At 55.8% G+C, this 56,836-nt stretch carries 54 protein-coding genes (2 of these 54 only partly in view); 21 read left to right on the forward strand and 33 right to left on the reverse strand.

The annotated features are described in order from the left end of the window. Together BLR09_RS03915 and BLR09_RS03920 are read left to right on the forward strand one after the other, a co-directional pair. A protein-coding gene (locus BLR09_RS03915) for a sensor histidine kinase (protein ID WP_176785444.1) crosses the window boundary here: on the forward strand, positions 1 to 150 show its 3' portion. The gene continues 1,476 nt to the left of window position 1, outside the view; only the last 150 of its 1,626 coding nucleotides appear in the window; the start codon falls outside the window, past its left edge; it ends in the stop codon at positions 148 to 150. Beyond that, a complete protein-coding gene (locus BLR09_RS03920) occupies positions 125 to 805 on the forward strand; it encodes a LytR/AlgR family response regulator transcription factor (protein WP_176785445.1) in 681 nt (226 codons plus the stop codon). Before BLR09_RS03915 ends, BLR09_RS03920 begins: the two co-directional genes overlap by 26 nt. A 54-nt stretch (positions 806 to 859) precedes the next feature. On the opposite strand, the gene BLR09_RS03925 is transcribed toward BLR09_RS03920, so the two are convergent. The 13 genes from BLR09_RS03925 to BLR09_RS03985 form a co-directional block, all read right to left on the reverse strand. Next, entirely contained in the window at positions 860 to 1,234 is a 375-nt protein-coding gene (locus BLR09_RS03925; protein WP_093198091.1) for a hypothetical protein, read from the reverse strand. A 238-nt stretch (positions 1,235 to 1,472) separates the two neighbouring features. Next, the gene (locus BLR09_RS03930) at positions 1,473 to 2,396 is read right to left on the reverse strand and encodes a sugar ABC transporter substrate-binding protein (RefSeq protein WP_093198094.1); all 924 of its coding nucleotides are present in this window, start codon (positions 2,394 to 2,396) and stop codon (positions 1,473 to 1,475) included. Then, entirely contained in the window at positions 2,393 to 3,361 is a 969-nt protein-coding gene (locus tag BLR09_RS03935) for an ABC transporter permease (RefSeq protein ID WP_093198098.1), read from the reverse strand. The genes BLR09_RS03930 and BLR09_RS03935 overlap by 4 nt, the downstream gene beginning before the upstream one ends. 10 nt (positions 3,362 to 3,371) lie before the next feature. Next, positions 3,372 to 4,865, reverse strand: coding sequence for a sugar ABC transporter ATP-binding protein (locus BLR09_RS03940; protein ID WP_093198100.1), 1,494 nt, complete (start codon positions 4,863 to 4,865; stop codon positions 3,372 to 3,374). 95 nt (positions 4,866 to 4,960) lie between these two features. Next, positions 4,961 to 6,124 (reverse strand): Gfo/Idh/MocA family protein, encoded by a 1,164-nt coding sequence (locus tag BLR09_RS03945; protein WP_093198103.1) that lies wholly within the window; start codon positions 6,122 to 6,124, stop codon positions 4,961 to 4,963. A gap of 81 nt (positions 6,125 to 6,205) precedes the next feature. After that, positions 6,206 to 7,231 (reverse strand): sugar phosphate isomerase/epimerase family protein, encoded by a 1,026-nt coding sequence (locus BLR09_RS03950; RefSeq protein WP_093198106.1) that lies wholly within the window; start codon positions 7,229 to 7,231, stop codon positions 6,206 to 6,208. Positions 7,232 to 7,341: 110 nt separating this feature from the next. Further along, positions 7,342 to 8,559: a class I mannose-6-phosphate isomerase gene (locus BLR09_RS03955; protein WP_093198109.1), complete on the reverse strand. Its 1,218-nt coding sequence runs from the start codon at positions 8,557 to 8,559 to the stop codon at positions 7,342 to 7,344. 21 nt (positions 8,560 to 8,580) lie between these two features. Beyond that, positions 8,581 to 9,642, reverse strand: coding sequence for an aldose 1-epimerase family protein (locus BLR09_RS03960; protein WP_093198112.1), 1,062 nt, complete (start codon positions 9,640 to 9,642; stop codon positions 8,581 to 8,583). A 19-nt stretch (positions 9,643 to 9,661) separates the two neighbouring features. Then, positions 9,662 to 10,420, reverse strand: a complete 759-nt coding sequence (locus BLR09_RS03965) for a 3-keto-disaccharide hydrolase (protein WP_093198115.1) — start codon at positions 10,418 to 10,420, stop codon at positions 9,662 to 9,664. Positions 10,421 to 10,520: 100 nt separating this feature from the next. Continuing rightward, positions 10,521 to 13,223: a PQQ-dependent sugar dehydrogenase gene (locus BLR09_RS03970; RefSeq protein ID WP_093198118.1), complete on the reverse strand. Its 2,703-nt coding sequence runs from the start codon at positions 13,221 to 13,223 to the stop codon at positions 10,521 to 10,523. A 132-nt stretch (positions 13,224 to 13,355) separates the two neighbouring features. Beyond that, positions 13,356 to 14,888, reverse strand: a complete 1,533-nt coding sequence (locus BLR09_RS03975; protein ID WP_093199619.1) for a RagB/SusD family nutrient uptake outer membrane protein — start codon at positions 14,886 to 14,888, stop codon at positions 13,356 to 13,358. Between the two features lie 43 nt (positions 14,889 to 14,931). After that, complete coding sequence (locus tag BLR09_RS03980) at positions 14,932 to 18,000, reverse strand: SusC/RagA family TonB-linked outer membrane protein (protein WP_394331398.1); 3,069 nt, start codon at positions 17,998 to 18,000, stop codon at positions 14,932 to 14,934. 577 nt (positions 18,001 to 18,577) lie between these two features. Then, positions 18,578 to 19,372, reverse strand: a complete 795-nt coding sequence (locus BLR09_RS03985; RefSeq protein ID WP_093198123.1) for a PhzF family phenazine biosynthesis protein — start codon at positions 19,370 to 19,372, stop codon at positions 18,578 to 18,580. Between the two features lie 113 nt (positions 19,373 to 19,485). On the opposite strand from BLR09_RS03985, the gene BLR09_RS03990 reads away from it, so the two are divergent. After that, complete coding sequence (locus tag BLR09_RS03990) at positions 19,486 to 20,085, forward strand: TetR/AcrR family transcriptional regulator (protein WP_093198125.1); 600 nt, start codon at positions 19,486 to 19,488, stop codon at positions 20,083 to 20,085. Further along, the gene (locus tag BLR09_RS03995; protein WP_093198128.1) at positions 20,082 to 21,200 is read left to right on the forward strand and encodes an FAD-dependent oxidoreductase; all 1,119 of its coding nucleotides are present in this window, start codon (positions 20,082 to 20,084) and stop codon (positions 21,198 to 21,200) included. The genes BLR09_RS03990 and BLR09_RS03995 overlap by 4 nt, the downstream gene beginning before the upstream one ends. Here the strand turns inward: BLR09_RS03995 and BLR09_RS04000 are convergent. Further along, positions 21,197 to 21,763: a WD40 repeat domain-containing protein gene (locus BLR09_RS04000; RefSeq protein WP_093198131.1), complete on the reverse strand. Its 567-nt coding sequence runs from the start codon at positions 21,761 to 21,763 to the stop codon at positions 21,197 to 21,199. The two genes, BLR09_RS03995 and BLR09_RS04000, sit on opposite strands and share 4 nt — an antisense overlap. A gap of 149 nt (positions 21,764 to 21,912) precedes the next feature. On the opposite strand from BLR09_RS04000, the gene BLR09_RS04005 reads away from it, so the two are divergent. From BLR09_RS04005 to BLR09_RS04015, 3 genes are read left to right on the forward strand one after another with little or no spacing between them, the layout of a single operon-like run. Continuing rightward, positions 21,913 to 22,341: a MarR family winged helix-turn-helix transcriptional regulator gene (locus tag BLR09_RS04005; RefSeq protein ID WP_093198134.1), complete on the forward strand. Its 429-nt coding sequence runs from the start codon at positions 21,913 to 21,915 to the stop codon at positions 22,339 to 22,341. A gap of 1 nt (position 22,342) precedes the next feature. Next, positions 22,343 to 23,569 carry an MFS transporter gene (locus BLR09_RS04010; RefSeq protein ID WP_093198137.1) on the forward strand — a complete coding sequence of 409 codons (1,227 nt, stop codon included), beginning with the start codon at positions 22,343 to 22,345 and terminating at the stop codon, positions 23,567 to 23,569. Positions 23,570 to 23,599: 30 nt separating this feature from the next. Next, positions 23,600 to 24,160 (forward strand): isochorismatase family protein, encoded by a 561-nt coding sequence (locus BLR09_RS04015; protein ID WP_093198140.1) that lies wholly within the window; start codon positions 23,600 to 23,602, stop codon positions 24,158 to 24,160. 58 nt (positions 24,161 to 24,218) lie between these two features. On the opposite strand, the gene BLR09_RS04020 is transcribed toward BLR09_RS04015, so the two are convergent. Continuing rightward, entirely contained in the window at positions 24,219 to 24,797 is a 579-nt protein-coding gene (locus tag BLR09_RS04020; protein WP_093198142.1) for a GrpB family protein, read from the reverse strand. A gap of 68 nt (positions 24,798 to 24,865) precedes the next feature. Next, positions 24,866 to 25,684 carry an XRE family transcriptional regulator gene (locus tag BLR09_RS04025; RefSeq protein WP_093198145.1) on the reverse strand — a complete coding sequence of 273 codons (819 nt, stop codon included), beginning with the start codon at positions 25,682 to 25,684 and terminating at the stop codon, positions 24,866 to 24,868. A 59-nt stretch (positions 25,685 to 25,743) separates the two neighbouring features. On the opposite strand from BLR09_RS04025, the gene BLR09_RS04030 reads away from it, so the two are divergent. Genes BLR09_RS04030 through BLR09_RS04040 form a run of 3 tightly spaced genes read left to right on the forward strand, consistent with a single transcriptional unit; the run spans position 25,744 to position 31,129 of the window. Further along, on the forward strand, positions 25,744 to 26,460 hold the full coding sequence (locus BLR09_RS04030; protein ID WP_093198148.1) for an ImuA family protein: 717 nt from the start codon (positions 25,744 to 25,746) through the stop codon (positions 26,458 to 26,460). A gap of 2 nt (positions 26,461 to 26,462) precedes the next feature. Further along, on the forward strand, positions 26,463 to 27,956 hold the full coding sequence (locus BLR09_RS04035; RefSeq protein WP_093198150.1) for a Y-family DNA polymerase: 1,494 nt from the start codon (positions 26,463 to 26,465) through the stop codon (positions 27,954 to 27,956). Further along, positions 27,953 to 31,129 (forward strand): error-prone DNA polymerase, encoded by a 3,177-nt coding sequence (locus BLR09_RS04040; RefSeq protein WP_093198153.1) that lies wholly within the window; start codon positions 27,953 to 27,955, stop codon positions 31,127 to 31,129. The genes BLR09_RS04035 and BLR09_RS04040 overlap by 4 nt, the downstream gene beginning before the upstream one ends. Here BLR09_RS04040 and BLR09_RS04045 read toward each other — a convergent pair whose 3' ends face one another. Beyond that, entirely contained in the window at positions 31,130 to 31,795 is a 666-nt protein-coding gene (locus BLR09_RS04045; RefSeq protein ID WP_093198155.1) for a Rossmann-fold NAD(P)-binding domain-containing protein, read from the reverse strand. It abuts the gene before it with no gap. A gap of 203 nt (positions 31,796 to 31,998) precedes the next feature. On the opposite strand from BLR09_RS04045, the gene BLR09_RS04050 reads away from it, so the two are divergent. From BLR09_RS04050 to BLR09_RS04060, 3 genes are all read left to right on the forward strand, one after another. Next, positions 31,999 to 32,823, forward strand: coding sequence for an AraC family transcriptional regulator (locus BLR09_RS04050; protein ID WP_093198158.1), 825 nt, complete (start codon positions 31,999 to 32,001; stop codon positions 32,821 to 32,823). A gap of 90 nt (positions 32,824 to 32,913) precedes the next feature. Then, entirely contained in the window at positions 32,914 to 35,340 is a 2,427-nt protein-coding gene (locus BLR09_RS04055; protein ID WP_093198160.1) for a TonB-dependent receptor, read from the forward strand. A gap of 206 nt (positions 35,341 to 35,546) precedes the next feature. Next, a complete protein-coding gene (locus tag BLR09_RS04060; RefSeq protein ID WP_093198163.1) occupies positions 35,547 to 36,248 on the forward strand; it encodes a Crp/Fnr family transcriptional regulator in 702 nt (233 codons plus the stop codon). A gap of 84 nt (positions 36,249 to 36,332) precedes the next feature. On the opposite strand, the gene BLR09_RS04065 is transcribed toward BLR09_RS04060, so the two are convergent. The 10 genes from BLR09_RS04065 to BLR09_RS04110 all read right to left on the reverse strand — a co-directional run bounded on the left by BLR09_RS04065 (position 36,333) and on the right by BLR09_RS04110 (position 44,693). Next, on the reverse strand, positions 36,333 to 37,088 hold the full coding sequence (locus BLR09_RS04065) for a DUF2490 domain-containing protein (protein ID WP_093198165.1): 756 nt from the start codon (positions 37,086 to 37,088) through the stop codon (positions 36,333 to 36,335). Between the two features lie 3 nt (positions 37,089 to 37,091). Further along, positions 37,092 to 38,228, reverse strand: a complete 1,137-nt coding sequence (locus BLR09_RS04070) for a chromate transporter (RefSeq protein ID WP_093198168.1) — start codon at positions 38,226 to 38,228, stop codon at positions 37,092 to 37,094. A 5-nt stretch (positions 38,229 to 38,233) separates the two neighbouring features. Further along, entirely contained in the window at positions 38,234 to 39,181 is a 948-nt protein-coding gene (locus BLR09_RS04075) for a DUF1259 domain-containing protein (RefSeq protein WP_093199621.1), read from the reverse strand. A 96-nt stretch (positions 39,182 to 39,277) separates the two neighbouring features. Continuing rightward, on the reverse strand, positions 39,278 to 40,111 hold the full coding sequence (locus BLR09_RS04080) for a chromate resistance protein ChrB domain-containing protein (protein WP_093198170.1): 834 nt from the start codon (positions 40,109 to 40,111) through the stop codon (positions 39,278 to 39,280). A gap of 108 nt (positions 40,112 to 40,219) precedes the next feature. Then, positions 40,220 to 40,759: a YceI family protein gene (locus tag BLR09_RS04085; protein WP_093198173.1), complete on the reverse strand. Its 540-nt coding sequence runs from the start codon at positions 40,757 to 40,759 to the stop codon at positions 40,220 to 40,222. Between the two features lie 4 nt (positions 40,760 to 40,763). Further along, complete coding sequence (locus tag BLR09_RS04090; RefSeq protein WP_093198175.1) at positions 40,764 to 41,423, reverse strand: hypothetical protein; 660 nt, start codon at positions 41,421 to 41,423, stop codon at positions 40,764 to 40,766. Positions 41,424 to 41,429: 6 nt separating this feature from the next. Further along, a complete protein-coding gene (locus BLR09_RS04095; protein ID WP_093198178.1) occupies positions 41,430 to 41,861 on the reverse strand; it encodes a Rieske (2Fe-2S) protein in 432 nt (143 codons plus the stop codon). A 97-nt stretch (positions 41,862 to 41,958) separates the two neighbouring features. Further along, the gene (locus BLR09_RS04100) at positions 41,959 to 43,101 is read right to left on the reverse strand and encodes a porin family protein (protein WP_093198181.1); all 1,143 of its coding nucleotides are present in this window, start codon (positions 43,099 to 43,101) and stop codon (positions 41,959 to 41,961) included. Then, complete coding sequence (locus tag BLR09_RS04105) at positions 43,071 to 43,655, reverse strand: RNA polymerase sigma factor (RefSeq protein WP_093199623.1); 585 nt, start codon at positions 43,653 to 43,655, stop codon at positions 43,071 to 43,073. Before BLR09_RS04105 ends, BLR09_RS04100 begins: the two co-directional genes overlap by 31 nt. Before the next feature lie 195 nt (positions 43,656 to 43,850). Beyond that, on the reverse strand, positions 43,851 to 44,693 hold the full coding sequence (locus tag BLR09_RS04110) for a MerR family transcriptional regulator (protein ID WP_093198183.1): 843 nt from the start codon (positions 44,691 to 44,693) through the stop codon (positions 43,851 to 43,853). A 154-nt stretch (positions 44,694 to 44,847) separates the two neighbouring features. Between BLR09_RS04110 and BLR09_RS04115 the strand changes: the two genes are divergently transcribed. Beyond that, positions 44,848 to 45,672 (forward strand): phytoene/squalene synthase family protein, encoded by an 825-nt coding sequence (locus tag BLR09_RS04115; RefSeq protein ID WP_093198186.1) that lies wholly within the window; start codon positions 44,848 to 44,850, stop codon positions 45,670 to 45,672. Continuing rightward, entirely contained in the window at positions 45,669 to 46,190 is a 522-nt protein-coding gene (gene idi / locus BLR09_RS04120) for an isopentenyl-diphosphate Delta-isomerase (RefSeq protein ID WP_093198188.1), read from the forward strand. Before BLR09_RS04115 ends, idi begins: the two co-directional genes overlap by 4 nt. 61 nt (positions 46,191 to 46,251) lie before the next feature. Here the strand turns inward: idi and nhaA are convergent, their stop codons facing one another. From nhaA to BLR09_RS04135, 3 genes are all read right to left on the reverse strand, one after another. Continuing rightward, complete coding sequence (gene nhaA, locus BLR09_RS04125) at positions 46,252 to 47,439, reverse strand: Na+/H+ antiporter NhaA (protein ID WP_093198191.1); 1,188 nt, start codon at positions 47,437 to 47,439, stop codon at positions 46,252 to 46,254. A gap of 155 nt (positions 47,440 to 47,594) precedes the next feature. After that, positions 47,595 to 48,644: a DNA polymerase beta superfamily protein gene (locus BLR09_RS04130; RefSeq protein WP_093198193.1), complete on the reverse strand. Its 1,050-nt coding sequence runs from the start codon at positions 48,642 to 48,644 to the stop codon at positions 47,595 to 47,597. Further along, positions 48,641 to 49,384, reverse strand: coding sequence for a nucleotidyltransferase domain-containing protein (locus BLR09_RS04135; protein WP_093198196.1), 744 nt, complete (start codon positions 49,382 to 49,384; stop codon positions 48,641 to 48,643). Before BLR09_RS04135 ends, BLR09_RS04130 begins: the two co-directional genes overlap by 4 nt. Before the next feature lie 321 nt (positions 49,385 to 49,705). Between BLR09_RS04135 and BLR09_RS04140 the strand changes: the two genes are divergently transcribed. Continuing rightward, positions 49,706 to 50,770 (forward strand): helix-turn-helix transcriptional regulator, encoded by a 1,065-nt coding sequence (locus BLR09_RS04140; RefSeq protein WP_093198198.1) that lies wholly within the window; start codon positions 49,706 to 49,708, stop codon positions 50,768 to 50,770. 104 nt (positions 50,771 to 50,874) lie between these two features. Here BLR09_RS04140 and BLR09_RS25260 read toward each other — a convergent pair whose 3' ends face one another. Both BLR09_RS25260 and BLR09_RS04145 read right to left on the reverse strand, forming a co-directional pair. Then, complete coding sequence (locus tag BLR09_RS25260; RefSeq protein WP_143011015.1) at positions 50,875 to 51,306, reverse strand: hypothetical protein; 432 nt, start codon at positions 51,304 to 51,306, stop codon at positions 50,875 to 50,877. Between the two features lie 7 nt (positions 51,307 to 51,313). Continuing rightward, positions 51,314 to 52,624: a hypothetical protein gene (locus tag BLR09_RS04145; RefSeq protein ID WP_093198201.1), complete on the reverse strand. Its 1,311-nt coding sequence runs from the start codon at positions 52,622 to 52,624 to the stop codon at positions 51,314 to 51,316. Between the two features lie 187 nt (positions 52,625 to 52,811). Between BLR09_RS04145 and BLR09_RS25445 the strand changes: the two genes are divergently transcribed. From BLR09_RS25445 to BLR09_RS04160, 4 genes are all read left to right on the forward strand, one after another. Beyond that, positions 52,812 to 52,955: a hypothetical protein gene (locus BLR09_RS25445; protein WP_176785446.1), complete on the forward strand. Its 144-nt coding sequence runs from the start codon at positions 52,812 to 52,814 to the stop codon at positions 52,953 to 52,955. Between the two features lie 68 nt (positions 52,956 to 53,023). Then, complete coding sequence (locus BLR09_RS04150; RefSeq protein WP_093198203.1) at positions 53,024 to 53,455, forward strand: MarR family winged helix-turn-helix transcriptional regulator; 432 nt, start codon at positions 53,024 to 53,026, stop codon at positions 53,453 to 53,455. After that, positions 53,452 to 53,874, forward strand: coding sequence for an organic hydroperoxide resistance protein (locus BLR09_RS04155; protein WP_093198206.1), 423 nt, complete (start codon positions 53,452 to 53,454; stop codon positions 53,872 to 53,874). Before BLR09_RS04150 ends, BLR09_RS04155 begins: the two co-directional genes overlap by 4 nt. Positions 53,875 to 53,885: 11 nt before the next feature. Beyond that, positions 53,886 to 54,527 (forward strand): NAD(P)H-dependent oxidoreductase, encoded by a 642-nt coding sequence (locus BLR09_RS04160; protein WP_093198208.1) that lies wholly within the window; start codon positions 53,886 to 53,888, stop codon positions 54,525 to 54,527. Between the two features lie 264 nt (positions 54,528 to 54,791). On the opposite strand, the gene BLR09_RS04165 is transcribed toward BLR09_RS04160, so the two are convergent. Beyond that, positions 54,792 to 55,340, reverse strand: a complete 549-nt coding sequence (locus tag BLR09_RS04165) for a DNA-3-methyladenine glycosylase I (protein ID WP_093198210.1) — start codon at positions 55,338 to 55,340, stop codon at positions 54,792 to 54,794. Between the two features lie 261 nt (positions 55,341 to 55,601). On the opposite strand from BLR09_RS04165, the gene BLR09_RS04170 reads away from it, so the two are divergent. Then, on the forward strand, positions 55,602 to 56,836 hold the 5' portion of the coding sequence (locus tag BLR09_RS04170; RefSeq protein WP_093198212.1) for a sensor histidine kinase. Its footprint extends 592 nt past the window's final position; only the first 1,235 of its 1,827 coding nucleotides appear in the window; the start codon lies at positions 55,602 to 55,604; its stop codon lies off the right edge, out of view.

Below are 56,836 nucleotides of genomic sequence, written 5' to 3' on the forward strand. Positions count from 1 at the left end.
GCTTTCGAAAAGGAAGGAACCGGTACCCGCTACCTCAAAGCCCGCCTCACCGAAAGCTATGGGGAGCGCTGGTCTTTCCATTCCGGTCCTTCGCCCGAAGGCTGGGAAAACCATATCCAATTATATGAGAATACTGATCGTAGAAGATGAACCGCTGATCGCGAGGCGATTGCAGCGAATGCTTCAGGACTTGCTTCCGGAAGCCGATATCACGGGCGTAGCCTCGCTCTCCGCCGGTCTGGAATTTCTTGACCGGCATCCCATCGACCTCCTGTTTCTGGATCTCAACCTGGGCGGGGAAGATGGTCTCCAGCTGCTCCAGACCCTGACGGCGGGAGCGTTTCAGACCGTCATCGTCTCTGCGCATACCGAACGTGCGATCGACGCCTTTGCCTATGGCGTACTGGATTTCGTCCCGAAACCGTTTGACCGTGAACGGCTCGAAAAAGCCCTACGCCGGTATACCACTGCGCCGGTGGAAACTTCGGCCCGGTACCTGACCGTCCGCCGCCGGGCGGGGTTGTTTCTGGTACCTGTCGACGACATCCGTTTCATCAAAGGCGCCGGTAGCTATTCGGAAATACACCACCAGGCGGTCGACCTGCACGACAAAAACCTCGACGCCCTGTCCCGCATCCTGCCTCCGCGTTTCGAGCGCGTGCACAAGTCGTACCTCGTCAACATGGACGAGGTCAAACAACTCCTTGTGCAGAGCGGCAGCCAATACGACCTCCTGCTGAAAGACGGGACACGCATACCCGTGGGCCGTACCCGCTACAAAGACCTTCGCGAAAAATGGGGCTGAAAACGCGCGAGGCCGCCCGGATCGGGGCGGCCTCGCGCGGTGCTCGTTGCAGCATTAGTTGACAGATACAATCCGGGCCGGCGCTTCGCGGTGGATTTCAACGGCTTTTTTCACCATCGTTTCTCCATCTGTTACTTCCAGCGTGTAGGTTCCTTCTTCCAGGCTGTTGACATCGAAACGGCGGGCGTAGCCTGCGGCATTTTTCGCGATGTCTTCCGTAAACAGGGCCTGGCCTTTGGCGTCGCGGAGGCGTACTGTCAGCTTCTTTCCTTTTATCTTTTCTACCAGGAAGTTGATTTTACCTTCTTTGCCGTTGAAGGCATTGACGGCGTAGGTACTTCCGGCAGCGCGGCTCGGATCTTCAGGAACGGCTGCATAAGAAGAAGCAACGGAAAGAGCAATCAGGGCGGAAGCGATCAGGGTTTTCATGGCTATGTGTTATTTTTTCAGGTTCGACAGATATTGGTTCATGGCTTGTCTCAAGGTCTTTTTCCCCTTGAGGAACGATTCAAAGTTGGCCTCTTTTTTACTACTGTGCAATACATAGTAGTATGTATGGCTATTCATTGGGATGAATGGCATCAGGACGTGACGGCGGTGTTTTCCCGAAAAAAAAACGGAGATACCGGCGAGCCGATACCTCCGTTTTCATATGCAAAACACCTGCTTACTGCGGCAACTTATCTGCGTTTTGTTTGGTGACGAGCTGGAACGGAATCAGGGTTTGCTTGTCAAACGCCTGCTTCTTAATCGCCTTGATGGCTGTTTCAACGGCTTTGGCGCCCTGCTCCGATGCATTCTGAAAAACCGTAGCGTCGAGCGTACCGTTTTTTACCGCCTGAATCGCGTCGGGGATCGCGTCGATGCTCACCACGATTACCTTGTTCTTCAGCCCGGCGTCAGTCAGCGCCTTCACAGCCCCCATGCCCATTTCATCATTCTGACAGAATACCGCCTGAATTTTGGAGCCGTACGACTGAATCCAGTTTTCCATGAGCGACAGCGCCTTGGCCCGGTCCCACTCGCCTGTCTGGCTGGCGAGTAACGTCAGGCCGGGATATTGTTTCAGGATTTCCTTCGCGCCCTGCTCCCGCTTCAGTTGTGCGGCCTGGCCCATGTACCCTTGCATCATCAGGATATTGCCTTTGCCGCCCAGCTTGTCGGCGATGAATTTCATTGCAATCCGGGCAGATTCGGCGTCGTCGGAGCCAACAAAAGCCGTCGGCTGCGTACTCGTTTCCGAATTCACATTGATAATCGGAATATGGGCGGCGAGGGCTTTGGCGACAGCCGGCGAGCTGGCTTCCACTTCGCAGGGGTTCAGCAAAATAGCGTCGACGTGTTGCGCGATGAAGCTTTCGACCTGCTCCACCTGTTTGAGGGCGGAGCGCTCGGCGTCGACCGTGATCAGCTCTACCCCTTCGGCTTCGGCCTTTTTGGCCATCGCATCGTTGACGTTGACGATAAACTCGTTTTGCATGCTGAGCATCGTCGCGCCGATCACCAGTTTTTGGGCTCCGCCTTTTTCGGACGACTGGCAACCAGCGAGGCAGAATGCCGCAAAAGCGGCCAGTAATACGTGTTTCTTCATGCTTTTTTCGTTTGATTGAGGCTGTCGAGTACGACCGCGCCGATGATGATGACGCCCATGACGACCTGCTGGTAATAAGAAGATACATTGAGAAGATCCAGGCCGTTGCTGATGACCCCGATGAGCAGTGCGCCGAGCAGCGTTCCGGTCATGGTACCCGTTCCGCCCGAGGTACTCGTTCCGCCGATAATCGCCGCTGTAATCGCATCGAGCTCGAAACTGAGCCCGGCGTTGGGCTGACCGGTGGTAATGCGGGAAGTCAGCAGGATACCCGACAGAGCGGCGAGACCTCCGCAGAGTGTATATACCGCCATTTTAACGGTCCGGAGCGGGACGCCGGACGCCCTTGACGCCTGCTCATTCCCACCCACGGCATACATATACCGGCCGAGGACCGTCTTCCGTAAGATCACCGCGCAAAGGGCAAAAACGGCAATGAGTATCCAAATGAGCATGGGGACGCCGAGTACTTTCCCCCCACCCAGAAAATTAAACGCATCAGACAGATTCGAGACCGGACGGCCTTTGCTCAGGATCAGGGCGAGGCCGCGCCCGATGGTCATCGTTCCCAGCGTCACAATAAAAGGCGGTACTTTGCTACTGGTGACAACAAAACCGTTAAACGCCCCGAACGCCAGTCCCGTCAGCAGCCCCACTACCACCGGTACAATCACCGGATAGGTATCCGGATGCGCGAACGACGCTGCTACGACGCCGGAGACGGCCACTACCGATCCCACAGACAGGTCGATGCCACCGGTGATAATGACGAATGTAACGCCAAAGGCCAGCAGCGCATTGATCGACACCTGCGTCAGAATAATGGTCGCGTTTTGCCAGGTCAGAAAGCGGGGCGTCGTCAGCGATAAACCAATACAAACCGCCAGAAAAGCCAGTAGCAGGCCATACCGGCGGAGGGACAAAAGCGGGCCCGCAGCCCGGTAAGTAAGTACGTTGTTCTCCATAAGATAGTAGTCAGGCCGGCATGGCGTAGTGTAACAATCGTTCCTGAGAGGCTTCAGAGGCGGGTAACAGCGCCTTTTGCTTTCCCTGAGCGAGGATCAGTATCCGGTCGCTCAAACCGATCAGCTCCGGTAGTTCGGAGGAAATCAGGAGTATGGCGCAGCCCTCTGCCTTCAGGCGGGCGATGAGCCGGTATATCTCTGCTTTCGCGCCGATATCGATCCCGCGGGTTGGTTCGTCGAGGATAATCAGGCGTGGCAAAGCGAGCAGTACTTTTCCGATGACTACTTTCTGCTGATTTCCGCCGCTGAGCTGGACGACCTCCTGCTCCGGCCCGGATGCCTTGATTTTCAGGCTTTCGATCATGCGGGTAACGGCCTCTCCTTCCGAAGAAGCTGAAACCAGGCCTTTTCGCACGTGCGTCGTCAGACTTCCGAGTGTCAGATTTTCTCTTACTGACATTTTGGGAATAAAACCGGAAGCTTTCCGGTCTTCCCCCACATACCCGATACCCAGGCGAATCGCCTCCCGCGGCGTCCGGATGCGGACGGCCTGCCCGTCGAACCGGATCCCGCCCGAATCCGGCTGGTCCAGGCCATAGAGTACCCGGGCAATTTCCGTGCGCCCCGCCCCCATCAGCCCGCCCATACCCAGCACTTCTCCGGCATGAATGGCGAAGGAGATATCCGAGAAAGCGCCGGCGCGGGTCAGACCGGAAACGGAAAGCACTTCCGCTCCGGCGGCGGAAACCGTTTCCGGAAACAGGGTGCCTAATTCCCGCCCGACCATCAGCGCAATCAGCTTCGACTCGCTCAGTTCCGCCGCCGGATGCGTCGCGATGTAGCGGCCGTCGCGGAGTACCGTGACGGTATCGGCAATGGCACTGATTTCCTCCATTTTGTGGGAAATATAGATCACCGCTACTCCCCTGGCTTTCAGGCCTTTGATAAGACCGAAGAGTACGGCAACTTCCCGGTCCGACAGGGCGGAAGTAGGTTCATCCATGATGATGACACGGGCATCCGTCGAAATCGCCCGGGCGATTTCCACCAGCTGCATTTCAGCGATGCTCAGGTCCCGCGCCTTGCGGGCCGGATCGAGATTGAGGCCCATGCGGGAGAGTACTTCGGCTGCCCGTGCGTTCAGTTTGCGGTTGTCGAGCCAGCCGAGCAGGCGGCTTTCCCGTCCGAGAAAGAGGTTCTGGGCGACGGTCAGCTCCGGCACGAGGAGCATTTCCTGGTGAATCATCGATAATCCCCGGTCGCGGATTTCGCGGAGGGACAACCCGGCGAGGGACTGGTTTTCGAGCCATACTTCACCGGTGTCGGGCGTAACAAGCCCGACGAGAATCTTCATCAGCGTCGATTTGCCAGCGCCGTTTTCCCCCATGAGGGCGTGTACTTCGCCGCGGCGGACGTCGAGCTGTACGTCATCCAGCGCCCGGATTCCCGCAAAGGATTTGCTCAGTTCCCGAACGCGGAGGACCACCTCCTGTGATGCTTCCATACCTGTTTGCCTCAAATTCCGAAAGGATGCCTGCCCCGACACGCGGGCCAAACATCCTTCCGGAATGCGCCAATTAGATGTTAGTTCCCTGTCCGTCAGACAGCAAACGAAGTTACACCGGTGTCTTTCCAGCTTCTGGATGAAGCAGAGTCGAGTACGGCTTCACACACTTTCTGGGTTTCGAGAGCATCCCGGAACGTGGGATGACACGGCCCGCCGGTTTCCAGACTTTGGAGGAAGTCGGCTACCTGGTGGATGAAGCTGTGCTCGTAGCCGATGCCCAGGCCGGGCACCCACCACTTATTCATATAGGGCTGATCGCCATCGGTGACATGGATAGAGCGCCATCCCCGGACGATGCCTTCGTCGGAGTGGTCGAAGTACTCGAGCCGGTTCAGGTCGTGCAGATCCCACCGGATCGAGGCGTTGGCCCCGTTGATTTCAAACGTGTACAACGCTTTGTGGCCACGGGCATAGCGGGTCGATTCAAACAGACCGAGCGAGCCATTGGCAAAATGGCAGTGGAAAATACAGGCATCGTCAATCCCGACGGGCTGTACCTTCCCCGTAACCTGGTGGAGGCGTTCCTTCACAAACGTTTCCGTCACAGCGGATACGTCCGAAATCGCGCCGTTGATCCACATCGCCGTGTCGATACAGTGCGCGAGGAGATCACCGGTAACGCCGGAGCCGGCCGCTTCCGCATCCATGCGCCAGAGCCCGGCGCCGCCCTGAGGCAGGTCGGCGCTGATGGTCCAGTCCTGCAGAAAGTTGGCCCGGTAGTGAAAAATACGTCCCAGCTTGCCGGAATCGACAATCTGCTTGGCCAGGGAAACCGCCGGCAGGCGACGGTAGTTGTACCAGACGGTATTGGCGACGCCGGCTTTTTCGATGGCGTCGACCATTTTTTGTGCCTCGGCGACGGTACGTGCGAGGGGTTTCTCGCACAGGACCATCTTACCGGCTTCGGCAGCCGCGATGGCGATTTCGGCGTGGGCGTCGTTCGGGGTACAGATGTCGACGGCATCGATATCGTCCCGGGCGATCAGCGCCCGCCAGTCAGTCTCAATGGATTTATATCCCCACTGATCGGCAAAAGCCTGTACTTTTTCCGCATTGCGGGAGCACACGGCCTGCATCACCGGAGTATAGGCCAGTTCGGGAAAGAAATGGCTCACCTGGCTGTAGCCGTTGGAGTGGGTACGTCCCATGAATCCCGTACCGACGAGTCCGACGCGGAGAGGTTTTTTGGATGACATAGGTGTAAATCAGAGGTTTAGCGTATCGAGGTCGGGTGTTTAGTGTCGTTGGGTGAAGAAAGGAGGAATACCTTCTTTCTTCTATTCGTACCAGCCGTGCCGCTCACGGACAGCGATCATGGTTTCGAGGATGTCGTTCCAGGTCTGCGGATTGGTCATAACCGCATTCGGGAACATACAGCCATCCCAGCAGATATGCCGGAATTTTTTGGTGAGCTGTCCGCTTTCGTCGCGCAGCCAGAAGCCGGCATCGTTCGGCACGTCCAGCTTGCCGTTGGGATCTTTCGCCTGGCAGTGGCGGCCGGTTTTATCGTGCGAGCCGGAGCCGAAGACGGTACCGTCATTTTGTGCAACGTGGAAGTCCAGCGTCCACGGACGAAGCGCTTTCGTCAGGGTTTTCAAGCCTTCGGTGAGCGCGGCGCGGTCGCCCCACTGGAAATCCGCCGGCAGGATGCGGTCTTCTTCCCGGTTATACCCCAGGAGGTACAGGAAGGTATGGGACATATCTGCCTGGAAGCCGATATTGGCGCGGTCCACCGCTTCAAGGGTATCGAGCATGGTTCGCCACGACTGCATACCGCCCCAGCAGATTTCTCCTTCGGCAGCGAGACTTTCACCGAAATCAGCAGCCACGTCGCAGGCTTCACGGAACGTCTGGGCAATCAGCCGGGTATTGCCGGCGGGGTCTTTTTCCCAGTCGTGCGGGGAAGCCGACGAGTCAATCCGGACGATACCGCTCGGGCGGATACCCAGGTCGCGGAGTACCTTACCGATATGGCAGGACTTCCGGACCATGTCCACGAATACCTTCCGCTGCTCGGCGGTACCCATCGCCGAACCGGCCCAGATCGGCGCGACCAGCGAGCCGATTTCGAGGTTATAGCCTGCCACCTTGTCGGCGAGGCGCTTGATGTCGTCGTCCGACATCTCAATATTAATATGCGGATCGAGCAGACCGAGGTCTACCCCGTCGAACCGGACGCCGTTGACCTCGGCATTCGCCGTGTATTTCAACAGGTCATCAAACGGAATCACCGGCTCGGAATCCGGCCCCTTGCCGACAATCCCCGGCCAGGTGGCGTTGTGAAGTTTGGGAAAGTTGTTCATTGGGAGAGATTAGAGGTGGTGTTAGAGCTATAAGCTGTAAGCTATAGGCTATAGGCGCAGCGTCCGATAGCCGGGCTTAAAGCCTATAGCTTATTGCTTAATGCCTACTGCTACAAAACCAGATCCGGATTCGCCGGCCCAAAGTGCTTCAGCATCACGAGCGGATCGGTGGTTGAGTAGTTGGTGATGGTGACGCCTTGCCGGGCGGCTGCTTCGCTGACGAAGAACTCGTCGTTCGTGAGCTGGCCATACCGGATCAGGGCGGGTGTTTCGACGTTCCAGTTACCCATTTTACCGTGTCCCTGCATGATGATGAGGCCATAGGCGGCGGCATCGGTGATGGTCACCGTCTGGCCGGGGAATACCGTCAGTTCCTTCGCGCTGAAGGCGTCGGATTTATAGCAGACCCATACCTCGCGGTACCCGTTCATTTCCGCCTCCGGGCGTACCGGAACCGGCGGCATGAAGCGGTTTTTCATCAGTTCCGGGTCGACGTTGAGGTCCCAGTCAATGGCTTCCATCAATTGGTCGTAATCGCCGATGCGGTCCTGCGGCGTACCGTTCCAGAGGAGTTCTTCCGGAATAATCGCCTCGTTGACAAGGGATTGATACATCGCGAAGACGTCCGATGCTTTCTGCGGCTCGTAGGTACAAAGACTACCCGGCGCGTGCAGCAGTCCCGGAGGAACATCCCAGCCCGTACCCGGCTCCAGGCGGTAAGCTGAAGAGTAGTTGGTAATCTTGTTATCGCCTTTGGTGAAGTTCTTCAGGCATTCCTTAATCGTTTCCTTCGACGTCCCCGGTGCGATACCGAAGAAGGTATACGGATAGTCGCCGCCGTGGTTATTGAGCTGGGGCGGGAAGTAGTAGGCTTCCGGCTTGCCAAGCTGGCCGATAAGGGCCGCCTGCTCGTCGTTGTGGTGGAGGTGGTGCGGCAACGGGCCCATGTTATCGAAAAACTTCGAATACATCGGCCAGCTGCGGTATTCGTTCCAGAGACGGTCGCCGATGAGCTCGGCGCCGAGTTCCTCGACCGCATCTTTCAGCAGAAACTGTACTTCCTGTCCTTCGTCCTCAAAAACGACATGGCTGAGCCCCTCGTTTTCACCCGTCAGCGGGCCGTTTTTGGCGGGGGTAGTCGACGACAGCCAGCGCTCGTCAATACCGCCGCGCACGCCGCCAAGGACATAGTAATCATCCGGGTGAAGTTTGATCCGCCGCCCGGGCACGCAAAACGATCTCGGCACCCAGGTAGGGGTAAGCCGGAGAATGCCCAGGCCCTTTTCGAGCGCCTTTTTTGCTACACTTACTGCTGAGATGGTTTCCATAGGTTACTGATCGTCAGCCATTCAGGCCGACGGGTTTAGAAATTGGTGAATGCTTTCGGAATCCGTCAGTACTTCGATTTCGAGGTCGTACTCACGGGTTTCGCAGGGCTCGAGGAAAATCAGCGTTCCCTCGCGCCGCGCCGCGGCCTGCCCGATGGGGCCATGCGTGCCGGGTTCAAGGCCGGTAACGTACTCTCCCCTGCCCCAGTGCTGCCAGTTGGTCAGCCAGGGCAGTTGTTCTTTCCGGAAACGGACAATCGCCGCCATGCCGAGTCGCTGGTTGTACAAGCCGGTTTCCGACCATCCGGCCGCATTCTTTTCCGGCCGGATAAAGGCGGCGGCTTCGCCGGGCCCGCTGTGCTCGTCGAGCGGCGCCGGGCAGGTCCGGAAATCAACGCCCTCGCGGAAGTACCGATGGCTGAAGCCGTCTTCCCGCGGGGCCCATTCGCCGTGCCAGACGATCTGCGTGTCCTTGTCAGCCAGGGGCCAGCCGAAGTTGACGTGATACAGCAGCATGTGCGGCGCAGGTGCGTTCCCCCGGTTCGTAACTTCGTCCCGGATGCGGATCACGGCTTCGCCGAGGGTGCCGGAAATCGTGCGCTTCAGCTCCAGGCTCGGCCCGAAGACCGTCGTCTCCCGGATTCGTCCGGTAAGGCTCATCGTGAGCTGCCCCTTCGCGAGATCCGGCTGGATAATCGATTCGATCTCGGCCGGCAGGTTGCTGATGCTTCCATGTAGACCGCGTGCGCCGAACTCGTCTTTTTCCGGTCCGCCGACATGCGTCAGCCCGCAGGTAGTAATCAATCCGCCGTTGAAGGTCCGCAGCCAGTTCAGCCGCTCTTCCGTAAACGGTTCCGGAGGTGTTACTCCGGAATGGCTGAGCCAGGCGAGGCTGTGCTGGTTGTAAAAGGCGTCGGCGACGTCCATAGCCCGGTCAAGCACCACTTTGTAGCGCAGACCGGTACCGGTGTTGACCCAGGCGATACGAACACCTCTGCCGGGACCATTGTCCAGAACCGATGTTTCAATACCGCCCACCTGGGCCGGGTTGGATACGTAAGATTGCCAGGAATGTGTTGCCAAAACGAGCGTCGTTGCAGGGTTACTTTTGCTTGATAAAGAGGTTGCGGTACTGCACTTTCATCGGCGGGCCGACGTGCACCTGCACCCCGAGGTAGCCTTTCTTCGCTCCGTTGACGGTATCTTCATCGGTTACATCGCTCATCAGCACGTCGTTGATGTAGTGCTGCAGGCGGTTTCCCCTGATTACGAGGTGGAAGGTATTCCAGTCCTCGCTTTTGATCAGGGTTTTGAGGGAATCAGAGCTACCAAGCGAACCCACAACCGTCAGACCGTCCCAGGCATTACGCTTCACGTGGGAGCGGACGTTTTCAGGCGTATCCGTGTATTGCGGAATTTTCGTGATCTGCCCCCGGTACGCCAGCGTGGTACGCTTGCGCTCTTCGTAGTTCTGGCCGGTGTAGGTATTCTTTCCGTCGATATCCGCCTGATAGCCTTTCAGCGCGAACGGTACGTCGGTCAGGCGCTCGCTCCGGTAGTTGATACCCGAGTTGCCGGTCTGAGCAATTTTGAATTCTCCCTTCAGCTCGAAGTCTGCGGGTTCGCCACCCGTCCAGATCAGGAAGTTATTGGTTTTCAAGAGTGTGGCAGGCGTTATTTCTCCGGTAATGCAGCCGTCTTCCACTTTCCAGTAGGTCGGGTCGCCGTCCCATCCCTTGAGGGTCTTTCCGTCGAAAATCGAAACAAACCCGTCCTTCTTACTTTTTTTGGATTGGGCCTGTGCCGGCGCTACCGCGGCCAGAAGGAGTATTCCCAGCCAGAGTCGTGTGTGCTTACACATATTATTATTTCCTGATTTTACGGGATGATTCCTGTATTCGTTGGCAAGAAAAGGCTTAAAAAAGGTTTCCGCAACCTGTAGAGTCAGGTTGCGGAAACACTTATTTGCCGGAAGCTTTGAAAGCGGGGGCGTCGGGGTTGCCACCGGCCTTCAGATAGGCCATCAGATCACGGAGTTCATCCGGTCCGAGGGTATTGATCAGGCCGGGCAGCATGATCGAAACGGAAGAGTATTTTTTGGAGGCTACGTTCTTCTTCGGCACCTTCTTCAGCACCTCCGGTGCAAACGGGTTTTGCGAAACCACGTAGTTCGTGGCGTCTTCGCTGACGAGGCGGCCGAGAATCGTTTCCCCATTCTTCATCGTAAAAATTGAAGAGGCATACTGGTCGGAGACCACCTTATCCGGAATAATAATCGACTCCAGGATGTCCTTGTTGGAGAAACGGGTTCCAAGCTGGGTCAGGTCCGGACCAATATCACCGCCTTCTCCGCGCATGGAGTGGCAACGGCTGCAAAGCACGGCGGAGTAGATCTGCTTACCGCGCTCGAAACTACGGTTGCCGGTAGCGGTATCAACGGCCGCTACGGCAGCTTCTACTTTCCATTGCCGGTAAGGACCTTTCGGCGTATACGAAGCCGCGATATCGTTTCCGCTGGAGGTCAGAAGTTCCGAGCCGGAGAGTTTGTTGTATTTCTCAAACTGATCTTTCGGTACATGCGCCAGCGCCAGTTTCCGGGCACGGTCAATAAATCCGACGTAGCTCCGTCCTCCCTGATACTTGAATCCGTTGCGGAACCACGTGAAATATTCGTTCCGTTGTTCGGGCGTCCATCCCTGATCCGCACGGCTCAACATGACGGCATAAAACGTCTGCTGCAGCGGCGGTACTTTTTCGAGCATTTTGGCGATATCAAGGCCGTATTGCGGGTTACGGAGGATCAGGTCGGACGACGCCTTACCCGGTTCGAGGCCGAGATCGTGCAGCCCGGGCTCGTCCTTCAGCGTCATCTGCTTCAGCGTCTTGCCAATGATGCCCGGCGCTTCCAGGTAGATCAGAACACGACTCAGACCCCGGTTCAGCAAGGCCGTCTTTGCCGGAAACATCGGATTGAGGAGGGAGACGACTTTGGTCTTCTCGGCCGGGTCTGGCGCACCCATCCGGGTGAAAACAAGTTCAAAGGCACGAATTGCATCAAATTGCTGATCTTCAGGCAATTGACCCACCGGAAGCGAAGCGAGGGCATTCAGAATCTTAGGCTTCAGCGACGCGTCGCCCTGGCGGGCCAGCGCAATAAGCGCCTGTGTACGCCGGCGGGGATCTGCTTCTGTCAGTGCTTTCTCCTGCCATTCAGCAACCGGTTGGTGCTCGACGGCCAGGCGGGCAGCATAGCGGATGAAGCGGTCTGGATTGTTCAGCTGCGGCCACGCGACAGCAAGCGCCTGCGGATTCGGATCGCCGTGGAATTGCTCCAGCTGGAGACGCAGCTGGCGTTCTTTTGAAACCGTCGCCGGTTTGTCCGCCGGCTTGGTTGATTCACTACCCGTATAATAGATGCGATAAAGGTCCGACTCAAGCCGACGGCCTCCCGTCAGAAAATACATCGCACCGTCAGGACCAATAGCGCCGTCCGTCAGCGGAAGCGGAGAGCCGGAAACGAATTCTTCGAGGTCGGCGTCGTAAGACGAACCCTTGGGCTTCAGCTGAATCGAGTAAATAATGCCGAAACTCCAGTCAAACGCATACAGAGACTGACGATACTTCTGCGGAAAACGGGCATTATGTCCTGACATGAGGTTGGTGGGTGATCCCTGTCCGACATTCACTACCGGCGGCAGGTTATCGGGGTTAGCCGGCAACCATTTGCCATCGCCTGTCCGCCAGCCGAATTCACTTGCGCTGGTGGCATGGCAGATACGTGTCGGCCGGTACCACGGCAGACCGAAATCCCATTCCATGTCGGAATCATAGGTAAACATATCGCCGGATTCATTGAAGGCGATATCAAACGGGTTGCGGTATCCGGCGCTGATCAATTCCCAGCGCTTGCCTTCCGGGTCGATTTGCGCTATCCATCCCCCGGGTGCGTTCCGGTCGGCGGCGTGCCCGCGGGGATCGGTGATCTTGGGGAAAAGGTTATCGTCGGCCCAGTTGGGAGGCAGACGATAGGCATCCATTTTAGGTGCGTCGGTGTGGTTTCCGCAGACGACGTAAATTGATTTCTTGTCCGGCGCGAGCACAACGCTGTGAGGACCGTGTTCGCCTTCGCCTTTCAGTTCCTTGATGAGTGTAATCTTGTCGAGCTCGCCGTCGCTGTCGGTATCCGTCAGGCGGTAAAGACCGCTACCCCGGGAAAGCGTCGCATCGCTCCGGTGGTTTACCATGACGTAAAGGCTGTTAAACGCCCAGAGAAGGCCCTGTGCGTATCCCATTTCGACTTTCGGCTTTTTGGGGTCGTCGTTGGGCAGGTTGGCCATACTGATTTTCAGCCGTTCGACTTTGGCTTTCTGACCGGAACCGATCGCCGGGACGTCCACCCGGTAGAGATAGCCGTATTGATCGGACGTAATCATGCGTCCCTTGTCGTCAAACGTCATTGCCACCCAGGAACCCTGGTCGGCATCGGACGGGCTGTAAAGGTGTTCTGCCTTGAAATTCGGGGGCAGTTTAAGCTTGTCGGTCTTCGGATCTTCCTGCCTGGTTTGCACCGAGTCCGCCTGTTGCAGGGAGATCCACGATGTACCGACCAGCACAAACAGGCTGAATGCTGTCAGTAGCCGGGCAGGTTTGCTAGTTGGGAACATAGCCAAATAGGGTTATGAGTATGAGGAATTGGTTTTTTGCGGTTCTCTTTGGTACCCGGAAAATACAGGAAAAGACCAGCTTTCCATCGGGAATCTTTGAAGGCGCCGGCCTGCGGCCGGCGCCTTCGGGCGTCAGAAGTAAGGCGTCAGTGCCGATTCTACCGCCGGCAGCGGATAGTAATCGTCGAGATTGGTAAAGGCATTCGGCGGCGGCACGGCGCCGGCGGGGAAATAATAGTCCGTCGGCTTTGCTTTTACACGTGCCCCGTAGGCGGTGATGATTTCCTTCACGCGACCGGTCCGGACAAGATCAAACCAGCGCTTGTTTTCAAAGGCCAGTTCCACCCGGCGTTCCTTGAAAATTGCTTCGCGCATGTCTGTCTGGGACGCGGCCGTGGCAGCCGCCAGTCCTGCACGGGTACGGACGCGGTTCAGGTACGTCGCAGCGTCGGTAGTTTTACCCTGCTCGTTGAGCGCTTCAGCCAGGAAAAGCAGGGCTTCCGAGAAACGGTATACCGGCCAGTTCTGGCCCGTGTTGTTGTGCAGGGAGTGCGTACGGGCAAACTTCTTGATGTATGGATACACCTTGTTGTCCCGCAGGCTCTGGCTCAGGGTCACGGTTCCGATTGAAATATCCTTGCGCTTGTCCCCTTTTTCGTATGCGGCGATGACATCCGGTGTCGGGATATTGTTGTTTTCGCCGGAAAGACCCTGTGGGTTCGACGTGCCGGTGATCGGCGCCAGTTCCGCTGCCGTAATCGGTGTCGGAATAACCCGATAGATGTAGTTTCCATTGTATCCCGCCGATCCTTCCATGTACTGCACTTCGAAAATCGACTCTGCATTGTTCTTGTTCGACGCGGTGTACGTGAAGGCATCGTTGTAGTCCGGCATGAGGCTATAGGTATCGTTGACGACATCCTTCGCCGCGGCTTCCGCCTGCGCCCATTTTTTCTGGGTCAGGTACAGGTCGGCCAGCAGTGTTTTGGCGGAACCCGACGTCACGCGGCCCGCTTCCTGCTTGGCCTTGCTGAAGAGGAGGCCGGCTGCTGCGGTTGCGTCTTTCTCAATCTGGGCGTACAGCTCCTCTTTCGTCGACAACGGCAGCGCCGCGTCGCCCCGGCCTGTCACCGGCTTGAGGTGAAGGGGTACCTGTCCGAAATAACGAACCAGTTCAAAGTAGGCAAATGCACGCAGGAACAGCGCCTGGCCTTTCAGGTTGTTTTTCGAGTCGGCGTTGAAATCCACCTTATCGATCACATCGAGGATCTGGTTGGCCCGGGCAATGATCTGGTAATCATAGCGGTATTGCTGCAGGACGTTGTCATTGGCCGTAACCTTGACCGCCACGCCCTTATCCGTCGTACTGTTTCCGATCGGAATGGCAAAATCCGCTACGTTTTCCGTCCCGTCTACCGCTCCGAAGAGGATATTCCGGGCGTAGTAGGTATTGTCGGAGTGCAGCTCCCCGAGAATCCAGGCGCGTTCGTTGAAGATGGCCCGCAGGGGTACATAGGTGGCATTAACCGCCTGCGCAAAATCTGCTTCGGTTTTGAAAAAGATCCCCGAACTCAGGTTGGTTTCGGGAATAACTGTCAGGAAATCACTCTGGCAGCCGGTCATCGCGACACCCATCAGCCAGGTTACCAAAAGTCTTTTTTTCATCGTCTTCTGAAGAATGAACATATGGAAGGAAATGGACAGATGGTCAGAATTTGAGGTTAAGGCCCAGCGTGTACGTGCGGGGAACGGGGTAGTTGGACAGGTCGACGCCCTGGCTCAGGTTGCCGCCGTCGCCGTTACCGTCACCCTGCGCACTCGTTTCCGGGTTGTTTCCACCCCAGTACTTCGTGAAGACGTATACCTGCTGGCAGGAGGCATACAGACGGGCCGACTTGAAAAACTTCCGCATCGCGCCGAAGTTGTAGCCGACGGTTATGTTCTTGATGGTGAAGTAGGACGCGTCATAGAGGAAGTGGCTGTTCGGCCAGTCGCGCTCCACGCCCGTGAAGTTTCCGCCGCCAACGGTCGTACCGAAGATCCCGTCACCCGGATCCTGCGGAGAGCGGAAGCGGTGGATGGCTTTCTTGACCATGTTAAATACCCCGTCGAGGTTGGCCGTACTGTACAGGTGGCGCATCCAGAGCTTGTTGCCAAAGGACCCGGAACCCACGATCGCCATATCCCAGCTTCCGAACTGGAAGGTATTCGTCAACCCGTATACAAACTTGGGGAAGGGACTGCCGAGAATGGTCCGGTCGTCCATATCACCGCCATAGGTAATCACCCCGTCGCCGTTAACGTCTTTCAGTTTGATCGTTCCGACAGCAGAGCGGCCCGGAATCTGCGGCGAGCTGTTCAGGTCTTCCTGGTTCATGTACATCCCCTGTGACACCAGGCCGTAGAACTGACCAAACGGTTTGCCTACCTGCGTGATGTGGAAAGAGCCGTAGACGCGGTCAATTCCGGGAGCGAGCGCCATGACCTTGTTGCGGTTGAAGGAGATATTCGCGCTGGTATTCCACTTGAATCGCCCGGTCGTGTTCTTCGTGTTGACGGCGATTTCGTGCCCCCAGAACTTGATTTCACCGATGTTGTCATTGAAGTTGGTGAAACCGGCTTCCTGCGGAATCTGCACGGCGTACAACAGGTTCGTCGTCCGCTTGGTATAGAAGTCATACACCAGCTGGATGCGGTCGTTGAACAAGCCGAGGTCGAGCCCGAAGTCAAACTGCTTGGTTGTTTCCCAGCCGAGGTTGGGGTTTGACAGGGAGGTTACCGCTGCACCCGTCGCCACGTTTCCGCCGAAAACGGCGTTGACGGTGTTGTTTACCAGAGCATACTGCGTGTAGTTACCGATGTTGTTGTTACCGATCACGCCATAGCTCGCGCGGAGTTTGGCAAACGATACCTGGCGGACCGATTGCAGGAAGTTTTCATCCGACACCACCCAGCCCAGCGATGCCGAGGGGAATGTTCCCCAGCGGTTGTTGGAACCGAAGCGGGACGATCCGTCCGTCCGGATAGCAGCGGTAAAAAGGTACTTTCCTTTGTAGTTGTAGGTTAAGCGGGATAAGTAAGAAGTCAGGGCCCAGGCGTTTACCTGGTTGTTGGTACCCGTACGATCGATGTTGATGGCACCCTGGATAGTCGGGAGACGGTCATCGGAGTACGTATTGGCCGTGATACGGGTTACATCCTGACGGAAATGCTGATTGGTGAAACCACCGAGCAGTTCGAAGTGGTGATCGCCGAAACTGCGGGCATAGGTGGCGAGGTTTTCATTCAGCCAGGAAATGTTTTCAACACTTTGACGAATCGAGACGGCCGTCGTCGGAATCGGCACGTTGATGTTTGCCGTAGCCGTAGACGGGTTGAACCAGAAGTACTTCGAATTCAGGTATTCAATGTTAATAGTCGACTTAAGCGACAAGCCCTTTATCGGTGAATAGGTAATGTACGCATTGGAAAGCAGGTTCGTATTCTTCGTCTCGTTCGTAATTTCCTTTGCTGCACGTACCCAGTTCGGATACGCGTAGATGTTCCCCGTACTGCTGGGCAGCTGATTGTACTTTGTCAGCTCGCCGTTGGCATCCCGGATCGGCATGATCGGCCAGGTATGCAGGGCGTTGAAGAGAATCCCGGTACCGCGGTCGCCGTCAGACCGTGGCGTATTGTCATATACGTAAGAAGGCGCCACGTTGAAGCCTACAGCCACGCGGTCGGAAAGATTGTAGTTTGAGTTCAGTCGGAGTGAGTAGCGCTTGTAAGCATTGTTGATGACTACCCCCTGCTGATTGAACACCCCGGCGACAAGCGAGGTATTGGAGCGCTCCTTGTTGGAAGAAACACTGAGCGTATAGCTCTGAATCGGGGCGACACGCAACAGGGCATCGTACCAGTCGTTGTTTTTGCCGGCGTATTGCTCCGGGTTCTGAAACTCCGTCGGAACGGCCTGGCCGCCGTCCTGATAATACTCCTTTTTGAACTGGGCGAATTCCTGGGCATTCATCATTTCGAGGCGACCGTGCTTCGGCACCTGCTGGATCCCGGCATAGGCGTCGAAGCTGACATTTGTCTGCCCGATCTTGCCTTTTTTGGTGGTAATCAGGACGACGCCGTTGGCCGCCCGGGATCCGTACAGGGATGTCGACGCGGCATCTTTCAAAATGGAGATGTCCTCGATTTCGTCCGGATTGAGCTGCGCGATGTTACCCGTAATCGGGAACCCGTCTACCACATACAGCGGATCGCTGCCGGCCGAAACCGATACCTGCCCGCGGATACGGATGTTCATCCCCTGCCCCGGCTTGCCGGTGGTCTGGTTGATCTGCACGCCGGCGAGGCGGCCCTGGAGCTTCTGCCCGATCTGTGACACCGGAATGTCTTTCAGCTCAGTACTGCTCAGGGTTTGTACGGCTCCGGTGATTTCCCGCTTGAGCTGGCTGCCATAGCCTACCACGACGACTTCGTTCAATACCTGGTCGTTGACGTCCATCGTGACATGCAGAGTCGTCTGCTTGCCAACCGGCACTTCCTTGGATTTGTAGCCTACGAAGCTGAAGAGCAGTACGCTTTGCTCATTGGGCACGACGAGCTGGAAGTTCCCCTGTGAGTCGGTCGTCGTCCCCTTGGTGGTACCCTTGACCTGAATGGTGACGCCGCTGAGGCCGGCGCCTTTTTCGTCCACTACCTGCCCCGTTACACGAATGTCGGCTACAGAAGGGCCGGCCGGTCTCCCGGGGGCGGGTTGGGTGACCGGTAAGCCGGAGGGCATCCGGGCCGTTAATCCTGCTCCCTGGACCAGGCCAGGGACTGCACACGCCATCATACCCCACGCTGCGAACTGATAAATCTGTTTCATCGGTTTGAGATTATGATTAAGAGGCTACTGCGGAAAAGGAAATAATCTAATCGGGCCTTCAAATATTGATATATTAATTACCCTAACCCTCCTGCACTTACCTGCATGACGGGCAGGTAAGTACAGGACGGTTCAGTCATTGAATGCATCAGAACAGACTATTAATCAGAAGAATACGCAGTACGTTACCGGTAATCCCGCAAAAAAGAAAAAGTGATCTTTTATTCTTTTAAAACAAAACACGGTGAAAGTCCTTAGAATAGTCCTTTTGAATTTCACGGAATTATCCTATTTCGATTTATCGTACGAAAAACAACGGAAAAGCCCCCACTGCTTACAGGTATCAGTCTCCTGTATATCAATCTATTCGCAGAAAAATACCGTCCGGAAAACAGACAAATACCCACAAAAAAAGTCTCTGCTTTCCTATGAAAACAGAGACTTCTCTCACGGATTAACAGCTTATCAATAAGAACGTATTTATTCAAAATTAATCGTTCGGCAAATAGATCTCACCCTTCATAAATAACCGGGCGTTTCCACCTATTTCCACCCGTTTTTCGAGGTACGTACACGTTACCTTTCCGGTACGGGAAGAAAGTTGAACAGCAGCGAGTTTTGTCTTCCCAAGCCGGTTAGCCCAGTACGGAATAAGGGTTGTATGCGCGGAGCCTGTTACGGGATCTTCGTCGATTCCGGAGGCAGGTCCAAAAAAACGGGAGACAAAATCCACCTCCGTTCCAGGCGCCGTCGCAATTATTCCGCGGGCCTGAATCGCCGCGACTTCTCTCATACGGGGTTCGAGCGCGCGGATGTCGTCCTCGCTGTCGAACACCAGCATATAATCCGTTTTTCCGCGGTACGCTTCCTTCGGTACGCGGTTGAAGGGCCCGGTCAGCTCGGGTGTCAGCGGTACCGGATGGTACTCGTCTGTCGGGAAGTTCAGCGTCAGTAATTCTCCCGCCCGCGCGACGCCCAGTGGTCCGCTCCGATGCGAATGAAAATCAATCCGGTCCCCATCCACGCCGCCAAACCGAAACAGGATGTACGCCGCAGCCAGCGTAGCATGCCCGCAAAGATCTACCTCTACAGTTGGCGTAAACCAGCGGATGTCGTAACGGTTGCCGTTGGCCACCACGAAAGCCGTTTCTGCCAGGTTATTCTCCATCGCTATCTGTTGCATCAGGCTGTCGTCCAGCCAGTTGGCAAGCAGGCAGATCGCCGCGGGGTTTCCGGTAAATACCTGCCTGGCAAAGGCATCCACCTGGTACATCGTCAAAGTCATCGCTTTTCGGGGTTTTGAGCCGAAATAAGGGGTTTTCAGGCTATTCCAAGAAAAAAAATGAAACAGATACGAATTAGTAAATAAACGTTTACTTATATTTGACAAAAAAACGCATGAGACCGAGAAGTGCAGACAAGGAGCAGGCTATCCGGACCAAAGCCCTGCAATTGATCCGGGAAGAAGGACTGGAAAATCTCAGCATGCAGAAGCTGGCGAAGGCGGCGGAAATCTCGCCCCGGACCATCTATCTCAAGTATAAGGACAAGGAAGACCTGCTCATCCGGCTCTTTATCGAAGAGGTACTGGGCGCCTATGAAGCGGCGGTGCTGGATGGGTTCGACGATATGCAGCCGTTTGCCGACGGCGTCCGGCATATCTGGCAGAATACCTATTGCTACCTGACGGCCAACCGCGAAGCCTTTGCCCTGATGCAGTACGGAAAATCCTCTCCCCTGCTCAACAAAGCCTATCAGGAACGCGGCATCCGGGAAGGGCAGTTTTTCGCTCCCATTCACCGTTTCCTGACCCGCCATGCCGAAGCCGGCCGTATCCGGCCGTTTCCGATACCCGTGTACCGGGCATTGCTTTTTGCGCCCCTGTTCGAGCTGGTGAACGAGTCGTTTGAGCGGGCAGACCGCCATGAACCGCCTTTCTCCGAAGCTTTGCTCGGCGACGTTTGCTCCTCACTCATTCAAAGTGCCTTACTACCATGAAAACCATTATTGCGATTATCGGCGGAGGTCCGGGAGGACTGACGCTCGCCCGCCTGCTGCAACAGCAGGGCGCACAGGTTACCGTATACGAACGCGACCGCAGCCGGGAAGTACGGGTGCAGGGCGCTACGCTCGACCTTCACCATGACTCCGGCCTGCTCGCCCTGGAAGTTGCCGGACTGACCGAAGCGTTTCTCCGTGAATACCGGCCCGGCGCGGACTATACCCGGGTACTTGACAATCAGGCGAATATCATCTGGGAAGACGGCGACCACGGCAAAGAAAAAGAAGCTTACCGCCCGGAAATCGACCGCGGACCGCTCCGGGATTTGCTGCTCGATTCGCTGACGCCGGGAACAGTGGTCTGGGACAGTCATTTACAATCCCTCGAAGAAATGAACGGAGGCTGGCAGCTGACGTTTGCAAACGGCTCGGTGGCATATGCCGATCTCGTTGTCGGGGCCGACGGCGCCAACTCCAAAGTACGTGCGCTGGTGACGGATATCCGGCCTTTCTACGCCGGCATCACGATTGTGGAAGGGGCTGTCACTGATTCCCGTCATACCATCCCGCAGATTCACGAATGGCTGCACGGCGGGAAGCTCTTTGTCCTCGGAGACGAAAAATCCCTGATTGTCAGCTCCAAAGGAGACGGCAGCCTGGTCTTTTACACAGGCTGCAAAACCGGGGAAGCGCCCGCCGGCCCCTGGAACGACCGGGATGCCGCCCTCGCCTGGTTTGAATCCACGTTTCAGGGATGGAACCCGGCCTGGGCCGATCTCTTCAAAAATGCCTCGCTGCCGTTGACCATCCGGCCGCAGTACTGCATGCCTCCGGATCAGGATTGGACATCCCGGCATAACATCACCCTCCTCGGCGATGCCGCCCACCTCATGCCGCCCTATGCCGGAGAAGGCGTAAACATGGCGATGCTCGACGCGCTCGAACTCAGCCAGGCACTGGCTGCAGAGAGCGACCCTGCCGCCGCAATTACCCGTTACGAAACAGGTATGCGGAAGCGGGCGGGGGAGATTGCCCGCATGACCCTGGAACAGACCGAAGCACTCCATTCTCCCAACGGGCTGCAGCACCTGGTCAGCCTCTGGAAAGATTAGCCTTCGAGGTCCCACTTCATGAGGCCGCCGTAAGCGCCGGCAGCTATGCTCCGGCCATCCGGCGAAAAGGAAACAAAGCGGGGTGTTTCGTTGGCAAGCGGCATGGGATAGTCCTTAAATGCACCGGTTTCGACGTTCCAGACACGGACTTTTCCATAGATACCGGCGGCAAGGAGGCGACCGTCCGGTGAAAAGCTGACGCTCGGCGGGGTATCGTTGCGCAATTGCGTAGCATAATCCCGTACGCCGCTGCCGTCTACCTTCCAGACACGTACAGCTCCCCATACACCGGCGGCAACCAGCCGGCTGTCCGGCGAAAACGCAATGAAACGGGGGCTCTCATTTTTCAATTTCGTCGGAAAATCGATCGCCTCGCCCGAGCCGACAGCCCAGATACGCACGCCACCGAATACGCCGGTACCGACGTACCGGCCGTCCGGGCTGTAGACAGCCCTCACCGGTGTTTCGTTGAGGAGTTTGGTTTGGTAAGTCGGTCGGTTGTTCCGAATGGTGCCACAGGCGGTCAGCGTCAGGACCGCACCGGCAAGCAATACGTTTTTCATGGCTCAGGTATAATTTCCGGATATTTTTTCTGTCCGGGAGGTTCGTCGTAAAACTAATTTCTTCTATCGAAAAGAAAAACAAAAACCGGGCACTCTTCCCGGTTTTTTCCCGTTCAAATAGTAAAGTAACTTAACAAGTTTACTTACCTATGGAAGATCTTGTGCTGGCGTCGGAGCTGCGTACTGCCCTGACCCGTCTTCAGAAGAAACTGCGGAGCCAGTCGGCTATCCGCCGGGAACTGTCGCTGACCGAACTGGCGGTAATCCGGCAACTGGCCGAGCACGACTACCTGCTGCCGAGCGAACTGGCCCGGCAGGAGAAGGTCACAACACAGTCGATGTCTCAGATTCTCAATCATTTAGCAGAAAAAGGTTACATACGCCGGGAGCCGGCGGAGACCGACCGGCGGAAAATCCGTGTTTCGCTCTCAGAGGCAGGCCAGACCTTGCTGCGGACCACCCGGCACGAGCGCGATGAGTGGCTCTCCCGTGCGCTGCGGGAAACCTGCACGCCTGCCGAGCGGCAACTTCTCGAACAGGTACTGACCCCATTGAACAAGCTGGTCGAATTCGAATAATATGAATACATTCAGTGCCTTCCGAAGCCGGAACTACCGGTTGTTTTTTGCGGGACAGTCCATTTCTCTCCTGGGTACGTGGATGCAGAAGTCGGCCGTCAGCTGGGTAGTCTACAACCAGACGCATTCGAAATGGATGCTCGGCGTATCTGTTTTCGCGACGCTTTTCCCCTCTTCCCTGCTGACGCCGCTGGGAGGGGTATTCTCCGACCGGTACAACCGGTACCGGATTCTTCTCCTGACGCAGGTACTTTCGATGTTTCAGGCCATTGCCCTGACGCTGACCGTCTGGTTTCAGGCCGATCCGGTACCCGGTATTCTGGGGCTGAGCGTCGTTCTGGGGCTGATCAACGCCTTTGATACGCCCGCGCGGCAGTCACTGGTGTACGAAATGGTGGAAGACAAAAAAGACCTGTCAAATGCGGTAGCGTTGAACTCGTCGATGGTCAACCTCTCGAAACTACTCGGACCGGCCATTGCCGGGCTCGCGATCGAGCACCTCGGCGAAGTCGTCTGTTTCGGGCTGAATGCAGTGAGTTTTGTCGCCGTCATCGCGTCGCTCCTGCAGATGAAACTGGCTCCCTATGTTCCCCAGAAACATACCAAAAACATCCTGACCGAATTCCGGGACGGGCTTTCCTATGTCCGGGAAAATCCGGCGCTGGGGCGCATCATCTGGATGCTGGCCCTCGCCTGCCTGTTTGTCCTGCCGTTTACGACGCTGATGCCGGTATATGCGAAGGATATTTTTCACGGGACGGCGTCGACCTTCGGGTTTATCGACAGCGCGGTCGGGCTGGGGGCCTTTGCCGGGGCGATGTACCTGGCCTCGCTTCGCCCGGGCACAAACCTGCAGAAAGTCCTCACCGTCAATACGTTTATCCTCGGAGCCGGCTTGCTGGCCTTTTCCCATATGACCGTTTATCCGCTGGCATTGCTCTGCCTGATACCGGCGGCATTCGGTACCATGTCTCAGGTAACGATCAGCAATACCTTGTTGCAAACGCAGGCAGCTCCGGAGATGCGCGGGCGCGTCATCAGTTTGTATGTCATGGCTTTTTCTGGAATGCTTCCGTTGGGAAGCCTGCTCGTAGGCGCGGCGTCGCACTACCTCGGCGTACAGACAACGGTGCTGGTGCAGGGAATACTGGCTCTGCTGCTGGCCCTGCTGCACCGGAAAGAGCTGAAGCGTAAGGCGGTTCCGGAGGAAGCCGCCGCCGTTGTCTGACTATTCTTTCCATCTTAAAATCCATTCCGCATGATTACTGCACTTGATCCGCGTACCGCACTGGTACTGATTGACTTACAGAAAGGGATATTGAATTATCCCCTCCGGTTACCTTCATCCGAATTGCTGGAACGGGTCGGGAAATTGCTTGCCGCGTTCCGGCAAGCCGGTTTACCGGTCGTTTTTGTGACGGTACATCCTCCGCAACCGAACCCTGCCATTCGGCGGGATAGTGCTGCCCGCGCGGTATCGACCGATCCTGTGTTGTATGAAGTAGCACCGGAACTGGAAGTACTCCCGGAAGATATCCGGATCGTCAAACCCGGCTGGAATGCCTTCTTCGGCACACCGCTGCACGAAGAACTGCAACGCAGGGGCATCACCGGTATCGTGCTGGCGGGAGTGGCGACGAGCATCGGTGTGGAAGGTACCGCCCGAAGCGCAGCGGAGCTGGGATATAACCTGACGTTTGTCCGCGATGGTATGACCGACTGGACGGTAGCTGCTCATGAACACAGCCTGAACGTGATTTTTCCCCGGATCGGGGAAGTGGGGGAATCGGGGGAGGTAATAGAATTGTTAAGGGACTGATTTTTCTCACAGAAGACACAGAAGGGTCTTTCTGTGTCTTCTGTGTTTCAGTAGTTATCTATTTCTTCCGGTTCTGGTCGACAATCGCTGCGATTTCTTTCCGGGAAAGGCCTTCTCCCTGTAATACTGAGGCGATGAAAGCGCTTTTTCCTTCGATATAAGCATCTATATCGCCGTTGGATAATACAGCCAGTTCCTTCTTGAGGCTACCGTAGACGGACGCCAGGACGGGATCCCGGCGCAGGGCATCCCGCAGCATCAGGTGATTTCGCAGCGCCACACTTCCTTCCATGCAGCAGTACAGGTGATGGGGCGGCCAGTGGCGACCGGAACCGTCTTCAGGTACCTGATCGTGCGTTCGCCTGAACGCATACCGGTCGGGAATACCCTGGTCTCCGGCAAAAGTATAGCCCAGACCTTCGAGTGCATTCCGTACCTGCCGGAAGGCTTCTTCACCGGTCACGACCAGGTCAATATCGAGAATGGGTTTGGCGGGAAGTCCGGGCACCGACGTACTGCCAACATGCTGAATATCTGCCAGATAAGGCCCGCAGGCACGGGTATAGACAGCCTTCAATTCATCAAATTGCCCGGCCCAGGAAGGGTCGTAAGGAACTACCTGTATCATCTGTTTCATCGACTATGTGTGAGTACAGCCTGATATACGTTAATCTGCCGGAATCCGGTTGCCCGTCGTGGAATTTTTTACCCATTTTCTGAAAACCGCTTGCCACGCAGGTCGCGCATTTCCTCCTGAATACCCCGCACGGCCCGGGTCAGGGCCTGCAAATCGGAGGCCGCTTCCGGAAAATCCCGCGTCTGATAGCTGTAGAACTGCCAGATTTCCAGTACCTCTCCCACCGGCACGCGATAGGGTTCGTAGGCCGTATTGAGGGATTTCAGGAGAAGTTCCTGTTCCTGTATCGTCACCAGTTTGAATACGAAATCCTGTTCTCCCCGGAGGATCACGATGCAGGGAGTATCCGGGCGGAGGCGCGTCCAGTCTTCTATATACGACGCCGTCACGTCGCTCCCATCGGGCACCGGAAGCATGGAATCTCCGGAGATGGGAAACATCCGGAATGTGCCGTCGGGCAGGTTCGGCAGGGCGTACCGGGGCAGCGAAGCCAGGAACTCCGGGTCGGCGTATCCGTCGCGGTACCCTGCTTTGGCTTTGACGGGTACGTATTCGAGGTTTTCGTTGTTCTGCCTGTCGACGGTAATGGCCAATACCCGGATCTGGCTGCCGGTGCGGTAGGCATCGTTTCCGGCCATCAGTTCCCGCAGTTGCAATTCTCCGAGGCGCATCAGATCCACCCGCAGCAGCGTATCCACGCTGACGCCGAAGTAATCCGAAAAACCGAGGAGGTCCTCCGCCGCCGGGTTTTTCGTCTTTCCCGATTCCAGGGCCTGTAGTTTATTCCGGGATAGTTCAAGTACGGCAGAAAGATCTTCCTGGGTCATTTTCTTCCTTTCCCGGAGAAACCGCAGGTTCGAATGAAAAAAAAGTGTTGCGCCTTTCATCGCTCTTTGTTACTATTGTAAACACTGATTTGTTGCCAACAGCAACAAAGATAGAAAAAATGAACGGAGTACAAAGCCCGGTGGTGCAGCAATTGCGGGAAGATATTCTTTCGCTACAGGGGTTTACGCCGCCTGCGCCCGGCTCCCGTGTAGGGCTCGGCCCGGTAGAGGCTGCTTTCCCGAACGGCTGCTTTCCGCGGGCAGCGGTTCATGAGTTTTTGAGCGATACGCCGGAAGAATCGGCCGCTACGAGCGGTTTTCTCGCCGGATTGCTGGGCTGCCTGCTGCCCGAGCGGGGTATGTGCCTGTGGATTGGCCGCAACCGGCAGGTTTTTCCGCCGGGATTGACGGCTTTCGGACTCACGCCCGACCGGATACTGTTCATTGACCTGGCCCGTGAAGCCGATCTCCTCTGGGCCATCGAGGAAGCCCTGAAATGCGAGGCGATATCCGCTGTTGTCGGCGAAGTGCGGGAATTGGGGATGACAGAATCCCGCCGGCTGCAACTGGCCGTAGAGCGCAGCCGGGTCACGGGCCTGCTCCACCGCCGGAACCCCCGCGCCAGGCACGCGCTTGCCTGCGCGAGCCGCTGGCGGATTTCGCCCCTGGCGAGCCTGCCGGAAGACGGCCTGCCGGGAGTAGGATTTCCGCGCTGGCAGGTAGACCTCCTTAAGGTTCGGAACGGGCTGCCGGGAAGCTGGCAGCTGGAGTGGGCAGAAGGTCATTTCCAACCGCTTGCCACTGCGCCACGCGGGCGGTGGCTTCAAACGGGCTGAGGATGGAAAAGCGGTTTGTATCCCTGTGGTTTCCGCACCTGATTACGGATTGGGTACTGCTTCAAAAGCCGGTACTGAAGGCGACACCGTTTGTGCTGGCTTCGCCCCGCCACGGGCGGATGATCGTCTCGGCCACCAGCGCGCCTGCCGCAGCCGCCGGCATCGAAACCGGCATGGTGGTGGCCGATGCACGCGTGCTGTTTCCGCAACTGGCCGTTTTTCCGGACCGGGAAGGCCGCGCCGGACGCCTGCTCACCGAACTGGCAGCATGGTGCATCCGCTTTACGCCTGTAGTGGCTCTCGATCTGCCGGACGGGCTGCTGCTCGACGCCAGCGGCTGCGCACATCTCTGGAAAGGCGAACTGCCCTACCTCCATGACCTGCTGCTGCGCCTGCGGCAGATGGGGTACCACGTCCGGGCGGGCATGGCCGATACCATCGGCACGGCCTGGGCTGTCGCGCGGTTCAGGAGCGACGATCCTGTCGTACCGCCGGGTATGATGGATGAGGCGCTTGGCCCGCTTCCTTCCGCGGCCCTGCGCCTCCCGCCGGAGGTGCTGGAGCGGCTGGATAAACTGGGATTTTACCGCATTGAATCGTTTCTGCCTATTCCGGCGTCGGTACTGCGGCGGCGCTTCGGGGAAGTGCTCCCCCGGCAGCTTTCGCTGGCGCTGGGGTACCGGGAAGAGCCGCTGAAACCGGTCCGGCCGCTCGAACCTTATTTCGAACGGCTCCCGGCACCGGAACCGATTCTGACCGCTACCGGCATTGAAATAGCCCTCCATCACCTGCTGGAAGCCCTCTGTACCCGGCTTGCCCGGGAAGGAAAAGGCCTGAGAAAAGCCTTTTTCCGGGGCTACCGGCTCGATCACGAGATTGTTCAGCTGGAAATCGGTACCAGCCGGGCTTCCTGCCACGGGGAGCACCTGTTCCGTCTGTTTGACATCAGCAAACTTGCACCGGAGCCGGGCATTGAACTGTTTGAACTGGAAGCGCCGGTGGTGGAAGATCTCCTTCCCGCGCAGGAAGCGCTCTGGAACCTCAACGGCGGCAAGGGCATGCGCGAAATTGCCGAGTTGCTCGATAAACTGACCGGAAGAGCCGGCGCGAATATCGTCCACCGCTACCTGCCGGCCGAACATTACTGGCCGGAGCGATCGGTTGCTGCTACGGATTCGCTGGAAGACGTACCGGGTACTCCCTGGCCGGTGGAGCGGCCAAGGCCTGTTCACCTGCTCGCCCGGCCGGAGACCATTCAGGTTACGGCCCCCGTCCCGGATTACCCGCCCATGCTTTTCCGGTACCGGGGGGAAGTTCACCGGGTCAGCAAGGCCGACGGACCGGAGCGCATTGAGCAGGAATGGTGGCTCGAACAAAGCGCCCACCGGGATTATTATGTGGTGGAAGATGAACGCGGCGCCCGGTACTGGATTTTCCGGCTGGGGCATTACGACGGGCCGCATTCCGAATGGTTTCTTCACGGTTTTTTTGCATGAAAAGCGCCTACGCCGAGCTTCAGGTTACGACCAATTTCAGCTTTCTAAGGGGAGGTTCCCATCCCGAAGAGCTGGTCGATCAGGCCATTGCCCTGGGTTACCGGGAGCTGGCCATTACAGATCATAACTCGCTCGCCGGAGTGGTACGGGCGCACGCCGCTGCACGGGACCGGAACCTGCGCCTTCTGCCGGCCTGTACCCTGCACCTGCTCGACGGCCCCGATCTCCTTGCCTACCCAACCAACAGAGAAGCCTATGGCCGCCTGTCCGGACTACTAAGCGAGGGCAACCTCCGTACCGAAAAAGGCCAGTGCCACCTGTACAGGGCCGATGTATACCGGTGCCAGGAAGACATGCTATTTGTCGCCGTTCCTCCTGCTACCCTGACACCCCGTTTTGAACTGGATCCTGCTTTTGTACGCGCGTTTTCGGAGTACCGGGAGGTATTCGGGAAAGACCTGGGCCTGGCAGCTTCGCGCTCCTATCAGGGTGACGATATAAAAAAACTCTTTCGCCTGGCACAGCTCGCCGACCGCTTCGATGCCCGGCTCGTAGCTACGAACGATGTGTATTACCACGCTCCCGAACGCCGGGAGCTGCAGGATATCCTCACCTGCGTCCGGGAAAAATGCACGATCTACCAGGCAGGCTTCCGCCTTCATGCCAATGCGGAGCGCTTTCTGAAACCCATTCCGGAAATGCACCGCCTCTTCCGGCAGTATCCGGAGGCCATCCGGAATGCGCTGGAGATCGCGGACGCCTGCCGGTTTTCACTCGAAAGCCTGCACTACATGTATCCCGAGGAGATTACAACGAATGGCAATACGCCGATGGAAGAGCTGGAGATTTTGATCCGGAAAGGCGTTTCCTGGCGGTACCCGCCCGAAAAATACCCCGAAGGCGTTCCCGAAAAAGTCCTTCATGCCATCGACCACGAAATGGCTTTCATTGAACAGAAAGACTATGCGCCTTATTTTCTGACCGTCTATGACCTGGTCCGTTTTGCCAAAGAAAATCATATTCTATGCCAGGGCCGGGGCTCTGCCGCCAATTCTACGATCTGTTATTGCCTGGGAATCACCTCCGTGAACCCCGCAACGACAGAGCTTCTTTTCGAACGGTTTATCTCTTCCGCCCGCAACGAACCGCCTGATATTGACGTGGACTTTGAACACGAACGGCGCGAAGAAGTCATCCAGTACATCTACCAAAAGTATGGCCGGGACCGCGCCGCAATCGTTGCCACCGTGACGCAGGTACACCGGAAAGGCGCGATCCGGGATGTGGCCAGAGCGATGGGCCTTTCAGCGGATGCGGTCAACCGGCTGGCCAAATCCGCCAATGATTTTTCGGATGACCGGGTCGATAACGGGCTGGTCGCCGAGCAGGGATTCGACCCGACCGATCCGCATCTGAAGAAAATCCTCAGCCTCACCGACCAGTACATGGGTTTCCCGCGGCAACTCGGCCAACATACCGGCGGGTTTATCATCACCCGCGGCAAACTGGCCGACCTCTGCCCTATTCTGAACGCGCGTATGGAAAACCGTACCTGCGTGGAATGGAACAAGGACGATATTGAAGCCCTTGGTTTTCTGAAGATCGACGTACTCGCGCTGGGTATGCTGACCTGCCTGCGGAAGGCTTTCGACCTCGCCAGGCTACATTACGGCCTGGCCTGGGAACTCGGGGGTTTTCCGGAAGAAGATCCGGCTGTATATGATATGATCGGACATGCCGATACCATCGGCGTTTTCCAGATCGAAAGCCGTGCCCAGCAATCCATGCTGCCCCGGCTGAGACCACGGTGCTTTTATGACCTGGTGATTGAAGTCGCCATTGTCCGGCCCGGACCGATTCAGGGAGACATGGTTCACCCCTACCTGCGCAGGCGAAACGGAGAGGAACCCGTTGAATACCCGAAGGAGGAACTGAGAGAGATCCTCGGCCGTACCCTCGGCGTACCCCTGTTTCAGGAGCAGGCCATGAAAATCGCGATGGTCGCTGCGGGTTTCACCGCCGCCGAAGCCGACGACCTGCGGCGCAGCATGGCCACTTTCAAGGCGCACGGAAAGGTTTCCTATTTCCGGGAAAAGCTCATCAACGGCATGATTGCCAGAGGGTATGAGCCTGAATTTGCCAAGCGGGTTTTCAAGCAACTGGAAGGCTTCGGAAGCTATGGATTTCCCGAAAGCCATGCCGCGAGCTTTGCCTTGCTCGTGTATGATTCTTCCTGGATCAAATGCCACTACCCGGATATCTTCGCCGCCGCGCTGCTCAATAGCCTGCCGATGGGCTTTTACCAGCCTGCTCAGATTGTGATTGACGCGAAGAAGCATGGCGTGGAAGTACGTCCTGTAGACATCAATCATTCCGACTGGGACCATACCCTGGAGCCGTGTCAAAACTCCCGGAACTACCTGGCACTACGCCTGGGATTCCGGCAGGTAAAAGGCCTGAGCGAAGCCGACGCCCGGGCGCTGGTAGCCGGGCGGCAAAAACCCTACCGGCGTATGCATACCTTGCTCGACGCCGGCGTATCCCTCACTGCGCTGGAAAAACTGGCAGATGCTGACGCCTTCCGGTCCATGGGTATGGACCGGCGTAAGGCCCTCTGGGAAGTATCCGCCCTGGGCGACCGGCCCGAAGGCCTCTTTCAGGGGCACGCTTCACCAAGTGATCACGAGCCGGCCGTCGACCTACCCGAACTAACTGATCCTCAGCATGTTTTTCAGGACTATGCCGCGATGTCCCTCTCGCTGAAGGCGCATCCGGTTCAGTTTGTGCGGGACCAACTGGCCCTCTTCGGCGCGCAGCCCAACAGTACCCTGGCAGAAACGCCGGCGGGTACGAAGGTGAAAGTGGCCGGGCTGGTACTTGTCCGCCAGCGGCCAGGCACCGCCAAAGGCGTGCTTTTCGTCACCCTGGAAGACGAAACAACAACCGCCAACCTCGTTCTCTTCCACGATGTATTTGAAAAACACCGCAAGGAGGTTCTCCATTCCAGCCTGCTGCTGGCTGAAGGTACGCTGCAGAAAGAAGGGGAAGTGATACACGTGATTGTGTCTCACTGTCAGAACCTTTCGGGTTTGATGAAGACGCTTCATCAGCCGGCCGACAAGCGTAAAACCGAAGAGCGAAGCGTCTTTCCGGAAGGACGGAATTTCCGGTAGCTACTGTGCCGCCAGTTCTTTGATGTCCGATACTTCGATGATCCGGCGGGCCGGCCGGTCCAGCGCGCAGCGGATCATGGCCTTTCCGACTTCGGTAAGCGTACACGTCCATCCCGGCGTGATGACTTTCATGACCGGATACAGCCAGGCGAAGTATGTATAGGCTTTCAGGACGTGCAGCTGGCCTTTCGTCGCCTTCATAAACGCCGGGCGGAAATGATAGACCGCCCCGAACGGCAACGCTTCCAGGTCTTTTTCCGTACGGCGTTTGACTTTGGCCCACATGGCGCCATTGGCGCGGTCGCCGGCATCGGTACCCCGGCCGCTGACATAGGTGAAAACCATACCCGGTTGCAGCCGGGCCAGGATACCTGCCAGGTGCAGGGTCAGGTCATAGGTCAGCCGCGTGAATTCGGCTTCGTTTTTGCCGACGCTGCTGACTCCTGCGCAAAAGAAACAGGCGTCATACCCACGCAGGCGCCCGTCTCCTTCTTTCAGGTCCCAAAACTCGGGAATGTGCAGCTCGGTGAGTTTGGGATGCGTATGCCCGGTCGGACGGCGGCTGATGCTCAGTACCGCGTCGATGGCGGGATTCTCCAGGCATTCGAGCAGAACGCCTTCGCCTACCATGCCCGTGGTGCCGGTGATGATTACTTTCAGACCCATAGTTGTTTCAGTCAAGTCGATGGCAGCAGCCGGAGGAAAGATACCCTGATTTCGGGTACCGAATACCGGGTGACGTTTTTTTCACCAAAAGTGCGGCAAAATAAGCCGCAGTCGCTTTGTTGAAACGTCCATTTTTTAGGTTGCGCCAAAATTCGTCCACCCTAAATAATCTACTACATTTGTAGACTTATATTTTACGAACGATGTCTGAATCCATCGCACAGAAATCCAAGCTGGACAGCGACCTCCTTTTCAAAATTGCTCCGATGAAGCCGGTCATCAAGACGACCCGGCCGCACGGTCACCGGAGCTACTTCGAGCTGATTTTTCTGACTGGCGGCGGCGGCAGGCACTGGATTGACGTCGACGGATACGATATCGTCCCTAATGCATTATACATCATTCAGCCGGGTCAGGTACATTTCTGGGAGATGACGGCTATTCCTTCGGGCTATGTCGTGATGTTCCGGGATGATTTTCTGATCGAACACCACCTCTCGGCGCAGGATCTCGCCGCAGCCGCGCAGGCGCTGAACGGACGGGGTCTGTTGCCGGAACAGGCCGGACAGGTACTCGAACTACTCCGCCACATCGAAGCGGAATACCTCGTTTCCGGCCAGGATTCGGGAAAAATTCTTGCTTCTTACCTCAATATCCTGATTCTGCGGCTGAAAAGCTGGTCGGACAATGGCCATTCTGTTCCCAAAGACCCTACCTTTTTGCAGCGGTTCCGGACGTTGGTTGATACCCATTTCCGGACCTCCCGTCAGGTACAGTATTATGCCGACCTCCTGGCCATTTCTCCGAAATACCTGAACGACCAGGCCCGGAAGGCTGCCGGTGTTACGGCGAGCGATCTGATCGACGAGCGCGTTGTTCTCGAAGCCAAGCGCCTTCTCCTGCATACAGACCTGACGATTGCGCAGGTTACGTTCGACCTCGGATTGCAGGACCCTTCCCACTTTTCGAAGTTCTTCATCCGGAAAACGGGTATTTCGCCTTCCGATTACCGGGAAAGTATCCGCTAGGTTCGCAAACAGACCAGCATTCCCACCTTTTGGACCTTTACAGGAGGGAGACCGGGCTTCTACTTTTGAAGACTGTTCCCGTCCCTTCCCATGCGCTATCTCTTTCTGCTGCTGTTCGCCGCCCTTTCGACCACGCTGTATGCCCAAACGCTTACCGGCGAGGTCCGCGAGGCTGTTCAGCAGACTCCGCTTCCGTTTGCTTCCGTGTCTTTGTTTGCTTCCGGAAAAACCGAACCGGTTCAGGCAGTTCTGGCCGACTCCACCGGGCGTTTTAGCTTTGCTTCTCTGCGAAACGGTCGGTACCGCCTGCTGATCCGTTCGCTGGGGTATCAATCTTTCGAAAAAAATGACCTAGAGATCCGGGGAGCAACTCACCTCGGTACGTTGCTGCTTTCTCCGGGAGAAGCACTGCTGCGGGAACTGACCGTCACGGGGCAGAAGCCGGCGTTTCTCAACCAGCCCGACCGGCAGGTATTCCGGGCGGCCGAGTTTCAGTCGGCGCGGGGTGGTACCGCCGCCGACGTACTGAAAAACATGCCTTCGGTTGCGATGAATTCACAGGGAGAGATCAGCGTGCGCGGCATGAGCGGTTTTCTCCTGTTGATTGACGGGAAGCCGGTACAGGGTGATCCGGCGTTTTTACTGGGGCAACTTCCGGCAAACAGCATCGAAAACGTCGAAATCATCACAACGCCTTCAGCCCGGTTTGACGCCGACGGAAAGGGAGGTATCATCCAGATTACCACCAAGCCGGGCACCCTCGACACCCGGGCGGTGCAGTTTAACCTCCTCGGAGGCCTGCCCAGTACAAATGACTTTGGCAACAAAGACAAACCCGTTCGCTTCGGCGGTGATGCGTCTTTTCAATACAAGCACGGCAAATGGGACCTTTCAGCAGGCGGCGCCTACAACCGGTATGATCTTGCGGGACGACGGGAAGGCGACGTCTGGACGAAGATCGGCAACCGGTTTACCCGTTTTCCGTCCGTCGGCGAGCGGAGTACACGAAAGGAAAACTACTCCCTCCGGGGAACGGCCGGCTACCGGATTTCGGCCCGTCAGACGCTGAAAGCAGGTATTTCCTATGGTGTGCGGGACGAGTACCGCCGCGCCGATCTTACCTATGCCAATACGACGACCGACCTGACTACCGGCCAGCTCATCGGCAAAGCCGACTACTACAACGCGAACCTGGTCCGGAAAAAAGGTACTTTTCTGCTGGCTGATCTTGATTATTCCCTGACGTTCGTAAATCGGTCAGTACTATCCCTTTCGGCGTTGTATGAGCAGGACCGGTTCTCCGGTTTCACCCAAAACCTCAATATCCGTACGCCCGAATCCCGGGATACCCTCCAGTATACGCTCAATACCAATGTGCGGCCGTTGACAGGGTATCGCCTCAAAGCAGCCTACGAAATTCCTGTCTGGAAAGGGATGCTGGAAAGCGGGTACCAGTTCCGGTCGTGGCAGGAAGACGGCACCTACGTATACCTGGAGAAAGAAGGGAACTACTCCCCTTTCGGTACGATACCGGGTTTTGGCGGAAACGTCCGGGTAGCCAATACCATCCACGCGGTGTATAGCCAGTATGTCTTGAAACCTGCTCAGGGATGGTCGGTAACCGCCGGGTTGCGGTACGAAGACGCCAACCGGACCCTGACGACGGATTCGTCCGGCAATCGCCTGCACCTGCAAAACCTGTTTCCGTCGGCGCTGGTGGCCTGGCAATGGTCGGACAACTGGCAGCTGAAGGCCGGATACAGTCGCCGGGTACAACGCGCCAGCAGCCCTGAGCTGAACCCGCTGCCGGAGCGTGAGCACTCGGAAACGCTGGAACAGGGAGACGCGCATCTGCTGCCGGAGTTTGTACAGCTGGCGGAGGCGGGCGTCGTGCGGAATCTGAAAAAAGGAAGCCTCTTCGGGAATTTTTATTATCAGCACGTCCGGAACGTCGTGAACCGTGTCAACAGCGTGTATGCAGATACCATCCTCAACCGCATCTATACCAACGCCGGCCAGGCACGGCGACTGGGCCTGGAGCTTGGGCTGACGCTCAATCCGACAGCCCGCTGGAAGCTGTATGCGGGTGGGAATATCTATCACTACCGGATACAGGGAAACCTGTTTGGCGGCGCTGTCGCGAACAGTTCCTGGGTGTATTCCCTGAATGTCAATTCAGGCGTAGGGCTGGGCGACGGCTGGAACCTGCAACTCAACGTCAACTACCTTTCACGGCGCGCCACCGCACAGGGAGAAGATTCCCGTTTCCTGACGCCGACGGTGTCGCTTAAAAAGGACTTGATGAAAGGGCGGGCTTCTCTCCTCTTCGTCTGGCAGAACGTGGACCTGGGCATCTGGCATGCCAACGAGCAGCGTATCACCACCCGCGGTAAGGATTTCTTCACTACTACCAACTATATCTATGAAAAGGATGTACTCCAGCTTCAGTTTTCGTTCAACCTCAACAAAAAGGTCGGAAAGTTCACGGAAGCCGAGTTTGGAGATCGCGAATTCTGACAAATTACGTAGTTCTAGAACTACGTAATTTGTCAAAAGTATACTTTGTCACTTTTGATATACGACTCAACCGATCGGGCCATTCACACAGTATCTTTCGACAACTGATCTCACACCGCCAAAACTGAAACGACTGCCTGCCCTGTGCAGGCGCACCTGTCTCTCCGGGTTTACCGGTCTGACGAACCGGATTTCCGTTTCAACGCATGAATGGCAATTTTCCCGTCGATAAATGGGCCTTTGGCTCGCCGCAGTTGTTTGACGACCGGACGCACACCGAACTGGAGGATCTTCTCCGGACGGCGGAAACCGGGCTTTTCCCCAAAGGAGCGACCCTCTTCCGCGAAGACCAGATCGCCGACGGCATTTTCTACCTCCACCGGGGAATGGTGAAGAAGTATAAGGTCGACAATTTCAACAAGGAACAGATCATTTACATCGCGCGGTCGGGAGAGTTTGTGGGCTACCACGCGGTTCTCTCCGGCGAACGATACGCAGATACGGCGACCGTCATCGAGGACTCGGAAGTATCCTTCATCCGGAAAGAAGCTTTTCTGGAAGTACTGGAGCAGTCGAAAGAGCTGGCCGGGCGCTTGTTGAAGGCGCTCAGCCACGAGTATGCCGTGCTGGCCAATACGATATCGGTTTTCACGAACCGGCCTGTCCGGGAGCGGCTGGCGATTACGCTCATTATTCTGCTGGAAAAGTACCGGCATATGGACGAAAGCCAATCCGAGCCGGCGATTAACCTGAGCCGGAACGACCTGGCCAACCTGGTGGGTGCTTCCCGGGAGAACGTCATCCGTTACCTGAGCGAATTCAAGGAAGACCGCCTGATCCGGACAAAAGGCCGGAAGATATGGATATTGAACCTCGAAGGGCTGGTAGCCATGTCTAACTACCAGTAAGACACGAACTATACCCGCTTGCTACTTATTTTTTAGGTAATCACAGTCAGACACCCACCTTCCTTTGGGAGGCGGGTGTTTTGTTTAGGGGGCTTTTTCCTGTTTCGGCCGGAAATCCAGCTGGTGGAACAAAAACACCCGCAATACGTGATTACTGTTGAACTGATTACCGGCCGGCAACTGCTGAAACTGATTCATGTATCCGACCTGGAGGTTCAGCTCTTTGTTGAACTGATAGCCGAGCCCGACAAAGAACCGGTTCTGGTCGAAAACGTTATAGGTTATTTCTTTACCGGCGTTGAGGTGTACTTCATCGTTGAATACAAAAAAGAGCGTTTTGGGGTCGAGAAATGCATGGTTCAGCGGCACCATCAGGTTAAGCAGGTACCGGAAACGGTAGTTGAACTGATAGCCCTCCTGCAGTTCATCCGCAGCGATTTTCCGGTTGAACCGCTCTTCGAGCCGGATCCACTGCTGGGTTTGGAGGCGCTTCTGGCGGCTGGTCCACAGAATTTGCTGCCAGAGCCGGTGTTCGGGCCGGACGGTATGCAGCCCGGCGGCGGGAAAACTGCGCGCGTAGGTGTAGCCGACCGTCAGCCGTACGTTGTCTTTGACGAAGTACGTTACCCCCGGCCGGATGAGCTGGGCCGACCAGCGATCGAGGAAATCGGTCCGTCGGGCATGTACATCCAGCCAGAGGCCCCATTTGTCAGACAGCCGGGTCTGATTGAAATACCCCAGCCATGCCTGGCTCTGGTTATGTACCTGTTTTTGGGCGGAAGAAAGACTGGAAACAAGGCATAGCGCGGCCAGCAGGCCGCTTTTTAGCAGGGTGTTCATCGATCAGAAGAAAAAGCGTACGGTATATCCGAGGACTCCCGCGGCGAGGATAAGAACGGGTTCAGGTATCTTTTTGAAACGAATGAGGCAAATCAGTGTGGCGAGGGCAAAAAAGGGCGACAGCGCATCGGTAAAAGTCCGGAGGGCAATGACGATGACCGAACCGGCCAGGGCGCCGACCACCGCGGCCGTCAGCCCGTCGACAAACGCCCGGATATACCTGTTACCCGAAATCTTCCGGAAATACGGAGCAGGGAGCACCGTAAAAACATAGCAGGGAAGAAACACCCCCAATGCAGCGACTACCGCGCCGGGAGTACCTTCCACCAGGTATCCGATAAACCCGACCGTGATCACCACCGGCCCCGGGGTAATCATCGCGACGGCCACCGCATCGAGAAACTGCTGCTGGGTAAGCCAGCCCATTTCGTGCACAACGCCCGTCTGGAGAAACGGAATAATGGCCAGACCGCTCCCGAAAACAAAAGCGCCTGCTTTCGTGAAAAACCAGCCGATCTGCCAGAGTCGTCCGTCCGGTTGAAGTGCCGGCAGAAACCCAAGCCACAGCGTCAGCGCCATGCCTTTTACCGGGCGGGTACGAACCAGCATATAGACCAGACCGGCCGCCAGAAAAAGCAGCATTTCCTCCCGCTCGCGCCAGACCGTCACGGCTGCCGATCCCCCGAACAGTACCCAGCGCAGGGGATCTTCGCGGAGGGAAGTACCGACGGTTTTCCGCGTCAGCCGGTAACAGCTCAGCACGATGATACCGATCACGGCTGACCCGACGCCGTAGAAAACCGATTGCATCCAGGGCAATCCGCCAAAGGCCAGGTAGGCCCGCCCTAGTGCGAGCACCATCAGAAACGATGGCAGTACAAACGCCAGTCCGCATAACCCCGCTCCCAACGCCCCGAAGTGTACGTAGCCGAAGTAAATGCCCAGCTGCGCCGCGAGCGGACCAGGAGCCAACTGCGCCAGGGTCAGTCCTTCCCGGTACTGATCTTCGTCGAACCAGCGTTTTCTCTCCACCAGATCCCGGTGCATGTAGCCCACGAGGGCGACAGGCCCGCCAAAACCCCAGGTCCCGAGTCGCAGAAAATACAGGAGGAGATCCTTTAGTTTATAGGTCGGCTCCATCGCTTTCAGTGGCCGTGAGGGTGTTTTTTACCGAGGACGTCAAGGGCAGCCCGGAAACCGGAGACCAGTTTTCGTGCTTCTCCTTTGCCGTAATAATGAAGAAAGACCATCCGGGGGTCGTCGCCCAGCATGTGATGGTGCAGGGCCACTACCTCAAGGCCATTGGTGCGCAGGGTACGGATCACTTCGTTGACTTCTCCCTCCAGCATCGCAATGTCTCCGGCGATACGGGCGGCAGCCATATCCCCGGCCAGTGATGCCCAGGAATTCAGTCCGATGGCGGGCGTCATTTCAGCGCCCATCGCGACGACACGCAGGTCTTCACGGCCGATGGTGTACTTGCAGGTCATGCCATTGACGGCGGCTTTGCTTCCGACCAGCGCATCCAGCGCAGGCAGATCGAAGGCTTCGCCGGCCGGTTTTCCCGTTTTTGCCGGGGGCTGGGCGGCAGGCGTCAGTGCCGTTCCGCGAATGGCTTCCGCAAATTTCCCGGCCAGTTCTTCCGGCGTACCCATGCCGTGCACGTGCATGAACACGATGCGGGGGTTTTCGTAGAAAAAATGATTGTGGATCGCGCCGACTTCAAGCCCGGCCCGCTGTACTGCCGAAATAAGCGGATTTACCTCTGTTTCAAGGAGAACGGTATCGCCCATGAGGACGGCCGAGCGGCCGTCTATCGTTCGTTTGATGGCCACCCAGCCGCTGAATCCGAAGGTTATCGGCGTTGGCTCACCGGCTATTGAGACAGAAAGGTCGTTCCGCGGCAGGGAAATGGACAGTGTCGCCTGCTTGTCGGAATAGGTTCCTTTCTTCCCGAGCCGCTCTTCTACCGCCCTGATTTCTTCGGGAGTCAGGGCCGGTGTATCGGCAGATTCAGCGCCCGCAACATATGGATACAGGCCGACCATGGCACTGAGGCCCAGCCATTTTCGTCTGGAAAAGAGAGGATTCATCGCGTCGGTCGACGGCATTAGCGCCGCCGTTCCGGTACAATGGTACGTCTCGACATCAGAATATATCTTGCACGAAAATGACCTTTTGCCGGAGGATTACTTCGGGGATAGATTTTTCCGGAAATCAGACGGACTCTTTCCGGTATGGGCTTTGAACACGCGGGAAAAATGACTCTGATCGGAGAATCCCGTGAGGTACGCGATTTCGGCGAGAGAATGCGCGGAGTGTTCCAGCAGATCCAGCGCCTTTTCGATACGCAGTTTCCGGATGTATTCCCCGAACGAAAGGTCGTCAAAATACCGGGAAAACTCCCGCGAAACATACGACGGGTGCATACGCAAACCTTCCGCCAGCTCCCGGAGGCTGAACTGGGTATCGATCTGGTCCTGAATAAGGCCTTTCAGCTGTGGTACCCAGTCGGGCTGCTTTTCCTGCTTTTTCCGTTCGAGGTAAGAATGGAATACGTCGAGCAACCGTTTTTCCTCCGTTTGAGCGGTATGCGGCTGTTTTTGGAGGTACTTCGCCCAGGTATAAAGCGAATCGTACAGCATGAACCCTTTTTCGATAATCTCTTGATCATCAGGCGTATTGAAGGCCAGCCCGGCCGAAATAGCCCAAAGGCCGGCAGCCTGCGCGGCGAGGGCATGGTTATCGGTATCGGCGCCGCGGATAATCGGCGCCATATCCCGCAGCGCCGGGTCGGTCAGCTGGTACTTTTCCAGGAAATAATCAAAGGTACAACGGTCTTCGTAGTGCGTAAACTCGGCGCCGGTAACGTCAAAGGGCGTCGCATGCAGCGCTTCGGCGCGGGTCAGTACGTCATCCGCCGGTACAAAAAAGAACGTCGCCTCCGGGTCGATGAATCGCCGGATCAGCCAGGGACAGGCTATCCGGTCAATCTTGGGGCGCTCGCGTGTGATCCAGTTCATGTCTGCCTATTCGGTAGCAGAACAAAGTAACGTGCTTTTCACGGCTTCTGCGAGCAGTTGGTTTCGGGGAAGCGACCGGGTACGGAAAATACCCGATCACTTCCGGCATTACCTGCGGGAAAATACCAGCGAAAACTGAATCTCGAACGACTCGTCCGTCGGTACCATCATCAGCGAAGGCCTTTCGACGCCGTAGTCGCTCATTTTGACGGGAAACCCGCCGGAAACGACGACGCGGTTACCATCGTCGGTCCGGGTTCCTTCGATGGTAACGGGTTTCGTCACGCCATGAAAGGTCAGGTTACCGGAAATGGCCAGCCGGGAGCCCGTCTGCGTAATCCGGGAACTGCTGAAGGTAACGCGGGGATATTTAATGCCCTCAAGCACTTCAATGGTATGGGAATCCCGGTTGGCATTTTTGGTATCGAAGGAAGCAACGTTGACAGACACTGCCGCAGCGTCGAACCGGTCGGTTTCGTCGTTGTAAACCGCCACGCTCTGCACCTGGTGGCTGATTCCCTCCCAATCGTGCATGGGGTGGTGCATTTTATACCGGATGACGGATGCGGCCGGGTCCGCAACCAGCTTCCGGCCGGCCGAAGGCAACAGGCTTACCAGTCCGGCCAGCCACAAAAGAAGTAATTTCATCGGATCAGAATTTAATGGCAATGACGGACGCAGCGAACGCGCCGAATGTTGTATACGCCGCCGCCCGGTGGTAGGGTTTCAACTCCGGATGCCCTTCAAGGGAAGAGGCCAGGACATTCGTCGCAATCATACCCGCAATGTGTACCACCGCCAGGTACTTATGCAGCTTGATGGAACTGAAGCCCCTGCGCTCGCTGACCATCCGCGGCGGCGCGAAGAGGGACAATAGCGCGGTTGTTGTATAGGTGATATTCACCGCGGTACCGATTGTTTCATGCGTCGATTTGAGGCGACTATACTCGCTGCCGGTCGCATTATACAGCTTTGCGCCTACTATCCCCTGAGCGATAAAGCCGGCCAGGGTTACAAATCCGGCTACCTGATGCGAAACCAGCATCGACCGCCGGATTTTGAGTTCATGCGCCCGGCCTTCCGGTGTCAGCGGCGCCATACCAGTGGTACGCATGAAGCCCTTGCTTCCCCAGAGCAGGCGCTGCGTAACGATCATTTTCGGGGGCAACAGGGCGGGACGGGATGCAGTATCAACCAGCGTTTTCAGCAGGTCGTCTCCGGAAGAGTCAGGCTGCGCTCGCCCCGGTTCGGTCTGGGCAATGCCACAGAACGGCAGCAGACAGGCTGCCGCCAGCAGAAAGATGTATTTCATGGTGTTTCAGGAGATGGTCAGGATGTTGCCGGATTGCGCCACGGAATAAACAGTCAATCCCCGGCTGCCGTTGGCGTTGAGCCCCTTGCCATCCAGGCCATACCGCGCGCCGTGCGCCGTGCAGTAAAATTCATCGTTCTGCAACCGTACCTGCTTCTGGCCTTCGTGGCTGCAAACGACCGTGACCGCCACAAACCCTTTTGAGGTATTGGCGACGACAATGTTGTTCGTGACAATGTACCCGCCGGTTTTTTGCAGGGCGGTGTTGGCGGTGAGGTCGACCGTCACCGGTCCGGAAAGCGGGGCGGGCGTAACCGAATTTTTCTGGCAGGACGCAAGCCCCTGCCCAAGACATGTCGCCGCGATTAAGGCGGCTCCCTGGAAGCCCAGTTGTTTCAGAAATTCGAACCGGCTGATGGAATCATTGGATACTGGCATGATGGAAAGAAATGAGGGTTTTAACCGGGATTACGGAGTTTCTTTCCTGTTCGCTGCCTTCATTCGGTCCGAAATGACAGTTTGATATTGGTATAAATTAACGGAACGCCTTTCCTGGAAAAAGATCGAGTCCAACAGCCGTCCGTACCCCAAACGCGGCAGTGCGGGCTACCCCCGAAACGCTCCGGAACGCATACTCGTAAAACGGCATCGCCTGAAAAGAGAAACGGCCCTTGTGGTAGTGTACCCCGGCGCCGAAACGCAGGTTCCGGAAGGCATATACAGGTATGTTCGTCTCAAAAAAATGATAGGTTTCCTCTCCGCCCTGGTGCGTCTCAAAACCGACCTGCCGGAACGCCGCCAGGTTCAGCCGGGTACCGGTTTGCAGGAGGATCGACCAGCGGGGAGAAACGGGTACCGTGTAGTGCAGCATCACCGGCAGGTTTACGAGCGTTGTGCGGACCGATAACTCTTCCAGCCGGTCATACTTATCCGGAAGATGATCCCGGTAATTCTCCAGAAAATCCTGGCCGGTCGCGGCGTTGAACATACCCGCGTCGCGGTACCGGTCCGGAAAAAACCGCTCGATCTGTACGCCGAGCGACAGCCCGACCCGGCTATTGGTCTGAAGCGATACCGACGGCCCTACCGCCAGGCTGCTTCCTGTTGCCTGTAAATCAAGACCGAGCGTCGGCTGAAGGGACGACAACCGGAACCGGCTGCCGGTCTTCACCGGAGGAAGTACCGGTTCGTGGCGGGGCGCTTTCAGAGCGAGCGTATCGGCGGGCAGGGCGGCAGGTACCCCGGCCGTGTTTGCGTCCGACGGTATATCCGGCTGGATCGCGGAGTAAGGTATTTCCGGCCGGTCGGTTGCCGGTCCGGAAACGGGTACCGGAAAATTGCCGCGAGCCATTGTGCGGGTATCCAATCCGGGTATTTCCCGCCGGACTATTTCCCGGACTATTTCCCGCACCACGACTACGGTGTCTTTCCGGGACGTCGCGACGACCGGCCTGCTTTTCAGCTGTTCGGACAACGAACGAATCAATTCTTGTTGCTGAGAAAGGGTAAATAACATCCATAGGCAGGCAGCTAGTGAACAGAGGGAAACAAACGCGGGCCAGCGGGGCGCTGGCGCCGGGAGCCGCTTCCTGAACCGCTCCCAGGCTCCGGAAGGGTATTCGGGCCGGACCGACTCCAGTTTCTTTTTCAGGAAGCGGTCGTATCGGTCTTCTGACATAGGGCAGGTTGTTTTTCGGGGTGAGAAACCAGCAGCTGCTGGAGTTTCAGGCGTGCTTTAACCAGGTTCGAACGGGAGGTACTTTCCTGAATCTGAAGAAGTTCTGCTATCTCCGCATGCGAATATCCATCCACAACATAGAGCGAAAAGACAGTGCGGTACATCGCCGGGAGGCGTTGCACGAGCGCCAGTATTTCCTCCGCGGTCATTTTTTCCAGCATCGGGTCACTCGTGCCGATGTCATGCGCTTCGTCGAGATCCACTTGACGCCATGCCGCCTGGTTTTTCCGGTAGTAGTCAATTGCCGCATGTGTCACAATGGTCCGGAACCAGGCTTCGAAGGGCTTGCTTTCATCGTAATAGCTGATTTTGTCAAGCACCTTCAGAAAGCCGTCGTCCAGCATTTCCTCCGCTTCCTGACGACCGGACGCATACCGCAGGCAGATGCTCAGACCGAAACTGTACCAGGTTTCGTACAGTTGCCGTTGCGCCCGGTTCTGACCGAGCCGGCAGCCCTCGAGCAGATCGGGAAGTGATTTATATTTCCGGAACACGAAGTTTTGGGGTGACCTGTGAGGCAATACGGAAAGAAAGCGGCCGGCGCTGCCCGGAACGGAAAAAAAAATCCGTCCGGCCGGCGCCGGCCTTTGGGTAATCAAACCGTTTCAGTGTGTTTGACCGGAGATACGCGGAAAGTAAAGTCAGGTATCCGGAAAAAGGCAAAAAACAGGAAGCGGGTACGGGGACGTTTATTTCAGCTTCAGCAAGGCAATTAAATCGCTGATTTTCAACCCATTATCTGGCAGATCATACGCGCCGGGTACCGGTCCCGTAAAATACACCGGTATTCCAAACCGGCAGATATCGGCTGCCCAGGATGGAAACTCCGGGAAACCGGTCGTAGCGCCCGTCACCAGCATGACAGGTGAGCGGGCAGCCAGTACGCGCGCGAGGCTTTCAATCGGAACGGCCTGGCCGAGGTAGGTAGTCCGGTACCCGCGGCGGCGAAGTGCGCCGGCGTAAAAAAGCAGGCCCAGTTCGTGCCATTCGTGCTCCGGAAGAAACAGGAGTACTTCGGGTCCGTCCTCCGGCAAAGGCAGTTCTTCTGTCCAGGTAATCAGCCGGTTGCGAACGAGATTCGAAAAGAAATGCTCCTGTGCGGGGTTAATCGTTCCGAGCTGCCACATCAGGCCGACGCGGTCAAAAAACGGAAAGATTACCTGAAAAACAGCCTGTTCAAACCCCAGCTCCTGCGTCAGGCCGGTGAAGGTCCGCCGGAAGCGGGACTCATCCAGCTCAATCAGGCTCAGGAGGAGGTTTTCCCAGGCTTCGTCGCCGGTAGGCGCCAGGCCGGTCACGGCCCCCGTCAGCTCTTTCTCCGACATGGTACTGACGGCTGAGATACGGTATCCGTTCCGCACCAGCAGGCTGACGTTCAGCAACTTCCTCAATTCGTCGTTTCCGTAAAACCGGATATTGGTATCCGTGCGGCCCGGGTGAATTACCCCGTACCGTTTTTCCCACATACGGATGGTGTGTGCCTTGACACCGGAAAGCTCCTCGAGGTCACGGATGGAATAATATGCCGCCATAGTCGCCCCAAAATAGTACAAAATCGATGGCTTTTCCTTCGAAAGGTATTTCGTTTTACGCAGACCTTCCGATAATTTTGTTTAATCTTTTTTGAAAAAAATTAAACAAACTCTATACCTTTCAGTTGTAGTAACAGAAACCAATTCTGCCCGGATGAAAGCACTGTTCGATCACGTCAGCCTCCGGTGCAGCCGGATGATTACCCGCACCTACAGTACGTCCTTTTCCCTCGGTATCCGCTTGCTGGCAAAGCCGTTCAGGGATCCCGTTTACTCCCTGTATGGCTTTGTCCGGCTGGCGGACGAAATCGTTGACTCCTTTCACGAGTACCCCAAAGAGCGGTTGCTGAACCAATTCCGTCAGCAAACCAACGAGGCCCTGGCCGATGGTATCAGCCTGAATCCGGTCCTGAACAGTTTTCAGTCGGTCGTACACCGGTATGCCATCGACCGGGAGCTGATTGATACCTTTCTGGATAGCATGGAGATGGACCTGCAGCAGCAGTTTTACACCCGGAGCCTGTATGAAAAATACATCCTTGGATCGGCGGAAGTAGTAGGTCTCATGTGTCTCCGGGTTTTCACGGACGGAGATAACCAGGCTTATGAATCGCTCCGGTATCCGGCGATGAAACTCGGTTCCGCCTTTCAGAAGGTTAATTTTTTGAGGGATGTGCGGGCAGACAGCCAGGAATTGGGCCGTGTTTATTTTCCGCATGTAAATTTGGAGCGGTTTTCGGCGGAGGACAAAGCCGCGATTGAAGCGGAGATCGAAGCCGACTTCCGGGAGGCACTGACGGGTATCCGGCAACTGCCGGCGGGCGCACGCAAAGGCGTCTTTCTGGCATACAGTTATTACCGGATACTGTTTGACAAAATACGCCGCCTCCCGCCGCAGCGGATCATGACCGAACGGATACGCGTTCCGAACGCGCAGAAATTCGGCCTGATGCTGCGAACGATGGTCTCGACAGCATGAACGAACAAGTCATTTTGGTAGATACGGCCGACCGTCCCGTCGGCCAAATGGAAAAAATGCAGGCGCACCGCGAAGGTCGCCTGCACAGGGCGTTCTCGGTCTTTCTTTTCAACGATCACGACCAGGTCCTGCTGCAACGCCGGGCGCTGGAGAAGTACCATTCGGGCGGACTCTGGTCGAATACCTGTTGCAGTCATCCCCGGCCGGGCGAGGACACGCAGGTCGCGGCCGAACGGCGGCTGTTCGAAGAAATGGGCATTACCTGCCGCGTATTTCCTTCTTTCAGCTTTGTCTACGAAGTACCACTGGATCAGGGACTTACCGAACATGAATACGATCACGTCTTCATTGGTCGGTTTTCCGGCACGCCGGAGGTCAACCCGGAAGAAGTAGCCGACTGGGCTTACCGCGATGTCGCCGAAGTGGAAGCCGACCTCCTGCAAAATCCCGCGCGGTACAGCGAATGGTTTCGGATTGCGTTTCCGGAGCTTGTAAAGCGCATGGGGCAGGGGGGTTAAAGGCTGTAAGCTTTAGGCGGTAGGCAATAGGCGAAGGCACGTCCCCCTTGGGCCCTATGCCCTATGCCCTATGCCCCATGCCCCTCAGCACCCCATATCCCACCAGCCCCGAAGCCACCGAAGCGGTCAGAATCGCGAATTTGGCGGTGAGCTGGTAATGAGGATCAGCGAAGGAGAGCAGCGCGACAAAAATCGACATCGTAAACCCGATACCGCCCAATAAGCCCAGCCCCAGGAGGTGACCCCACCGGGCCTTACGAGGCATAGTCCCCCACCCCAGCTTTACCACCAGTCTGGATGTCAACAGAATACCCAGCGGCTTTCCCAGAAACAAGCCAAGCAGAATGCCTAACCCCAGCGGTTCGGTCAATCCCTGCGTCATCCCCGGTTCAAAGCGGATATTGGTATTCACCAGCGCAAAAACAGGCATAATCAGGAAGTTGACGGGCTTTGTCAGCGCATGTTCCAGTTTTTCGAGGGGAGATTCCTGCGCGCCTTCGTTGGTGGGAATAGCCAGCGCCGTCAATACTCCGGCGATGGTCGCGTGCACCCCCGAATGGTGAACCAGGTACCAGATCACCACACCTGGTATCAGGTAGGCAGCCAGGTTACGGACGCCGAGCTTATTGAGCCCGAGCAGCGCCGCGAAAATAGCCAGCGCCGTTGCCAGGTAGGTAAAATGGATTTCGGAGGAATAGAAAACGGCGATAACGAGAATAGCGATCAGGTCGTCTACAATGGCCAGCGCTGCCAGAAAAATCTTCAGTGACGCCGGTACTTTATCGCCGAGCAGGGAGAGAATCCCGATTGCGAAGGCAATGTCGGTCGCCATCGGAATACCCCATCCGGCCGCCGCCGGCTGGCCGTTATTCAACAGCGCATATATCAGCGCCGGCAGCACCGCCCCACCAAAGGCGGCAAAAACCGGGAGGCTTGCCTGCTGCGGAGACGACAGCTCTCCTTCCACCAGTTCCCGTTTGATTTCGAGGCCGACAAGCAGAAAAAAGACAGCCATCAGCCCGTCGTTCACCCATTCGAGCAGGGTAAAAGACAGGTGGAAACCGTCGGTATGAATACCTGCCTCCGTTTCCAGAAAGGCCGCAAACCGTTCGCCGGCCGCGGAATTGGCGATAGCCAGTGATACCACAACACTCAGCAACAGGATGATACCGCCAACCGAACCGGAAGCAAAAAAATCCCGGAAGGGCTGGAGATTGATACGCGGACGGCGGGAGGAGACTTGTTTCATTTGTGGATGATTTCAGAACGGGTACCGGACCAGCCGGTTTTCGCGGAAAGAAGAAAGCAATACGCGGGATGAGGAACAAAGATACGCCTGGAAAAGGGATTTTCAGGAACAGGCAATCGGGGCCGCCACGTCTCTCGACAGAACGGCCCCGAACGTTACGTACCACTGTACAGAACATCGCGAATGCCTACCAGCGCTTTTTCAATCCGGGGCCTGTCCGGCTCCGCCGGCAAATCGCTGATGGCCGCAGCCGCGTCTGTTTCCCGGATCAATTGTTCCGCCCGGGCAAGCAGGTCGTCGTACGACCACTCCCCGCGCTTGATGGACAGCAATTCCACGCGGTTATCCGAAACGATTTCCAACCGGCCGGTCTGAAACAATCTCAGGGCCACTTCCAGCAGGCGTATGGTATGCATCATGTTTTTGGCATCGTAACCGTTTGCATGCTGTTCGTTAACCCGATAGCGTTCCTCGTTGCGGTTGGCAAGCCAATCGCGGTATTCCCTGTGCCGGCGGCAATGCATTTCGTACCCGTCCTGATGACAAAACAGATAGGCAACCACGGGAGAATCCTTCGGAACGGAACTGCACCGGATCTGATCACCGGCTGTCAATCCGCCAAAAGTGTCTGCCGGGTCATAATGAATTGCATACAACCCGCGGGTATGATCCAACCGGGTCAGCCGGCAATGCTCCTCCCGCAATTCACTGGCTGCGAGCCAGTTCCGAACCGGTATGGTACGGGCCTTGTCCGGTACAAAGCAAAAATCCAGGAGAGACTTCCGTTCCTCCGGCTCAGGAGTCCGCATTTTTCTATTCAATCCGTTCGCCTTCTTAATCTGGGTCATCGCATAGCCGCTGAAGGTCGTTTGTGCCTGTTTCGAGAGGACGAACTCCGGCAGGAACAACTCCATCAGCGGGTGGCGATACAGCACACAGCTCTCCGGCGTTGCGAGCAGCTCCAGTGCCCCCGGGTTGCTTTTGCTCAGGAGTTCAGCAAACCGTCCGACCTCGTAGTACACAATGTCGTTGCGGTCGCTGCCGACCTGGGGAATGTATTCCATCCCGAAAAAATGGTCTCTCGGAAGGTAAAACACACCCTTCTTGTCCGTATCAGAAGTATCTGTCGCCAGCCCGTAGGCGCGGCTTCCGCTGATCGCGTCGAAGAGCACCAGCCCTTTTTCGTGTAAATCCTTGATTGTCATACAAAAGCCTGAAAAAAGGCGTCGAGGTCTTTGTGGCAAAAGGAATCGGAAGGCCATGTTGCGGCCCGTTCTGTTGCCCAGGCCAGACGCCGGGTGATGAAATCGTTCAGGGTTGCCGAAAGCACCGTTGTGTCTTTTTCGGTTCCATATGCCTTGGCTGCAATAAGCGCAGAAACCTCGTCGCGAATATCTTCCGGCAACAACGCCATCAACGTATGCATTTCCATCGGTGCATGCTCGTTTCGGCTCAGAATCCAGTCGGCCGACAAGAGCGACCGGAGCACATAGCACAGTTTCTTAATCCGGATCGCCTCTCCTTTCATATCGCAGAACTGTGTCACCACAATACCGAGGTAGTGGCGTGCCTGAGCGCGCGGACTGAAATAATGCGGCAACAGGCGGCGGAAAGCCTCGACAAACACGTCGTCGGCAGCATAAACAACAGGCGATTGTATCCATTCAAACGGGGTAACGTTCGACCGGAGAAGCAGCCGGAGCGCTTTCCGGAGATCCCATCCGCAGAGGTCGAGGTCTCCGGCCGGCGGGTCACCGATCTGATCCGGGACCTCGCCGACCGAGAGGTACGCCTCTCTTTCACGCAGGTAGATAAAACGAATGTCGTAGTCGCTGTCAGCCGAGGGAAATCCCCAGGCCCGGCTGCCTGACTCGCAGGCGTAGAGAATGCGCACTCCGTGGTGCTGCTCTTTCTCTTTGAGCAGGTTTTTTATAACCGTTCTCATTTTTCGGGAAGACGGATGGCGCGGACGCGTCCGTCAGTTACTGTTTGAAAAGCCAAAGAGGAATGCCTTTGCAGGTGGCAGTTCAGTACCACATTCCAGAAATATCCCCTCCGGCTTTGCAAAGATTCAGACACAACAACGCAGAGTAACTGCGCAGCTATGGATCAATGCACAAAAAATTACTACTATACTGTTTATCAAATAATTACAACAAAAAAAATATATTTAAAACGGATTATTCAGTCGAATTACGCAAATCAATTGCGCAGTTTTTTTTGACAAATCATTTGACCTTGTTACTTTCACTGGAAAAGACATCCGATGGCTATTCACAAACTTGCGCTTATCCGTTACAGGACCATCGACCAGTGCCTGCAAAACAGGAGCCGGAAATGGACGCTGGAGGACCTTATCCAAAAGGTGAGCGAAACGTTGTATGAGTACGAGGGCATTTCGGATGGCGTCAGCAAGCGAACCATCCAGGCGGATATTCAGCTGATGCGGAGCGACAAACTGGGCTATAACGCACCTATTGCCGTACGGGAGCGGAAGTACTATGTGTATGAAGAACCTGGCTACAGTATCAGCCAGGCAGCCGTAACCAACGCGGATATCGAAAAGATGACGGATGCAGTATCTGTTCTCCGGCAACTGAACGGATTAGCTCATTTTGCGGACCTCTCCGATATCATCGCCCGCCTGGAAAATACCCTGCGCCAGTCCGTCAATCCCTCCGAAAGCCCGATACAGCTGGAAGGCAATGGATTACTTAAAGGACTGGAGCATCTCATGCCCCTGTACCAGGCGATCCGGCGAAAAATCCCGTTGTTGATCAGCTACCAGTCTTTCCGCGCAAAAGAACCCAGACAGGATATCTACCATCCCTACCTGCTGAAAGAATACCGGAACCGGTGGTTTCTCCTCGCAAAGCCCCGCAAAGGACCGCAGCCGCTCGCGCTCGCGCTCGACCGGATTACCGAGATACTGGAAATGAACGCGAAGGACTTTATCCCTTACACCGGTATCCCGTTCGATCAGTACTTTGCGGACACCATCGGGGTAACAAAAAGTATAGCCGACAGACCGCAGAAAGTAGTGCTCTGGGTCAACCGCCGGCATGCGCCATATGTGCTGACCAAACCCATCCACACCTCACAGCAGCTACTCTCCGAAGATCAAACCGGTATTCTGATCCGGCTCGATGTAGTCCTCAACTTCGAACTCGAACGGGAGATACTCGGGTTCGGGGAAAATATCAAGGTTTTTGCGCCTGCCCAGCTTCAGCAACGGATCAAGCGGCGGCTACAGGAAGCGGTGGCTGTGTACGAGCCGGTCAGCCGTCCTGCCGATAAAATGCAGGACGTCCATCCGGAAGAAGACGAATAGTTCAGTTGCCTTAGGCCATTTGCGGCCTTATGGCTGTCGGTGCTTTTCGAAATTGTTTCCGGGCAAGCTTCCAGTAAAAACAGGCCTCATTGTGAGGCCTGTTTTTACTGATGAATTTTTTTCATTCTGACGTTGACATTTCCTTTATGATAATTCGGAGGAGTAAAAACATAATCGGCTGTTCCATTGGGATAAATTGTCATCCAGCTTTCGGTAGAGTCAGGCGCTGTTGTATTTAGGTCCAACTCATATACCCCGGACGATCTATTTTTTACAGGAACAGTAAATACTTTTTTATCTATTCCCGGAGAATATTGATCATTTCTGGGCGCATCTATAGTAACACTTGCCTTCGAATTGTCGACCAGCGATACCTGCATCGATATTGTCAACCCGTTGATTGGATACGACGAATAAGGGTGACTATTCGACCAATAATCAGCGAGATATTGGCCTTGAACGATATCTGATTCTTCTCTTTTTTTGCATGAAAAGACCACCAGGAAAAGCAGAAATATTTTAATTATTTTTTTCATCAAAGTCTCAATTATGCGTATAAACATCCATTTGACGATAACATGCTCCGCATGACGTATGTGCCTCCCCTGCTACGACAACCCATCCCGGGTATTGGTTCCACTGAATCCAGGTTGTCGTATTATATAAATATGAGCTATTTATAATGCCACTTGCCTGGTTTCGCGTGTAAAGACTCCACGATACATCTGACAAATTTCTTCCTACCATGTTATAGCTCACATATGAAGTAATATATGGATTTGCCGGACCAGCTATCGTAAAATCAGGCCAACCCAGCTGGCTGATTCGAATTGCAACTACTTTTGGTTGATTAAGCCATTGGCCACCGCAGTTGGTATAAACAGATACATATACAAGGTCATTGCCCACTAAATCGCTATTGGAAAAAGTAACTTCATCTCCAGAGCTGACTTGCTTGAAAGCTATTTGGTTTGCAGTAATCAAATTATCGCTTTTATACAATTCTATTCGAAATCCAAGGGCGTTAGTCCCATATCCCGACACTTTAAATTTGATCCCATTATAAGGATCATAACAAACATCCGGAGTACTGACCGCCGCCGGGAATGTACAGGATGATCCGCAGGTGCATGTGGAAATAGACAGCAACGATCCAATAAAAACACCGACTACGGCGCCCGCGTCTGCGCCAAATACAGCGCCAATCGCTGCATAAGTAGACGCATTCGTCACGATGCAGTTAAGCAGCGGAACAGTGCATGCATTTGTGCTGTTTGTCCTTCCTGATTTGTCAGAAATAGTCAACGATTCATAAGCTGCTTTCAGGGCATATTTCATCATTGTCAAATGCCTGACTGCTATGTGCTTGTCTTTTAGTTTTAGTCTGTTATTCGCTTTTACAGAAACGATCTGTAAGTCAAACCACTTAATGGTTTGCTCTCTATCGTATCCATCAGTTATGTTTTTCTTTAATTCTTTCTCTATGTCTTTCAGTATTGAGCCTGTCAATTTTGAAATAATATTTCTTTTAGATGCTTCATCCCAATGAAATCCCACTTCTTTACCGGGGGCTGATTGAACACTATCTACCTTGTGCCTCAATTCTTCCCTTCCTTTTTCCGGCATTAAATCGTACGGGTCATAATACAATAAGTGCTTTTTAATGTGATTGTATACAAACGAGCCTGTACTATCGTAATTTATTGAATCTACCGGCGTCGCTGTTCGATAGGAATTATCCGCCTTGTCGGCTGAAGGAAGGGAAATATCTTCCCTTGTTTTTGTGCATGAAAGCACAAGAGCAAAAAAGGCAATTGCGACTGTCAACAGCGAAAAAAATGGAATTTTTTTCATACGTATTCAAACTGGAGGTTAGAAATCAGCCCAATATCAATCGGGAAACCAAAATGTAACCTACCTCCCCGGAAAGATACAATTATCCATTGCACGTATAAGTAAAGGTTATCATTATAATACAATATAATAAGACTATATAACCATTTTTTATTAGGCAAAATACTTATTTTTAATTAAAGTGTCCTTGATTCAGTACCGAAAACGAAGCGCCGGATTTCCGGACTATACCCTGCTTCATCGCCTGCGAAAGCGGAACGTGACGACGCAGGGACAGTCTATCCATCCCGAAGACATCCGGCAATACACCGCATTTTCGATCTTCATTTAAATTTTTTCAAATTAAATTGTGTACAATATAATTTCATCCTTACCTTTGTCCCATCAAAAACAACGGCTATGGAAAATCCCCTGCTTTTGAAGAACCAGATTTGCTTTCCGCTGTACGCGTTATCGCGGGAAGTTATCCAGCATTACCGCCCGTTTCTGGACGAACTGGACCTGACCTATCCGCAATACCTGGTTCTGATGATTTTATGGGAAAGCCAGCCGCAGACCGTCAACCAGCTCGGCGAGAAGCTTCTGCTTGATAGCGGCACCCTGACACCCCTCCTCAAACGACTGGAAGCCAAGGGGTTACTTACCCGCAAGCGAAAAGCGGAAGACGAGCGCGTCGTTGAAATTTCACTTACCGAAGCCGGTCAGGCCATGCGGAGTCGGGCAGAGGAAATTCCGGCAAAGCTGATGGACGCCATGGGCTTTACCGTTGAGGAAATGGTCGAATTGAAACAAATCGTCGATAAACTATTAGCTAAATCTTCCCGATCATGACAGTCTTATATCAGGCCGCAGCGACGGCCAAAGGAGGCCGCAACGGCCACGTTCGTTCCGACAACGGCATTCTCGACCTCCAGGTACGCATGCCGAAAGCCCTCGGCGGTGCAAATGATGACTTTGCCAACCCCGAAATGCTCTTTGCGGCCGGTTACTCCGCCTGTTTCGACAGCGCGCTGAGCCGCGTGATCCGCATGGAAAAAGTGCAGACAGGAGAAACGACCGTCACCGCGCACGTTGGCATCGGTCCGAACGCGGAAGGCGGTTTCGGCCTGGCAGTAGAGCTGGAAGTCAACGTACCCGGCGTAGACGCTGAAACGGCGCAGGCGCTTGTTGCCAAAGCCCACCAGGTATGCCCCTACTCCAACGCTACCCGCGGCAATATCGAGGTCAAACTGACCGTCACAAATCATTAATCAAAACGAAAATGGCTTTATTAGATGATCTTCAGTGGCGTTATGCCACCAAGAAATACGACCCGACAAAACAGGTTCCGAAGGAATATGTCGATAAAATTGTAGAAGCGGCCCGCCTCGCGCCGACCTCTTCCGGCCTGCAGCCGTTCCGCGTCATCGTCGTCACCGATCCGGAACTGAAAGAAAAGCTCGTTCCCATTGCCTCAGGCCAGCGGGTAGTGGCTGACGCCTCGCACGTACTGATTTTTGCCGCCTGGGATCGCTACACCGAAGAACGCATTGACGATGTGTACGACCGCACGACGGACGAACGTGGCCTTCCCCGCGGCCGGTTTGGCTCCTACACCGACAAGCTGAAGGCCCTGTATTTGCGTCAGGAAGCCGATGTCAACTTTGCCCATGCGGCGCGCCAGGCTTACATCGGTTTCGGCCTTTCCATTGCACAGGCGGCGGAACTCAAAGTGGACGCGACGCCGATGGAAGGCTTCTCCGGCCCGGAGCTAGATGCCTTGCTGGACCTGCCTTCAAAAGGCCTCCGGAGTGTTCTGATGCTGCCCCTCGGCTACCGCGACGCGGAAAACGACTGGCTCCACCCCATGAAAAAAGTCCGCAGCCCGAGGGAAGAGTTTGTGTTGGATGGGGATCGGCTGTAGGCGGACGGCAGTCAGCTATCGGCTATCAGCTATCGGCGGGCGGCGGTCAGCTATCGGCTTTAAGCTGTAGGCAATAGGCTTTAGGCTAAAGGCGGGCAACCTCAGGTGTTATTAAAGGAAAAGTGCTTCCCTGTATGAGGGGAAGCACTTTTCCTTTAATCAAATTCTCAACATGTTTCGCCGTCATTACGGACACTTCTCCACTCGCCTAAAGCTTACTGCTTACAGCTTAAAGCCGATAGCCGGCTGCCGCCCGCCGATAGCCTACCTCATCCACAACGGCTTGCTCTCCACTACCTGCTGGTATACCGGGCAGGCTTCGCTGTGCGCGCCGGGGAGGTAACCGATGCTCATGAGAAACTCGCCGACGATTTCACCACCGGTGAAGCGGAAGGTCTTCTTAAACAGTTTCACCCATTCTTCTTTGGATTTCGGGTGATGGGATTCCAGCCATTTTTCGAAAGAACCGTGGGAGGCCTGCAGCCCCTGGATGGTCCGGGCATTTTCGATGGCGGCGTTGATTTTCAATTTGTTGCGGATAATACCGGGGTCGCGCATTAAACGCTCGCGGTCGGTCTCGGTATAGGCCGCGACGACGTCGATGACAAAATTATCGTATGCTTTCCGGAAGGTTTCTTCCTTTTTGAGAATAGTCTCCCAGCTCAGACCGGCCTGGTTGATTTCCAGAATGAGCCGGCCGAAAAGTTCATTGTCGTCGTGAATCGGAAAGCCATAATGCTGATCGTGATAGGCTTTGTGCAGGGCCTGCCGCTCGGCGGGCTGCATGGTTGAGATAGCGAAGCAGTAGGACATGGGGAAGTAAGGGTGATGGAAGGGGATTGGTTCCCGGTTTAGAGAGATGGAAGGTAATATTATTACCAGATAGAATATGCCAATGGGAAACCTTTCAAAAAGCAACAGGTACAACAAAACCAAAGGCAAACGAAACTTCTTCTGACGCAACAGTCCTCTATACCCCCTGCTATTTACTCATTTCCCAACATTCTCGTCCCAAAATCAAACACCTACCCCGCAAAAGCTCCCGATCTTTGAGGGTCCGGAAGCTTTTTGCCTATGAATAATGCCTGGTTTGAGGTGAATGTGAGCGTGGTCGGTTCCCTGGCGGGGCTGGCCCTCAACACGGTCATCGCCGCCTATCTTCAATCCCTGCGGCCCCGCCACCGCGATGCGACGCTGTTTACCCAATTGCTCTGGCTTGCCAGCGTACAATACGGTAGCGCCGCCGCGCATGACTTCACCGCCACCTACTGGCCTCGCGAGATTTCAGGCTGGGTACACGCGCTGGTGCTCAGCTGTCAGTCGTTGTACCACCTCTGGTTTGCCTATGAAATCGGCGGAAGATGCTCCGGACGCGAACGCATTCCGGCCCTGACGGCGTTTGCTGCCGTATACCTGACCTGTTTCGCGCTGTTTACAGCCGGCATAGCACTCGACGACCTCACCTTTATCCCCAACCTGCTCCTCTACCCCTGGATTATACGGATATACGCCAAAAGGAGCGCCTCCGCAGAGAACAAAAGTACCCGACTGCTATTCAGCGGACTGTATACCTGGTCGTTTCTCCTGTGGCTGATCTGGCTGACGGGGAACCTGATTATTTCCGGGCCGGCCATCGGTCTGCCTGTGCGCGTAGAATGGCACTATTACCTCCTGCATCCGGTGCAGTTCGGGGCTACGGTCTGGTCTGCGCTGGTTTTCCTCCGGTATACCCCGCAGGCCACGTCGTTTCAGGCCAAACTCGCCGGACTGATCCTCGCCGCCCTGCTCATGTTTATCGGGCTCGTTCCGGTATGGCTGGCCTGGCTCATGTCGGCAGTTCCGGGTGGTGAGGTCGTCACAAGACGTATGCTCTGGGGTTTTGTGGCCTTTATTCCGGTGACGACGATCCTCTGCCTCCGGCTGCTGCCTGCCTTTTTACAGCGGGCGTTTCTGGCCCCGCTCAACCGGGTGACAGAAGGCGTCCGCGCCGTGGATACCGGTGAATTACCTCCTCCGCTGCCCGTCGACATACACGACGAAATCGGTGCGCTGACCCGTGGTTTCAACCACATGACTACGTCCCTGCGCACGCATCGGGAGCACCTCGAAGCACTGGTTGCCGAACGGACGCAGGAACTGGAAGAATCCCTCGATACCCTCCGCTCCACCCAGGCCGAGTTGATCCGGAAAGAAAAACTGGCCGGGCTCGGCGAGGTAGCCGCGGGCGTCGCACACGAGATCCAGAATCCACTCAATTTCGTCGTGAATTTTGCCGGGCTGTCTCAGGAGCTCAGCGAAACCCTTCGCAC

Origin of the sequence: Siphonobacter aquaeclarae (assembly GCF_900103285.1) — a bacterium.
Lineage (GTDB): Bacteria > Bacteroidota > Bacteroidia > Cytophagales > Spirosomataceae > Siphonobacter > Siphonobacter aquaeclarae.

Excerpts from the sequence above, each read along its gene's own strand:
- BLR09_RS03920 (WP_176785445.1), top strand. The coding sequence starts at position 125 with ATGAGAATACTGATCGTAGAAGATGAACCGCTGATCGCGAGGCGATTG.
- BLR09_RS03925 (WP_093198091.1), bottom strand. The coding sequence starts at position 1,234 with ATGAAAACCCTGATCGCTTCCGCCCTGATTGCTCTTTCCGTTGCTTCT.
- BLR09_RS03930 (WP_093198094.1), bottom strand. The coding sequence starts at position 2,396 with ATGAAGAAACACGTATTACTGGCCGCTTTTGCGGCATTCTGCCTCGCT.
- BLR09_RS03935 (WP_093198098.1), bottom strand. The coding sequence starts at position 3,361 with ATGGAGAACAACGTACTTACTTACCGGGCTGCGGGCCCGCTTTTGTCC.
- BLR09_RS03940 (WP_093198100.1), bottom strand. The coding sequence starts at position 4,865 with ATGGAAGCATCACAGGAGGTGGTCCTCCGCGTTCGGGAACTGAGCAAA.
- BLR09_RS03945 (WP_093198103.1), bottom strand. The coding sequence starts at position 6,124 with ATGTCATCCAAAAAACCTCTCCGCGTCGGACTCGTCGGTACGGGATTC.
- BLR09_RS03950 (WP_093198106.1), bottom strand. The coding sequence starts at position 7,231 with ATGAACAACTTTCCCAAACTTCACAACGCCACCTGGCCGGGGATTGTC.
- BLR09_RS03955 (WP_093198109.1), bottom strand. The coding sequence starts at position 8,559 with ATGGAAACCATCTCAGCAGTAAGTGTAGCAAAAAAGGCGCTCGAAAAG.
- BLR09_RS03965 (WP_093198115.1), bottom strand. The coding sequence starts at position 10,420 with ATGTGTAAGCACACACGACTCTGGCTGGGAATACTCCTTCTGGCCGCG.
- BLR09_RS03970 (WP_093198118.1), bottom strand. The coding sequence starts at position 13,223 with ATGTTCCCAACTAGCAAACCTGCCCGGCTACTGACAGCATTCAGCCTG.
- BLR09_RS03975 (WP_093199619.1), bottom strand. The coding sequence starts at position 14,888 with ATGAAAAAAAGACTTTTGGTAACCTGGCTGATGGGTGTCGCGATGACC.
- BLR09_RS03980 (WP_394331398.1), bottom strand. The coding sequence starts at position 18,000 with ATGCCCTCCGGCTTACCGGTCACCCAACCCGCCCCCGGGAGACCGGCC.
- BLR09_RS03985 (WP_093198123.1), bottom strand. The coding sequence starts at position 19,372 with ATGACTTTGACGATGTACCAGGTGGATGCCTTTGCCAGGCAGGTATTT.
- BLR09_RS03990 (WP_093198125.1), top strand. The coding sequence starts at position 19,486 with ATGAGACCGAGAAGTGCAGACAAGGAGCAGGCTATCCGGACCAAAGCC.
- BLR09_RS03995 (WP_093198128.1), top strand. The coding sequence starts at position 20,082 with ATGAAAACCATTATTGCGATTATCGGCGGAGGTCCGGGAGGACTGACG.
- BLR09_RS04000 (WP_093198131.1), bottom strand. The coding sequence starts at position 21,763 with ATGAAAAACGTATTGCTTGCCGGTGCGGTCCTGACGCTGACCGCCTGT.
- BLR09_RS04005 (WP_093198134.1), top strand. The coding sequence starts at position 21,913 with ATGGAAGATCTTGTGCTGGCGTCGGAGCTGCGTACTGCCCTGACCCGT.
- BLR09_RS04010 (WP_093198137.1), top strand. The coding sequence starts at position 22,343 with ATGAATACATTCAGTGCCTTCCGAAGCCGGAACTACCGGTTGTTTTTT.
- BLR09_RS04015 (WP_093198140.1), top strand. The coding sequence starts at position 23,600 with ATGATTACTGCACTTGATCCGCGTACCGCACTGGTACTGATTGACTTA.
- BLR09_RS04020 (WP_093198142.1), bottom strand. The coding sequence starts at position 24,797 with ATGAAACAGATGATACAGGTAGTTCCTTACGACCCTTCCTGGGCCGGG.
- BLR09_RS04025 (WP_093198145.1), bottom strand. The coding sequence starts at position 25,684 with ATGAAAGGCGCAACACTTTTTTTTCATTCGAACCTGCGGTTTCTCCGG.
- BLR09_RS04030 (WP_093198148.1), top strand. The coding sequence starts at position 25,744 with ATGAACGGAGTACAAAGCCCGGTGGTGCAGCAATTGCGGGAAGATATT.
- BLR09_RS04035 (WP_093198150.1), top strand. The coding sequence starts at position 26,463 with ATGGAAAAGCGGTTTGTATCCCTGTGGTTTCCGCACCTGATTACGGAT.
- BLR09_RS04040 (WP_093198153.1), top strand. The coding sequence starts at position 27,953 with ATGAAAAGCGCCTACGCCGAGCTTCAGGTTACGACCAATTTCAGCTTT.
- BLR09_RS04045 (WP_093198155.1), bottom strand. The coding sequence starts at position 31,795 with ATGGGTCTGAAAGTAATCATCACCGGCACCACGGGCATGGTAGGCGAA.
- BLR09_RS04050 (WP_093198158.1), top strand. The coding sequence starts at position 31,999 with ATGTCTGAATCCATCGCACAGAAATCCAAGCTGGACAGCGACCTCCTT.
- BLR09_RS04055 (WP_093198160.1), top strand. The coding sequence starts at position 32,914 with ATGCGCTATCTCTTTCTGCTGCTGTTCGCCGCCCTTTCGACCACGCTG.
- BLR09_RS04060 (WP_093198163.1), top strand. The coding sequence starts at position 35,547 with ATGAATGGCAATTTTCCCGTCGATAAATGGGCCTTTGGCTCGCCGCAG.
- BLR09_RS04065 (WP_093198165.1), bottom strand. The coding sequence starts at position 37,088 with ATGAACACCCTGCTAAAAAGCGGCCTGCTGGCCGCGCTATGCCTTGTT.
- BLR09_RS04070 (WP_093198168.1), bottom strand. The coding sequence starts at position 38,228 with ATGGAGCCGACCTATAAACTAAAGGATCTCCTCCTGTATTTTCTGCGA.
- BLR09_RS04075 (WP_093199621.1), bottom strand. The coding sequence starts at position 39,181 with ATGAATCCTCTCTTTTCCAGACGAAAATGGCTGGGCCTCAGTGCCATG.
- BLR09_RS04080 (WP_093198170.1), bottom strand. The coding sequence starts at position 40,111 with ATGAACTGGATCACACGCGAGCGCCCCAAGATTGACCGGATAGCCTGT.
- BLR09_RS04085 (WP_093198173.1), bottom strand. The coding sequence starts at position 40,759 with ATGAAATTACTTCTTTTGTGGCTGGCCGGACTGGTAAGCCTGTTGCCT.
- BLR09_RS04090 (WP_093198175.1), bottom strand. The coding sequence starts at position 41,423 with ATGAAATACATCTTTCTGCTGGCGGCAGCCTGTCTGCTGCCGTTCTGT.
- BLR09_RS04095 (WP_093198178.1), bottom strand. The coding sequence starts at position 41,861 with ATGCCAGTATCCAATGATTCCATCAGCCGGTTCGAATTTCTGAAACAA.
- BLR09_RS04100 (WP_093198181.1), bottom strand. The coding sequence starts at position 43,101 with ATGTCAGAAGACCGATACGACCGCTTCCTGAAAAAGAAACTGGAGTCG.
- BLR09_RS04110 (WP_093198183.1), bottom strand. The coding sequence starts at position 44,693 with ATGGCGGCATATTATTCCATCCGTGACCTCGAGGAGCTTTCCGGTGTC.
- BLR09_RS04115 (WP_093198186.1), top strand. The coding sequence starts at position 44,848 with ATGAAAGCACTGTTCGATCACGTCAGCCTCCGGTGCAGCCGGATGATT.
- idi (WP_093198188.1), top strand. The coding sequence starts at position 45,669 with ATGAACGAACAAGTCATTTTGGTAGATACGGCCGACCGTCCCGTCGGC.
- nhaA (WP_093198191.1), bottom strand. The coding sequence starts at position 47,439 with ATGAAACAAGTCTCCTCCCGCCGTCCGCGTATCAATCTCCAGCCCTTC.
- BLR09_RS04130 (WP_093198193.1), bottom strand. The coding sequence starts at position 48,644 with ATGACAATCAAGGATTTACACGAAAAAGGGCTGGTGCTCTTCGACGCG.
- BLR09_RS04135 (WP_093198196.1), bottom strand. The coding sequence starts at position 49,384 with ATGAGAACGGTTATAAAAAACCTGCTCAAAGAGAAAGAGCAGCACCAC.
- BLR09_RS04140 (WP_093198198.1), top strand. The coding sequence starts at position 49,706 with ATGGCTATTCACAAACTTGCGCTTATCCGTTACAGGACCATCGACCAG.
- BLR09_RS25260 (WP_143011015.1), bottom strand. The coding sequence starts at position 51,306 with ATGAAAAAAATAATTAAAATATTTCTGCTTTTCCTGGTGGTCTTTTCA.
- BLR09_RS04145 (WP_093198201.1), bottom strand. The coding sequence starts at position 52,624 with ATGAAAAAAATTCCATTTTTTTCGCTGTTGACAGTCGCAATTGCCTTT.
- BLR09_RS04150 (WP_093198203.1), top strand. The coding sequence starts at position 53,024 with ATGGAAAATCCCCTGCTTTTGAAGAACCAGATTTGCTTTCCGCTGTAC.
- BLR09_RS04155 (WP_093198206.1), top strand. The coding sequence starts at position 53,452 with ATGACAGTCTTATATCAGGCCGCAGCGACGGCCAAAGGAGGCCGCAAC.
- BLR09_RS04160 (WP_093198208.1), top strand. The coding sequence starts at position 53,886 with ATGGCTTTATTAGATGATCTTCAGTGGCGTTATGCCACCAAGAAATAC.
- BLR09_RS04165 (WP_093198210.1), bottom strand. The coding sequence starts at position 55,340 with ATGTCCTACTGCTTCGCTATCTCAACCATGCAGCCCGCCGAGCGGCAG.